Below are 57,671 nucleotides of genomic sequence, written 5' to 3'. Positions count from 1 at the left end.
CCTGTGGCTTGCGGCGTCTTAATATTATCTGTACGCGTAACGGTACTTGATAAATCAGATTCATGATTCAATTGCATCATCTGTTTAGAAGAATTTTTTTCAGAATTTGATCTGTTCACCTGTACAGAAGGTGGCGTTGTTACAGGAGCTTTATATATAGAAGAAGCTTTCTTGTTCTTTATAGAAGACGTCACCTGAGATTGAAATGAAGATTCTGCTTTTGACGTTGCCCAATCGTTATAACTGGGCACTTTTGAAGTTGCGAATGCACGCCTGCTTGGAAGCACAAGAACCTGACCAATATAAATGGAATTGCTGTTTATACCATTTGCTGATTTTAATGCCTCCACACTAACCCCTACTTGTCGTGCAATGCTGAGTAGTGTATCCCCACTCTGGACAATATAAGAGTTCTGCCGAAAAATAGGAGAGTTATCCATTTGTGAACGGGAAAGTGTTCCAAGATTACGTGGAGGCGCCCCCATAACGCGACCATCAGAAGAAACTCCCCTACCTTGCTGTGGAGAATTATCATCAATCCACGAATCATCACTTGGTTCTACAGGGGGCAATTCAGTGCTTTGTATCATTTCCCCACCGTACGATAGCATTCCCGGATCTGTAGACATAGAGTTCGCTATATTTGATTGAGATGATACCCTATGATGAGAGACAATATTGGAAAAACGTTGAGAACCAGAACTACAACCAGTAACAATCGTTACCACCGCTAAAAAAGTTATTCTCTGAAAATTATGCCGGAAAATTTTATCCAAAGCTTCTAAACACATCGTTTTGCTCACTCATCAATACTCAACTTACTCCATTAAAGCTTTTTTAAATTACCGAAGGGTTAAAATGTGATGCTTTATTCATAAATATCTTTAATTAAGATCAAAATGAATTTAATAGAAAATAAAAAAGTAAAATAATTTGCGCTATTTCTTAAACTTTAAAAATTAAAGTCTCTCCGCAATACCTTTAATAAAAGGTTGATAACGCACTTGAAACAGTTCTAAACACTCAAATCGACTCCCAATTTTTGTATAGCGCGTCACCGTTTGTACCCCTTCATCAGGTCCTATCGCCTGAATGAGAATTCCGTTTTCAGCTAAAAGTTCTAAAAATTCCTTAGGTTCATCAGAACGTGATGGCCAAATAAGAATGCGATCAAATGATCCCAAACCTGTCACACTATGGCTTCCATCAATCTGCCGTATAATAATATTTTCAATATCCAAAGCTTGAAATTTTTGGCGTGCTAAATCAACAAGCGTTTTATAACGATCAACCGTTGTCACACGATCACTCAGACATGCCATAAGAGCAGTACAAAAGCCAGAGCCTGTACCAATTTCTAAGACACGATGCTTTTTTTTCAACGATAGTGCCGAAAGAATTAAGAGTTGTTCTTCCAAACGTTCCATATATTCCCCACACTCAAGGGGAATAACTTTATTATCATAAGCACTATTAAACCACGGAGCAGAAACAAATTGTTGACGTGGAATTTTCTCTAATGCCGAAAAAAAGCGCATGTCATCAATGCCTTTGCTACGCATTTTCAGGACAAGAGCAGCCAACTCCTCACGAAATTGCAAAATACCCTTTTGCTCCATAGTATTATTCACTCTCTAATGGAGATGCATTTTTATTGTCCCTACAAACTACTTCTTTTAAAATGGCAAAACCTTGCGTTTGCATAGCATTCCCTCTTTGCAATAAACGCATATTGTTTCTCCTTTCCCAAAATTAAGCAGTAATACAACGCATGCCTCCCATATAGGGTTGTAAAACATCTGGAACAACAATTGACCCATCAGCCTGTTGATAATTTTCAAGCACAGCAATAAGACAACGGCCAACAGCCGTACCAGAACCATTAAGGCTATGAACAAAATGCAGTTTCTTATCGCCTTCTTTACGATAGCGAGCGTTCATACGTCGACCCTGAAAGTCCCCACAAACGGAACAACTAGAAATTTCACGATAACATTCTTGACCAGGAAGCCAAACCTCGATGTCATAAGTTTTACGTGCTGCAAACCCCATATCCCCCGTAGAAAGAACCACTGTGCGAAAAGGCAAATCGAGTCGTTTTAAGATATCTTCTGCACATTCCGTCATACGTTCCAATTCAATGAGAGACTGCTCTTCACTGGTAATCGAGACCATTTCTACCTTCCAAAATTGGTGCTGACGCAACATGCCGCGTGTATCACGACCAGCGGCTCCCGCCTCTGAACGAAAACAAGGAGATAAAGAAGAAAATCGCAGTGGCAAATCTGATATTTCAAGAATTTCATCGTTAACCAAGTTGGTTAATGGCACTTCTGCTGTAGAAATAAGCCATCGACCATCTGTTGTTTGAAAGAGATCTTCAGCAAACTTCGGCAATTGGGCTGCTCCGTAAACAATCTCATCACGAACAAGAAGAGGCACAGAAACTTCTGTGTAACCATGCTCATTGACATGCACATCAAGCATAAATTGTCCCAATGCTCGTTCTAGCCGCGCTAACGCCCCTGAAAGCACTGTAAAACGTGTTCCAGATAAACGACTAGCTCGCTCAAAATTCATCTGCTTGAGATCTTGACCAAGATCAAAATGCTCCTTTGGTGTAAAATTGAAGGTTGGAGATGTTCCAAAATGTCGAATGACAACGTTATCATTTTCATCTTTACCTTCTGGAACATCATCCAATGGAATATTGGGAAGTGCTGAAAGAATTTTTTCAAGACTTTCCGTCAGCTGTTTTTCTTCCGCTGTTGCAGAAGAAAGAAAGACTTTAAGCTCTTCAACTTCAGCTCTAAGCCGTTCAGCCATTTGCTGATCAGGTGTAGCTAAAGCTTGTCCTATTTCCTTTGAAATCGCATTGCGACGTTCCTGTGCTAATTGTACCTTAGCAACATGGGATCGGCGTGCAAGATCAAGTTGTATTAATCTCTCTGCTTGTGGTTCAAGACCTCTTCTTACAAGCGCTTTATCTAATTCTTCAGGATTTTCACGAATCCACTTAATATCAAGCATTAAAATTCCTCATTTATATTAGTTTTATTCATTTCTCATCGCGTAAGATTATACACTTTTCTTAAGCGGATTTTCTTCTCTTTTCTATACCGTAAGTAATTAAAATTGAGACCTCATAAAGCGCTATCGTTGGTAAAGCTACTGCAAACATCGTAAAAAAATCCGACGGCGTTATCATTGCCGCAATAATAAAAGAGAGGAGAATAGCCCATTTTCGTTTAGACACCAAATCATGAGACGTTAAAAGTCTAACTTTTGTTAACAGACTGATGACAAGAGGCAATTGAAAGATCAAACCAAAAATGAGGATAAACGACGTCATAAAGCCCAAATAATCAGAAATGCGTACGACAAACTCTATCTTTAATTGAGTATCTGGAAGAAATTGTTGAGAAAGGCTAAACCATAGTATTATTGGCGCCAATAGAGCATAAACAAACGCTCCTCCAATACAAAATAAAACAGGGCCACCAATGAGAAAGGGCAAAAAAGCCCTGCGTTCATTTTTATAAAGCCCTGGTGCAATAAAACTATAGAACTGAAAAGCCATATAGGGAAACGATAAAATAATTCCTCCAAAAGCAGCAAGTTTCATCTTTGTTAAAAAAGTTTCCCATACCTGCGTTGATTGCAAACGAATACTCTCAGGATACCCTCCTGCTATTTTCATTGCCCATTGATACGGCCATAGTAAAAAATTCAAGATATAATCTTTAACAAGAAAACACATCATAAAAGCGATCATAAATGCAACCAAAACCGAAATAATTCGCTGACGAAGTTCAATTAAATGTTCTAAAAGTGGTGCCATATTGGCATCAATCTCATCTTTTTTTACATTCATGACACATCTTTTTTATCTTTAGAAGCAATAGAAATACTTTCAGAATGATGAGAAGCACGAGAGACTGTCCTATCTTTCTTGATTGCCTTTTGATCACATGCCAAAAGTTCTTTATCTTTTTCTGATTTATGGTGAGTTGCCTTAATATCCAAATTATCGTGAATACCCTCTACTGTATTTTGAATGGAATCAAAAGTTTCTGCCAACTTCTTCCTTGAATCGTTCATATCCGAACATGTTTTTTGCAAATCATCGCTCTCAATTTGTTTTATTACATCATCAAACTGGTGACGAAGTTCATTTGCTGTTGAATGCATATAAGCTCTTACCTTTGCGATTGTCTTGAGTATTTTAGGTAAATCTTTCGGTCCAACGACAATGATGAGAACAAGTAAGATAACGATAAGCTCTGGTCCATCAATCCCAAACATCGCTTATACTCAACTTCCTCATAAAAAAATAATGCACAATGATGATGACGTTTTTGTTATTTACGTTTATTATTTGACACGCTGTTTTTTAACAACAGACACCTTGCCTCCTTTAGAGTGAGAGGAAGTCTTTCTGCGTGTTGCTACATGTTTTACCGATAACGGCTGAGATGGTTGAGATTCTCCATCAATTATTTGGGAAGAAGCAGCCATTTCAACGTTATCCTCAATGCCTCCCTCTTCTTCCTTCATATTCTTTTTAAAGGCTTTAATTCCCTTAGCAACATCGCCCATTAATTCAGAAATTTTACCGCGTCCGAAAAGCAAAAAAATAAGCAATAAAATTACAATTAAATGTGTTGGTGAAAAAATATTACCCATTAATCTCTACTCTATGCTTTTTATCTCACTTATTCATGCTACCTCTGAAGAATGTATCAAATATTGTATCCTATTTATATATTTTTTTCTCAACTTAAAAGAAATAACACGCTTTTTAATGGAAGAAGAATGATCGTCGTCAATTAATCAGCCAAATTTTTAAAAGATGCAACCTCACATTTTTCTAAATATTTAAGTGTAATACCGTAATATAGCCTCACTTAAAATGTGTATGAAATAACATTTATACGCGTGATCATATCTAAGAATATGTTTTATTAACGCGTAAAATAATACATTAATTTATAAGAATCATTCACTTGCACATTACAAGAAAGGTTAGCATAGAGAGATAAAAACTCTTAAATACTCTTCTAAACCAGCTTATGTGTCAAGAATCTAGAAAATAAGTCGTATAGGGATATGACGATACTCGCTTTCATCTTGATTCAATAAAGAGCTTCCATTGAAATGTTTGCCCTCTTCTTGTCCAACTTTCATAGAAAAGATTTAAAATCTTAATGAAATAAGTGTTCCCGTGACATTCATATTTTATGTGTATCACTTTTTGATGAGGGGCTTATTTGATTTCTTCAAGAAAATTTTTATGGATATCAATTCTATTATTCTATGCTAATAACCTGATACAGTTATCCATATGATAGAGTTTTTCCTATGAATTATCGGCATATTTACCATGCTGGCAATTTTGCTGATGTTTTTAAACACATTATTGTCATGCGTATTGTAGAGTATCTTAAACGCAAAGAAAAAGCTTTTCGCGTTATAGACACGCATGCTGGTATTGGTATTTATGACCTCTCTTCTTTAGAAGCCTATAAAACAGGAGAATGGCGCGAAGGTGTGCAACGAATTTTTTCAACGCCGATCCCTGAAGATTTAAGAGAACTTCTTTATCCATGGTGTGATATCATTGACACCCTCAATAAAGGAGAAAAAGAAATTGTATTTTATCCTGGGTCTCCTGTTCTTATTCGTCAATTATTACGGAAACAAGATCGCCTCACCGCAATAGAATTGCACAATGAAGATTATCATATTTTAGCAAAAAATTTTGCTGGCGATTATCAAACGAAAGTTCTGCATTTGGATGGTTGGCTTTCCTTAAATGCTCATTTACCACCAAAAGAAAAACGCGGGTTTATCCTTGTGGACCCTCCCTTTGAAAAAACTGGAGAATTTTCCCGCCTTATTGAGGGATTAATGAAAGCCTATCGCCGTTTTTCTGGAGGGATCTACGCTTTATGGTATCCTGTTAAACATGACAAAGAAATTGAAAGTTTTCTTCATGCGCTTTATCAAACAGGAATTCCTAAAATTTTACAGCTTGAAATGCGTATCCGAAAAAAATCAAGTCCACCAACAATGAATGGAAGTGGAATGGTTATTATCAACCCTCCCTATCTTTTGGAAAACGAAATTAAAAAGCTCAGCCCCTTTCTTATCAACCGTCTTGGACAAGATGAAAATGCTCAAATAACGTACAAATGGCTTCAAAAAGAACATCTAAATTAGACTTTGCTCTTATGTTTTTCTCTAAAAACACCCTTTTATAAGTTACAAAGGCAGTAAATCTCTATTATTTTTTTAGATAATATCAACATATAATATAATAATGATAAGCTTATAATGATTATGTGAATTATAGAACAATAAAGCTATTGAGCACCTCCATTCTTACGCCTTATAAAAGGGATGTTTAATCTTTTCTTGTATAGTTTCACTCCACTCGGCTCTCTCCGCTTGTAACATACAAAAGACATCGGTTTGAAGTGAGAGAATCATACGCTTTTCAGGAATTTAATTTAATGTCAACAATAATAAATTATCTTTATAAATCAATATTTTGCTTCTTTATTATTTTTTCTTTTAGAAAATGTCTCCTCTTATCATTATGGATTTCCTCTTCTAATCATTTTTAATGAAACAATTGGCGCGTTCATAAAGCTGTCTTAAATAAACAACTCTCATATTTTTTATGAAAGATAAGCACTCTAAAATTACACTTTTATGCTATAATATGTTATTGATGGACAAAAATTATTAAAGACATAGATAATCGTTATTAAATAAAAAAGAATATTTCATACGTTAAACAAAAAGCATTTCTTGATAAACGGAATGATCCTAAAAAATAATACAAATTGTCCGCAAAATGAACGAGAAAAGCTTTCTTTTCTCTCTAACCTTACATGGAACAATGCCAATCAAAGCAATGAGAAAAATCAATTCCAAGGTGTTAAATTCATACAAGAATTTGTTAAACACCTTCCGCATAAGCCAGGAGTTTACAGAATGATTGGTGAAAATGGTGATATTCTTTACGTTGGCAAAGCTCGTAATCTTAAAAAACGTGTTTCAAACTATGCACGTGAAAAAGGACACAATAATCGTATTACCCGTATGATTCGTGCAACATATCATATGGAATTTATCGTTACCCATACAGAAACAGAAGCACTCCTTTTAGAAGCCAATCTCATCAAAAGATTGCATCCACATTTTAATGTATTACTCCGTGATGATAAAAGCTTCCCTTATATCATGATTACAAATGATCATCGAGCACCTGCACTTTATAAACATCGTGGTGCCCGAACACAAAAAGCTCATTATTTTGGGCCTTTTGCTTCTGCTGGTGCGGTGACACAAACAATTCATGTTTTACAACGCGCTTTTTTATTACGAACCTGTACCGATACAATTTTTGAAAACCGTACGCGCCCCTGTTTGCTTTATCAAATTAAGCGATGTTCCGCACCTTGTACCCATGAAATTAGTGAGAGTGATTATAAAGAACTGGTGAGAGACGCAAAAGCGTTTCTTTCGGGAAAAGATCAATCTGTTAAAAATGATATGGTTCAAGCTATGCATAAAGCCGCAGAAAATCTTGATTTTGAACAAGCAGCTTCCTATCGTGATCGCTTATCAGCCCTTTCTCACATACAAAGTCATCAAGGTATTAATCCTCAAACAATAAAAGAAGCGGATATCTTTGCAATTGCTCAAAAGGAAGGAATGACTTGTATTCAAGTGTTCTTTTTTCGCATGGGGCAAAATTGGGGAAACCGTGCCTATTTTCCTAAAGCAGATCCCTCTTTTTCCCGTAATGAAATTTTAGCGAGTTTTCTTGCCCAATTTTACGATGACAAACCTCTTCCCAAAAGCATCCTTTTGTCTGAAGAAATTGAAGAAAAAACACTTCTTACAGAAGCATTGAGTCTCAAAGCAAATCACAAAGTGTCTCTCTCTTTACCCAAGCAAGGTGAACGAAAAACACTTGTTAATCACGCCTATCTCAATGCTCATGAAGCACTTGAACATAAGCTCGCTGAAACAGCTACCCATACAAAACTACTTCAGGGGCTCGCTGAAACATTCCAACTGCCTTTTCCTCCACGCCGTATAGAAGTCTACGACAATTCTCATATTATGGGAACAAATTCTGTAGGGGCTATGATTGTTGCTGGTCAAATGGGATTTGTTAAAAATCAATATCGCAAATTCAATATTCGCTCAACAGATATCACGCCTGGTGATGATTTTGGCATGATGAAAGAAGTGATTAAACGAAGATTTTCACGCCTTATCAAAGAGCATGATTTGCCCAATAAAAGTCATGACAGACAAGATCAAGAAAATGATCTTTTTCCCTTTTGGCCTGATCTTATCTTAATCGATGGTGGTGAAGGACAAATCAACAGTGTGCATACAATACTTGCTGAATTACAATTGAATAACCTGATTACCGTTGTTGGAATTGCCAAAGGTGTTGACCGTCATGCAGGACGTGAACGGTTTTTTATAAAAGGTACCCCTCCTTTTACACTTCCCCCCCGTGATCCTATCCTCTATTTTTTGCAACGTCTGCGTGATGAAGCACACCGTTTTGCCATTGGCGCGCATAGAATAAAACGAAAAAAAGCAACATTTAAAAATCCACTTGATGAAATCGAAAATATCGGTCCGTCAAGAAAACGTGCATTGCTTTATCATTTTGGAAGTGCCAAGGCTGTTGCTGGTGCCTCCCTTGAAGACTTGAAAAAAGTGACAGGAATCTCTCTTGCAATCGCACAAAAAATTCATAACCATTTTCATGAAAAATAGGCTTGTTTCACAACCTTAGCCTTGTTACTTTCGGGAAATATGTTCTTCTTCACAAGAATTGAAAATGACTCTATGAAAAATCATACTTTTTCTTTTCCAAATCTTTTAACTTATGCACGAATTGTTGCAGTCCCAATGGTTGTTGCGTGTTTTTTTGTAGAAGGACGCCTACAATCAAGTGATATCGCACGCTGGATTGCCGTTTCCATTTTTATCATTGCATCTATTACTGATTTTCTTGATGGTTATCTTGCCCGTATTTGGGAACAAACATCCAATATTGGTCGCATGTTAGATCCAATTGCCGATAAACTTCTCGTCTCTGCGTGCTTGCTCTTGCTTGCCGCAGACAGTACCATCGCTGGATGGACTTTATGGGCAGCCATTATCATTCTTTGCCGAGAAATTCTTGTATCAGGATTACGTGAATATTTAGCTGAATTAAAAGTGAGCGTTCCGGTCTCTCGTCTTGCAAAGTGGAAAACTTTTGTCCAAATGATCGCTATTATCTTTCTTTTAGCAGGACCAGCGGGTAATAAAGTTTTCCCTTATACAGTGGAATTTGGCATTACTATGCTGTGGATTGCCGCCCTTCTGACATTGTGGACAGGGTGGGATTATTTTCGCGCAGGTTTAAAACATGTCATCTCATGAAATTGTCTCTTGATTTATAATGATAATCTATTTTTATGCACCTTAAACAAGAAAAAATATCCATAAATCTACTTATTTCAAATCTATTGATGATCAATCAATTAAAACATTCCTTTTGCCCATCACAAACAAAGTTGGTGTCCAGATAAAAGACATTCAAGAAAAGAATTAATAGGCTTTATCTCCCCACAAAAACAGTTGCAATATTAAAAACGAAAAAAACGATGCATCTCCATATCTATCAAAGAGATCTATAATCTTGTAAGCAAAAATCCAAAACATAGTGTTCTGGGTTTTTGCTTCTTATTTACGCTTTTATTAACCAACAATTTCTCTCTCAGAAAACCAAAAAGTGATTTCTGTTTTTGCCGTTTCAGCACTATCGGATCCATGGACAGAATTTTCACCAATCGACAAAGCATGAACCTTACGAATTGTCCCTTCTTCTGCGTCACTAGGATTTGTAGCCCCCATCATTTCACGGTTTTTAGCTATTGCATTTTCTCCTTCCAAAACCTGTACAATTGTTGGACCAGAAGACATAAATTCAACCAATTCGCTAAAAAAAGGGCGTTCTTTATGAACAGCATAAAAACTTTCAGCCTCACGCTTGCTCATCCACACACGTTTAGAGGCAATAACACGCAAGCCTGCATCCTCAAGCATTTTGGTAATTGCGCCTGTCAAATTACGACGTGTTGCATCTGGTTTAATCATCGAAAAAGTACGCTCTAAAGCCATTTACTCACCTTTATTTCATTGATAACATTCTCTGACTGTTTCTATAGCGAGCAGACAGTCCTTTGCCAAGTGACTTTGCAAAAATCTACACAAATTCTCAAAAACATAGAATGGATTGTAAAGAAGACTTCAATAAAAATAGATACAGCTATAATTCCCCCTCCCATCATAAGATCACACCCGCCTCTCAGTAAATGTTGAACTCCTTATTGTACTCCTAAATGCTTCCCATCAAAATTACCATTTAAGCGATAAACACTATAAGAAAAAACCAACACGTAAAAATAAATACCTTTTATGAAAACCTTCTTCTTTAAAAAAAAAAGACGGATCTAGACACTTCAGGTCTAAATTTGAAAATTCTCTCATTCACTAAGACCAATCAAAAACTACCTTTATAATTAGAAACTATAGCGTACCCCTAAAATGCCCTGAAGAGACTGTTTTGTTTTACGCCCTTTAACATAATGGGCCTCACCATATAACTTTAACTTCTCACTCACAAAACTGCTCAAACCTATCCCTAATTTACCCGCATTACCTGATAAATCGCTCGTAAATGCATGGCGTTCATTAATCACCGTTTGATTGTCATCTTTATTCTCACGCATCCATGCTGCTGTAATATACGCCTGTGAGGAAGAAGCCATGCCAGAGCCAAATTCATACCCTAAAGATAAACCAATCTCACTGCGCAATGAAGTGAAGGGATGCATATTCCCCGTCATGTCATTCGATAACTTGATTTCTTTTCCTTCAACTTGCAACCAAGTAAATTGTCCATAAGGCTGTAACCAACTACTCTTGGACGTCTGAAGTCGATAACCTGCTTCAAAGGAGGTTCCCACCGCCCATTGCCTATAACTGCCTTCAATCCCTAAACCATTCGTGGAAACCGCCTTCAGCGTATTTTGATAATGATTATATTTTAAAAGAACATCCAGATACCATCCACGATGATCCAGATAAGTGATATAAGCCCCAATGCCATAACTATTGATACCGCTGGTACCTCCCCGAGCATGCGCAACGCGGGCGTGGTCATAACTGCCAAAACCACCTATATAAAACCCTCCATTTTCCCACTCACTTAAGCCATTGATCCCTAAAACGATCCCTGTCTGATCGAGCTTAAAATCTATATGCTCTGTCGCAATGCTTTCTTTCGATTTAATCGCATAGCTCCATAAAGCCGTATTCTTTTTACTGTGACCTAGAATTCCTCTTCCCGCACGCACGCTTTGCATTTCATTGTGAAACACCATCGCTGGAGCGACAGACATGGACAATACCGCATCTGTAGAAGGTGTGGTTAAAAACTGAGAACCTGAAAGCGTCTCCCCCAATTGTGTAGAAGATTGTTTATGATTACTTGGACGCAAAATCATTTGATCCGCTAAATATTGAGACGATTCTGAAACAGATGCCTGTTGTTTGTCACCAGAAAGAAGATGAAAACCTGATGGAGGTGCTGGTGGGAACACCACACGAGTCTGATTTTCTTGAGAGGAAGATACCGAAACACTAGAGACATTCTGGGTTTCTCTTAAATGGCGTGGAGGCCGTTTCTTGGGTAGCTGTTTTCTAGGAGGATTCTGAGAACCAGTATTTTTTTTTCCAGAAGAAGAGCCCTGATCAGACTGTGTTCCTATATCAACAGATAATGCAACAGGAGCCTTCGTTTTTTTGTTTACACACGGTTCTTCAGAATTAGAACGTTCTGTGCCCTCAGAAGCTATACCTAAATACCAAATTGTAGTACTACCACTAGAGTCAGCACATCTACCTCTCTTCAGCAATTGATACTGATAGGTTCCACCATCAACAGCTGTAATGTCTTTCCCCGAAAGATCTGCCAAGGTAAAATTAGCTCCTTCACCTTGGCTTCTATCGGTAATTAAATTGATTCCGCTAACAAAACTATTCCTTTGTGTGAGAGGGCCTGTAATTTCACGACCAGAATCTGGAACGCTTATTTTGTGGTCACCTGTGCCCTCACCAATTGACAAATAATCACTTGCATTCCATGTTGCACTCATATTAAATCGAAAATGCAAATTTCCTGAAAGTTTTCCAACATAAAGTGAAATATGACGTGGATCATACGGAATAGAAGAAAAAATAACAGTCCCATCCTCTCCCCCTAAATCTTCAATTTTAATCTGTGGTTTTTCTCCTATATTTCGTTCACCAACCCCAAATATTATTTCGTCAGGTCTATCCTTTATAGGAATATTTTTCCTAGTAGTATGATTTGTCCTATCACCAGCAAACAAATAAAGTTCTCCCGCACCATTGACTCTTACTTCTCCAGTGACATCTTTTGCATTAACATGGAGCCACGATTTGGCAAAACCCGTAATTGTTAAACTATCCACTAACCCATGAGGATAGACAACTTGAATAGCCTGATCCTTCAAAGTAGTCCCATGGGCCTCTCCTCCTGCTAAGACATGCTGTCTACCATTCCACGAAACCTCGGTATCCTTTGATTTTCCACCATCTTTTCTACTCCCCATATAAAGATTTTGTTCTCCGTCTTTTCCCACTTTTGTATTCCAAACCCATGCCCCATCATACACATTCTGTTGTCCTACTGCTTCACCACTACCAGAAACTGTAGCTTCATATGCACTACTTTTTCTCACCACACTTGTGAGATCAATACCTTTTTCTTCGTGAATAAACTGCTGACCTCCAATAACTTTAGCATTCATTGCGGTTCCTCCACGTGTAACGATTTGCATTGCTCCTTTTTTAATAATAGATCCTATAGAAGTTGCTCCATTCTCAACAATCTCAACACTGCCATTCTCAATTTTAATATTAGTGCTAGGCGACATATTTGTAACCAGTGCTGAACCTTTTGGTACTGTCCCTCCAGGTGCCATAGTTTCTAATCTTTTTAGTTCTCCATTCCTGCTCTCAACTGCACTTGCAGATTGCACAAGAAAACTACTGATCATCAATACTGAAAAACTTAACTTGTATTTATACCGCATTATCCACACTCCACTCTTAATTATTTAGAAAAATACCCCGTGGCTACGTAAGCAGCGGATTTTAGATTGTATCATAATGTGTTTTATTTATGTCTAAATGCAATTTTTTAGTGTGTTTTTTAATTTAAACAATTTTTAGTTGTGTATCTATAAACCACTAAAAAACGCTAACTGAAGGCAGAAAAACTGAATAAAATTCAAATTGTTTCCTTGAATTCAAGGAATAATTTGCGTATTTGAGATTATGGATGAAAAAAATGCCCCTGCCCTTTAATGGGATCACATCCCTTATGCAAAACAGAGCGCCCTTGAATTGCACATTCACAGGTTTGTTTTAAAGAAACATCTCTCAATATACCCAAGCCCATTTTCCCAACGTCGATAATGAATAGTATAATAAATCCATTAAAGACCTCCATCTTTATGCTTATGGTGAAGAAATCCCACATCATCACACATTTTCCCAGCCTTAAAATGTTGCACATTCCTTGGCACTTGAGGCGGTTTATAAGAGGCAAGTCCTTTCTTGAACAATTTCACTCCACACAACTCTTCCCCGCTTGTGACATGCGAGAAAGTGATTTTGATTGATTCAAAATGGAGCAGATTTGGAATAAGAAAATCCCACGATATTCAGAACTCTCATTCAATATGCAAAACAATGAATAAATTAATACCTTGCCTTTAAAGAGAGTATAAAGGTATCCTTACTGTTTGAAAAGGTCTCTATACTCTCAAAAAGACATCGTGAAGCGTTATCTGTTTAAGGTTGTAGTTAATCAGCCATATAAAGGTGTATTTAGAAACTATAGCGTAATCCTAAAATACCTTGAAGAGCATTTTTAATCTTATGTCCTTTTAGATAATATGCTTCCGCATAAAGTGTTAGGTTATCATTGACCGAACTGTTTAAACCAATTCCCAATTTACCCGCACTACCCGATAAGTCTGTGATAAATTTATGCTGGTTATTAATTGTCGCATGATTATCATTTATATTCTCACGTAACCAAGCTGCCATTATATAAGCTGTCAATGAAGTTTCTAAATTCACAAAGAATTCATGTCCTGCCGTTAATCCAACTTCACTACGGAATGAAATCAATGGACTTAGATCACCGACCATTCCATTGGAAAGTTTTATTTTTTTACCTTCAACCTGTAGACCTGTTAGCTTGATATAAGGCTGCATCCAAGTATTTTGCGCTGGTTCAAAATAACAACCAATTTCAAATGATCCACCGATTGCCCATTGATTGTAATGACTTTGAATCGCTAAACCATTCGTTGAGATGGCTTTCAAATTATCTTTATAATAATTATATTTCAAAACACCATCCATATACCATCCACGGTGATCAAAATAAGTTGCGTAAGTTCCAATGCTATAGGAGCTTAAATCACTATTCCCCCCTCGTGCATGAGAAACACGTGCTTGATCATAACTACCAAAACCACCAACATATAATTCTCCATGCTTTAATTCATTCAACTGATCAGCACCAAAGACTAAACCTGTCTGCCCAAGCTTAAAGTGTGTATGGCCTGTCGCAATGCGTTCTCTGCTCTTAATCCCATAAGTCCATAGCTCGATATCTTTTCTATTTCTGTTCCAAATTTTTCTACCATTCCGTACAATTTGCAATTCATTGTTAAAAATAAGTCCAGGGACGACGGACAACGTTAACACTGCATCCGTAGAAGGAGTGGTTAATGTTCCACCAGGAATGAACGGATTTGTAGGATCTGGAATAGAGTTTTCCGGTCCACTGAGACGGTCTGCAGATAAAAACCAAACTTTTCCATTTTCATCTTTTCTTTCTTTCAGACCATACATATAAGTTCCACCATCAAGGGCGTTAATATTTTCACCCTTAAGATCTGTCAGCGTAAAATGCGCTCCACCACTTTGATCCGTAATTAAATCACGCTTATCTGAAAAAGGATCCGTAATTTCAACACCAGAATCAGCAACACTTATCGTATGATTCCCTGCGCCTTTCTCAACGAAGAGATAATCTCCACGGTTTTGAGCAATCGTGGTATTGAATGCGAAATGTAAACTTCCTGAAAGATTATTCACATGCAGCTGGGAATAATAGGGATCAGAACCCGTAAATGCAAAAATAACACTCCCCTCACCACTTAATTTTTGTATCAAAGAGCTTTTTCCATCAGACTCATCTGTGAGTAAATACAGTTTTGTCTCTTTTCCATTTAAAAGAATATCTTCTACTGTGGTACGATGTTGTTCATTCCCAGCATAAAGATGAATCTGCCCAGAATGATTTACCTGTGTCTTGCCTTCTAATGTCGCTCCAGCATGTACCCATGATTTTGTTTCATCATTCATTGTTAGATTTTTTACAGATCCATCCGTATATATTTCCTGAATAGCGCTCTCATTTAAAGTAACTCCAATGGCCCGACCGCCTTTTAAGATACGCTGTTTACCACCAGCAAAAACTTCTGTATCAAATGCGAAACCACCATTTTTTGCACCTTCAGACTTTTTTCCAACCTCTTGGATGCCCCCTCGCATAACTTTTGTATTCCAAACTTTACCCCCGTCATATACTTTTTGCTGACCTAATGTTTCCTCTTGTCCATAAATGATTGTATGAGAAGCGCTACTCCCTTTAAGCTCTCCTCCAACATCCCCCTCCCCGAAAACAAGCTGCTCCCCACCATAAATTTTAGTCTCCTCTACTTTTCCTCCATTTCCAACACTTTGCTGTCCGCCTTCTTTAACGACAGCATTTTTCGAAAAGCCTTGTTTTCCCTTTAAAGCCTGAACATTCTCAATTCCACCATGTTCGATTTTACTATTCTCACTGAGACCTCCTGCATACACATAAAGCTCCGCACCATTCCTTATCGTATTATCGATAGACCGTCCTGGACTATCAATTTCACCATCATTTGAAATGTATGCTTTACCTTCATGATCAAGGACATAATTTTCAAGAAGTGCCCCATCTTTAATGAAGATAAGCTCAGGTTTTTTAAGAAACGCAGTATTTTGTGCTCGCACATTATCTCCAACATTATCGCGATGATTGCTCTCAAGCTCCTGCTGGCTCGCAAATATTCTAGCACCCTTAACAAGAGTAAAATTGCTAGGCTTTTTTAAAAAGCCTAATTCATTGTATCTTCTTACAATGAGATCATTCGATGCTCCAAGGATGCATCTTCCTGTTTTCATATCTTCATTATATTGATCCTGAAATATTTGATCATTTTCATAACTTGAAGATTGACAAAAAAGCGGTATCCCCCCCTCACTTGCTGCAGCAGCCTGTACAAAACAACTGCTCAACATGAGTACCCAAAAATTGCGTTTCCATTTATATTGTGTGGCCATATCCTCCCCCCTCTTTACGCCTGCATAGACACCAAACGTAACTAGCTCTACAAAATATATTTTCAACCTTAGATTGTAATAATTCTTCTGAGAATCCCCATCACGTCACTCAAAGAACTGTTCTTTACCATCTTTTCAATGCGTTTTTGACCAAAAATATAAGGAAATTCCTATATTTCTTCAAAGTTTTTTCATCAAAGAAAAAAGTAACATATCATAAACTATAATATACAAAGAGAGTGTACAATCTGTCATGAAAAGCGAGTCTGTAGGCTGTGAAAAGTTATTTACGCTTTATTAAAAACTTTTAAAAATGATTATACCTTCAAAGATTATTATACTCCTATAATTAGAAACTATAGCGTACCCCTAAAATGCCCTGAAGAGATTGTTTTGTTTTACGCCCTTTAACATAATGGGCCTCACCATATAACTTTAACTTCTCACTCACAAAACTGCTCAAACCTATCCCTAATTTACCCGCATTACCTGATAAATCGCTCGTAAATGCATGGCGTTCATTAATCACCGTTTGATTGTCATCTTTATTCTCACGCATCCATGCTGCTGTAATATATGCCTGTGAGGAAGAAGCCACGCCAGAGCCAAATTCATACCCTAAAGATAAACCAATCTCACTGCGCAATGAAGTGAAGGGATGCATATTCCCCGTCATGCCATTCGATAACTTGATTTCTTTTCCCTCAACTTGCAACCAAGTAAATTGTCCATAAGGCTGTAACCAACTACTCTTGGACATCTGAAGTCGATAACCCGCTTCAAAGGAGGACCCAATCGCCCATTGCCTATAACTGCCTTCAATCCCTAAACCATTCGTGGAAACCGCCTTCAGCGTATTTTGATAATGATTATATTTTAAAAGAACATCCAGATACCATCCACGATGATCCAAATAAGAAACATAAGCGCCAATGCCATAACTATTGATACCGCTGGTACCTCCCCGAGCATGCGCAACGCGTACGTGGTCATAACTGCCAAAACCACCTATATAAAACCCTCCATTTTCCCACTCACTTAAACCATTGATCCCTAAAACGATCCCTGTCTGATCGAGCTTAAAATCTATATGCTCTGTCGCAATGCTTTCTTTCGATTTAATCGCATAGCTCCATAAAGCCGTATTCTTTTTACTGTGACCTAGAATTCCTCTTCCCGCACGCACGCTTTGCATTTCATTGTGAAACACCATCGCTGGAGCGACAGACATGGACAATACCGCATCTGTAGAAGGCGTGGTTAAAAACTGAGAACCTGAAAGCGTCTCCCCCAATTGTGTAGAAGATTGTTTCTGATTGCTTGGACGCAAAATCATTTGATCCGCTAAATATTGAGACGATTCTGAAACAGCCATCTGTTGTTTGTCAGCAGAAAGAAGATGAGAACCTGATGGAAGTGCTCCTTTAATCATTTGACTTCCCAGATTTGAAACAATTGAAGAAACAGAAGTTGAGGATTTTGAATTCGAATTTCGGCGGTTTTCTCTTTGACGAGGTAATTTAATCGCATGCTCTTGTGTATTGGTCAGAGTTGAAAGAGAAGAAGCCGGTTGATTTTGACTTAAATGCCGTGCAGATCTGCTTCTCCTCCGTTGCCCTCTTGGCGCATTATCCATGTAAACTGCAGATAAATACCAAACTTTTTCCTCTTCATTCTCAATAATTTTGTGTTTTAAGCCATAGGTATAAGTTCCACCATCAACCATTCCAATTTTTGCACCAGAAAAACTTTGTAGAGTAAAAGAAGCGCCTCCACTTTGATCCAAAATTAAATCAAGTTCTGTTGAAGAAGGATCAACAATTTCAATACCAGAATCAAACACACTTATTGTGTGAAAACCACTCCCATTCTCAATAAAAAGGTAATCACCTTTTCCTTCTGCAAGACTGACATTAAAATCGAAATGGAGACTTCCCGAAAGGTCATCAACATAAAGCTTGGAGTAATACAAATCGTCTTCAGAAGAAGTAAAAATGACTTTTCCTACACCGCTTAACTGCTGAATGTGTGTACTCTTGTCATCAAATTCACGAGCAATGGAGTATAATTGAGCTTCTTCTCCATTTAGATTGATATTTTCTGCTTTAGTTTGCTGACTATCATCTCCAGCATCAAGATGGAGTTGTCCCAAATCCTGAACCGTTATTTCTCCTCCTAACATCGCACCAGCAAAGACCCATGAATTGGCTCCCTCTTTAATTATTAGATTTTTTACAATGCCCCCAACATGAACTTCTTGAGCAGCATGACGGTGTAAAGTCACTGTATTTGCTTCACCACCTGCTAATACCCTTTGTACACCACCTGCGAAAACTTCAGTATTTATGGCTAAACCACCGGCTTTTTCTGCAAAGTTATTATCATAAGGAAACCATTTAGAAAGAGTTTGTATTCCTCCACTCATCACTTTTGTTCCCACAGCCATTCCATCATCATACACATTCTGCTGTCCCAGTGTGTCCCCTTGACCATAAACTGTCGTGTTATAAACGCTGCTTCCCTCAATTCCCCCATTGACATAACCTTCTCCAAAAACAAGCTGCTCCCCACCATAAATTTCAGCTCTCAATGCTGTTCCTCCTCCTTCTACCTTTTGTTGCCCACCCTCGTAAATAATCGTAGACTCCGAGATTCCTTGTTCTCCAATAATCTCAGAACCGCCATTTTCAATTGTTGTATTCTTAACAAAACCACCAGCCTCAACATAAAGTCTTCCAGATCCCTCAACTGTAGCGTTAATAGATTGCTTAAGAGCACCTTGCTCTCCATCATCAGAGATATAAACTATCCTGTCATCATCAAGTAAAAAGCTTTGTAAAATGCCTCCCCCCTCACGAATACTGAAATTAATGACATCAGAATATGGACCAAAATTAATATTAACATCTTGCGACGACGTTATATTTTCTTCTTTTTCAGGAAGCTTATTTATAGACGGCTCCGTATTAGATGCGTGGATTACAGGAATAGAAGTTGTTTCCAACGGTGCTAAATACCAAATCTTTCCACCGTTATGATCTTTCGTCTTTAGATCATATAGGTAAGCTCCACCATCAATCGTACTCGTCTTTTCACCAGAAAAATCTGTCAGAGTAAAATGCGCATTTCCGTTTTGTTCATGAATTAAATCAAGCTCTAAAACTAACTTATTGTTTTGTAGAAAAGAATCGGAAATTTCAATACCAGAATCAATCACGCTGATGGTGTGATGTCCTTCCCCCTTTTTGATAAGGAGATAATCACCGCGCTGTTCCTCAAAATCGGTATTTAATCTAAAATGTAAATTCCCTGATAGATTATCGACCTCAAGTCGAGAGTAATGTGGATTAAATACGGTAGACATAAAAATAACACTGCCATCACCACTTAAGTTCTCAATTAAAGAACTTTTATTGTCCATACCAGAAGCAATAGCGTACAATCTTGTATCTCTGCCATTTAAAACAATTTTTTCGACTTCAGTACGAGATTGATCAGCACCAGCATAAAGATAAATTCGCCCAGAATCATGAATCATGGTGCTTCCCTCTAATGTTGCACCAGGATGTAACCACGATTGTGCTTGATCCTTAATGATTAAATCTTTTACATAGCCCCCTAAATCTATTTTCTGAAAAGCACTCCCTTGTAAAAGAACGCCAATAGCTATTCCCCCTGCTAAAACGTGTTGCTCTCCACCAGAAAAAACCTCTATATTAGATGCAAAACTGCTATAACTGTCTAGATCCCCTTCTACATAAAGATTTTGTACCCCTCCTTCCATGATCTTTGTACGAAAAACCTCTCCATCATCATACACATTCTGATATCCTCGCATCCCATTTTCACCAGAAATGACGCTGTCATAGGCGCTGCTCCTTACCATCACCCCTTGAATATTAGATTTTCCTGAAACAAACTGCTCACCACCATAAATGTTAGCCCCTTCTGCTTTTCCCCCCTCTTCAATCCTTTGTTGTCCACCTTTATGAACTGCACTATCCTGAGAAAGACCCTGTGTTTTAATATGCTCAATCCCGCCTCTTTGAATTGTCGTATACAAGCTAAAACCACCGCTATAAACAGAGAGCTTTCCACCATCTTTAACTGTATTACTAATTGAAGTTTCTCCATTACTCTTAACTTTTGTGCTGCTCATGTCAAAGCTAGGATCAGCAATCGTAACAATCATTCCCTTTTCAATAGTCAATTCTGTGAGATCACGCGATAATGAAGCCATAGTAGATGGTTGCAAGCTAAAATCAGTAAATAAAGAGATATTTGTCTCATCAAGAGCATAATTCGCATCTAAATACCAAATTTTACCGGTGCCTTTATCGTTTCTATGTTTCAAACGATACCTATAGGTTCCAGCATCAATCGTTTCGATTTTTTCACCAAAAGTGTTTGTCAGAGTAAAACGCGCATCTCCACTGTGATCAGAAATTAATTTAAGCTTTTTGTGAGAAGAATTTGTCATTTAACGCCCAGAATCCGTCACACTTATGGTGTGGAAACCAGAGCTCCTTTCTTTAATGACAAGATAATCACTAAAGTGCTTGGCAAAATCAACATTGAAATCGAAATGTAAAGAACCTGAAAACTCCCCGATATTAAGCTCAGAGTAATGCTTATGAGCTCCTAAAGAGGTAAAAACAACTCTCCCATTTCCTCTTAACTTCTGGATATTAACCTGAGGTTTTGTGCCGTTATTTTCAGGAGCAATAATGTAGAGTTTGGTATCTTCTCCATTTAAAATTAGATTTTCTACTTCCGTAACAGCTTCATCATTCCCAGCATAAAGATAGAGGCTGCCAAAATCATGAATATTTGTATCCTTATCTAATATTGCACCAGCAAAAACCCATGACTGTGCTTGATGGTTAATTGTTAAATCGTCCGCGTATCCAGAATCATATATCTTTTGAGTAGCTCTATCATATAAAATAACTTCACTCGCATTCCCTCCTGCATAGATATTCTGCATCCCATTTTTAAAAAGTTCGGTACTCAGTGCAAAAGCTCCCTCATTGATTGTAAAATCCTCATCTTCTGTATCGGCTGTATCAGTATCTTCTGAAAAGCTGTTATTAAAATTTTCTTGACCATCAAGATTCTGGACGCCTCCTTTCCTAACCCTTGTGTCAACAGCCATCCCCCCACTATAGACACTTTGTATTCCTGGCATTCCATCTGCAGCATAAATTTCAGTACCATAAGCACTACTTTCCTTGTCTTTACGCAACAAACTATCTCCAAGGACTCCCTTACCAAAAATAATCTGCTCACCACCAAGAATTTGAGCTCCTTCAGCATTTGCACCACTTTCAACAATTTGTTTACCCCCTTTTTTAACCGTGGCATATTCTGAAGTACTTAGATTTTGGACCAACTCAATCCCCCCATGCTCAATTGTCGTATCCCGACTAACACTTGCTGCACCAATGTAGAGTTTTCCACCCTCCTGAACCGTATTGTTGATGGAATAGCCTGCATCTTCATAACTAAAGCTATTTACTTTTTCACCAGAAGATTCAGAGTCACGGTTGGTAATATAAATCGTAGCACCATCGCTTATGACTGAATTTGTGAGAACTTCAAAGAACAGGTTGTCTGCCCCCTTCCTTTCTTCTTCTGAAGACTTCCTTCCTTCTATCCTCTTTTCATGCACTATGATTTTTGCCCCCTCTTTTTTCTCTTTTAATCCCCTCACTTTTGAGAACAATTCTCTTGTCTCTTCTAGATGTTCATTGATGCCTACTGGTGTTAATAGCTTTTCTTTTAATGTTGCTACGCCATCTGCATTCGCAATCTTGATAAAAAAACTACTGGTCATTAACGCATAAAAACTTAATTTCATTTTGCGTTGCATTATCCACATTCCATCATTCCAAATTTAAATCCCCCATTTAGAAAAAAGTGCATAGACCAAAACAACATTCTGTAATGGCTCAACCTCCTATTTTTTAAGATAATAAAGCATTCGATGATTAAGCTCTGACAGATCAAATATACACCATGTGTTTTTAAAATGCATACACAACTAAAAAATTTAATTTTTAATATATACGCTTAAAAAGTGTTATAATTATATTCATAAAAAAAATTTCAATATTTTTGAAACACTAATCTACGAAGAAGATTGATCCTCAATAGATAAAAATGGTTAAATTTTAAAGGAAACAGCACTGTGAATGAGGGGGAAGCTTTTATGTCCCCATATTTTCATTTCTACAGCATTTAAAATAGTTTCTCTATTCACTTCAATTTTGATAATCCCAAAAACACTTATTGATATTCATCAGTCCATCATCGTTGTTCGAATATATTAGAAACATCATAATATCGACTCGACACTGATTTGAAATTTTTATAATTATAGTTGATTAATTCATATTTGATTTGTCATATACTGAAAGGGACATTCTATTCATGTCTATAAACTTAGAAATGCAAGGTACAAGCAACAGAAATTCCCCTCGTCGCATTTTGTTTGCAAGCCTTATTGGCCCAACAATTGAATTCTTTGATTTCTATGTCTTTGCCACCGCCGCAGCGCTCATATTTCCTCATGTGTTTTTTCCAACACAAAATGATCAGATTGCCATTTTACAATCTTTTCTGATCTTTGGAGCGGCTTTTTTTTCTCGGCCCTTTGGATCGATCATCTTTGGACATTTTGGAGATAAAATTGGAAGAAAAGCAACACTTATCGCCTCTCTTCTCACAATGGGGCTTTCAACAGTCATTATTGGTTTTCTTCCCACATATGAAACCGCTGGGTGGTTTGCCCCTTTCCTCTTAACCTTGTGCCGTATTGGACAAGGAATGGGATTAGGAGGAGAATGGGGAGGAGCTGTTTTGCTCGCAACAGAAAATGCCCCTCCAGAAAAGCGAGGCTGGTATGCAATGTTTCCTCAATTGGGCGTTCCTATCGGTTTGTTTTTATCCATTGCTGTTTATTTAGGTCTGTTATACTTCCTTGATCATGATGCACTTGTCGCTTGGGGATGGCGCATCCCTTTCATTGCTTCAATTGTTTTTATGATTATAGGATTATGGGTTCGTCTTTCAATCAATGAGACTGTTCAATTCAAAAAAAATCTTGAAAGTAAAGAACGTGTCAAAGTTCCTATCATCGATGTCTTTTTAAAATGTCCACGAATCTTATTTCTTGGAATATTTTCTGGTATGGGAACATTTGTTTTGTTTTACTTGGTTACTGCATATTTGTTAAGCTATTCAACAAATCATTTGCAGTTGTCATATTATCAAGCTCTCCAAGTTGAAATTGTCGGTGCTATTTTCTGTGGAATTTTTACGATCATTACTGGAAGACTTGCTGATCGTATTAGACGGAGAACTTTGATGATTTGGATTACAATCATCACCGGTATCTATTCTTTCGCAATTCCTTATTTCTTAAATTCTGGAGTTATAGGAGTCCTTGCAATGTCTGTCATTGGTTTGTCTATCATGGGAATGATATACAGTCCTCTTGGTGCTGTTTTGGCTTCACCATACCCAACAGCCATTCGATACACAGGCTCTTCTATTACTTTCAACTTATCTGGTATCGTAGGAGCTTCTCTCGCACCTTATATTGCGGAATATTTAGTGCAACATTTTGATACGTCTTATATCGGCTATTATTTGCTTTTTGCTTCTTTTGTTTCACTGATTTGCTTTGTCGGATTTACAGATGATGAAATATCCAACTAAAATATAATAGCGAAGAACCAAATGAAGGCTGGCAGAAAAAATGCTGCCAGTCTCATTTTAAAAGACATGGGTTGTGGTATACGCCACCACAATATTCCCGCAAACAAGGCACTCAAAAAGAAAAATAAAAAATCCGCAATATTGCTCATATCAGCAACAGCAAATATCCCTGATAGGATATGCGTTGTCCCTAACCACGAAACGCAAAAAAAAGCCAACATTACAGCCCATAAAACAAGCAAAATTCGATCAATAATCATCATCATGCCGTTTCATTTTTTTAATTATAGGCCATATCTTTAGCATACCTAAAAGAAAAATCACAACAAAGACCCAACGCCCTCCCCCTGATCCTTCCGCAATAAAAAGTGCTGGATTTACAATTCCTACCAACCCTATAAAAAACAGAATAAAAGATACGAGACGCATTAGAGCTGTTTTTCCCAACGACGATCTTCAGTCTGTTGCCAATACGTTAAATTATGATTTTCCATTTTATATTTTTTCCACTGTGCTCGAGCAAGATTCAACTGCTCATCATTTCTACCATCAAATAGCACAACAAGACGCTGATAAACATCAATATCCGAACAAACAGCTCCCTCTATGAGAAAACGAATCTTTGAATCATTGGGATTTTCTTGTCCTGTAGTCAGAAATACAGGCTGAAAATTTGAATATTGATCACACTCTGTTCCATGTCCAATAAATGATTCATCAGCATAAACCCATAAATGCATATCTATAGAATCACGTTGTTCTTTACTCACACATTGTATGGTTACCTTACCAAAACGAGCCAATGCCCGCTCCACAAGCGTTGGCAAAATATCTTTTAGCGTTGACTGCGTCAAATGATAGAATAGAATGTCCAACCTCTCAAATCCTCATCACTTTTTACCAATAAAGCTAACATCTTTTTTAGAGAAACTTCTATACCCCTTATATAAAAGGAAACGGTTCAAGATATAAACCTCTTTTTCGATTGAGATGCATTATCTTTTTGCCTGTATCTTTAAGAGCCCCTTTAAAAGATAAAACTTTTTTATTTTCAACGTTAATAAAAAAGTTTTTTAAGTTATTTTTTAGATTCCTTGTAGACTATCGTAGAAAATAAAATATAATGTGTTGAAAAATTAAAGGGAATTTAACGAGCAATTTTATATGGTTTATTTGCTAAAAATGCCCAATCCCTGAAAGGGTGTTTTTTTAATTTTATTACATTTTAACCGAAAGCGGTAAAAGTATTTGTTATCGAATTAAAGACTGAGGGTGTTCTCCATTTTATGCGTATTATTGAGTTCTACATCCTGAGGCGTGTCTTTGTTTTGTTTAGTTCTGTCATGATTGCAGCAGTGGGTGTTAGTTGGACGGTGCAAATTCTTGCACGTATAAACTTTCTCACAACAAGTAAACAGACACTCCTCACAGTCTTGCAGTTTTCACTTTCATTAGTTCCTTCTGTTATTTTTCTTGTCATTCCATTTGCATTAGTAATCGCAGTTACAACCACCCTTTCAGCAATGAATCAAGACTCAGAACTTGCTGTCATCAATGCCTCTGGTTTTCCTAAAAGTACTGTTTGGAAACCTATTCTCCTTCTTGCTATTGTTGCATCATGTATCTCCTTTTCTATTGCTAATTTTGTTGTTCCTCAAGCGCGTCTTCATATGCGACAAATGTTAGCAAATGCCCATTTTGATCTTATTAATCTGTTCATTAGTGAAGGGAGCTTTCAAAAACTTGCCAATAATCTTTACATAGAAATTGGCGAACGAAATCCAAATGGAACACTTGAACGTCTTTTTATTGCCGATCAGCGTGACCCTAAAACTGATCTTTTTTATTATGCAACAAAAGCCTCCATTATAAGTAATCAAAACGGTCGTTTTTTAATCCTCAATAACGGTGAAATAGAAAGGGTCAACCATCAAAATAACAGCGTTTCAATCGTTCAATTTAGCGCATATACCTTTAGCCTAGGGGAGTTTATTCCTAGTGATAAAAAACCTACTCTTTATCCAAAAGATCGGTCTCTTTCTTATTTACAAAACCCTGACCCAAAAGATCCCTACTATCAACGAAAACCGCTCCAATATAAAGCTGAGTTTCACCGCCGACTAACGCAATGGCTCTATCCAATCGTTTTTTCACTTATTGCATTAGCAGCGGCAGGAAATGTATGCTCTCATCGACAAGCACGCCATTTAGCAAATTTCTTAGCGATTGCTTTTTCTTTTCTGGTCTATTGGATAGGGTATTTTTTCGCCGAAAAAGCAAAGAACGATCTTGCATATATTCCTCTCCTTTATATTACGCCTATAGGAACAAGTATATTCGTCTTTTTTATACTTTTAACGAATCATAAAATTGGACTCCCTGCAAAATTTAATGAGGTACTTCAAATCATTTTTCAAAAAGTAGTGAACAAATTTGAACATAAAAAACCTCAAGATTCTCCGGATAAAATATCATGATTGGACGGACACTTGGACGCTATTTTTTTATACGTTACCTTAAAATAACGTGTTATTTTTTGGGGGGCATTTTGGTCCTTGCTCTTTTAATCGATTTTACAGAAAATTCTGGGAGGCTACCTTCCCTTCCATATTATACAGTAAAAGATGCATTTCTCCTCTCTGTTTTACGTATCCCTTTTATTATGCAACAACTTATCCCTTTTATTGCACTCTTTTCTGCAATGACAACACTTATCTCGCTTAACAAAAAGCTTGAACTTGTGGTTACTCGCTCTATCGGTGTTTCTGCATGGCAATTTCTTATGCCTGCTTGTTTTGGAGCTTTTCTTTTAGGATTATTTTCAATTTTTCTCATTAATCCACTTGCTGCATGGGGATTTTCTCAAGCAGAAAAAATGATGACTGAGTGGCGCAATAATAATGTCCTAACATCTCTTCATAATCCGCGTATCCACTGGTTAACACAGCGTACAGATTTAGGCAGAACAACCATTGGCGCTAAATTGATTACCGATCAAGGACTTTCTCTTCTTGATGCAACCTTTGTACAATACAAAGATGACGCAACCGTCAAAAATTGGATTAACACCCCAAAAGCAACCTTGACCAATGGCGCTTGGTTCTTAACAAATGGCACAATCTATAAAATAGGACATCCTCCTGAAAAATTTACCGAGTTGAAAATAAAAACCAATCTAAAACCTGAATTTTTAACGGAACGTTTAGTGAATCCCGTAACTATTCCATTTTACCAATTGCCTAAAAAAATTATGATCGCACGTTCATTTGGCTATTCTGCGAATAATTTTGATATGTATTTGCAATCTTTGATTGCCTTACCGGCATTACTTGTGGCAATGACTCTCATTGCAGCAACTGTATCTTTAAATTTTACCCGTTTTGGGCAATCTAGAACGTTGATTCTTGGTGGCGTAATCGCTGGATTTATGCTTTATGTTATTTCTGTACTCGTTCAGGCTTTTGGTAATGCTGGATATATTCCACCAATTATTGCCGCTTGGACACCTGTTGTTATTGCATTATTCTTGGGAATCTCTTTTTTACTTCATAAAGAGGATGGCTAAGTGAAAGCATTAACGCGTAAGAAAATCATTTTAACAAAATTAAGTGCTCTCGCTTTTAGAAGTGTTATGGCGGTTATTTTAGGGGGAACATTGCCTTATTGTGCATACGCGCAAAGTCCTATGTCTCCTCCTCAAAGTCGCATTCAAAACTCGGAGCGCCCTCTTTTGCTCTCTGCGGATGAACTCATCTACAATCGTGATGAAAACACTGTTTCTGCACAAGGGAATGTCCAAGTTGAATATGACGGCAATAAAGTTGTGGCTCAAAAAATCATTTACAACCAAAAAACAGGGCGGCTTATTGCACAAGGAAACGTTGAAATTACTCAAAAAGATGGGAATAAAATTTATTCTAATCAAATTGATATGACTAAAGATCTTGGCGAGGGATTTGTAAACGCTTTGCGTATTGATACAGCCAACAATGTGCACTTTGCCGCTCAAAATGCTATACGCCAAAACAATCAGGTAACAATCTTTGAAAATGCAACCTATACAGCCTGTGAACCTTGCTCTTATAAACCAGATAGAGAGGTTCTATGGAAAATTAAAGCCAGAAAGATTATATGGAATAATAGCGTTAAAAAAATTCGGTTTGAAAATAGCAGTTTTGAAGTTTTTGGTGTCCCAATTATAAAATTTCCAAATTTTGAGCTCTATGATCCAACTGTCAGGCGTGCTAGCGGTCTACTTACGCCTCATTTTTTCTATACTGATTATCTCGGTATGGGGATAAAGAATTCTTATTTCTGGAATCTCGCTCCCCATTATGATTTTACACTTTCTTCTACAGTTTATACTCAACAAGGGCTTTTAACCGAAGGGGAATGGCGTCAGCGTTTTAAAATGGGCCGTTATAACATTCGCTTTGCTCATATCTATCAAATGAAACCGCATAGATTTGACAGGGATACGATTGATGCACAGCATAAAAACCGTTATATGCTGGCGACAAAGGGGGACTTTCGTATTAATTCATACTGGACTTATGGATGGGATATTCTTGCACAATCTGATCGGCATTTTAGTCGTGCCTACAAGCTTGAAAACTATAGCAATCCTACACAACTTTCTCAGATCTATCTGAATGGTCTTGCAGGAAAAAACTATTTTGACATGCGTTTTTATCATTTTAAAATTCAAGATTCGATATTGAACGATCCCCATTATGAACGTCACTTTCAACAAGCATGGGTTCTACCACGTATCGATTATTCTTTTACACCAGATGAGCCCATTTATAATGGAAAGCTTACCTTCCATAGCAATATACAATCAATTTACCGTCGTCATGCCGACTTCAGTTCACCCGACTGGAACAAAAATCCTCTCAACACTGTACGACTTTCTGGTATGGCTGGAAATAGTTTGCGTTTAACAAATGAGCTTGAGTGGAAAAAGCGCTTTAACATGCACAATGGCCTCATATTAACCCCCCTTCTCTCTCTACGGGCTGATATCCTTACAATCAATGGACAAGAAAATTATGCTGCTTCTAGAGAAAACAATGCCTTATCCGCAATTCGCAGCTCAAAAATTCGTGGCATAGCAACAGCAGGATTGGAAGCACGTTATCCCTTCCTTATTACAGCTGCTCATTCTACACATATTATAGAACCAACCGCACAAATTTTTATACGCAATAATGAACAATATATCGGACAACTTCCGAATGAAGATGCACAAAGCTTTGTCTTTGATGCAACCACTCTTTTTCAACGAAATAAATTTTCTGGTTATGATCGTGTAGAAGGTGGGACAAGAGCCAATATAGGTCTAAGATATTCTGGAAACTTTAATGACAATTGGTCTCTTTATGGTCTTATTGGACAATCCTTTCATCTGGCAGGAAAGAATTCTTTTGCAGAAAAGGACTTTGTTAACGCCGGTATTCATTCTAGCTTAGAAGCAAAACGTTCAGACTATGTTGCAATGTTTGGTGCGACCCATAAAAACGGTTTTTCCTTAGAAACGCGTGGACGCTTTGACAAAAAAACAGGAAAAATCCGCCGTAGTGAAATTGAAGCATCACAAATGTGGAAAAATTTTTGGGCCTCTGTACAATATGCTTATATCGCAAGCCAACCGAATTACGAATATCCACAAGAGCGCCAAGAAATTTCTTTTCAAACAGGCTTAAAACTGGCAGACTATTGGTCCATTAATAGCAACGCCGGTTATGATCTCGTATCTGGCACATTTATAAAACGAGGAATTAGCTTGAATTATGCCGATGAATGTTTCGGGGTAACATTCGGTTATCAACAGGTAATGAATCCGGGAAGAAAAACACCTTTGCAGAACTTTAATTTCTCTCTTTCATTGCGTACAATCGCAGATATCGGAAAAAAATAGATTCAAATTTATAAAGAGAATGTATAAGTGATTTAACTTATTATTGTTTTTATAAAAGAAAGCGTATAGTTTAAGTTATTGATGAGAATTAATAAACAATGCGAAAGCTTATTTACATGAATAAATTGAAAAAGCGTGCTCTTGCTTTATTGTATATTACGTCTTTGAGCGTAAGTAGCCTGCTCGTAAATGAATTTCTGATTCCGTCAGCCTTTGCGCAGACGGCTATTGTTGTTACAGTTAATGGCAATCCTATCACAAATTATGATATACAAAGGCGTGTTGCATTTCTCAGATTGCAACAAAAGCAAGGCAATTTGGTGGCACAAGCTAGAAAAGAGCTTATCGACGAAGAGCTAAAAAATATTGAAATAAAACGCCGTAATGTTGAGGTCAGCAATGATGAAGTTGATAGAGCTTTTGAGAACTTTGCAACGCAAAATAATATGACGATTGATCAGCTCAATCAGATTCTGATCCAAAATGATATTACTGTGCAACATTTCAAAAATTATATCCGGGGACAAATAGGATGGGGACGTCTTGTAAGCGCGCGCTATCAAGCTCAAACAGGTATGGTTAGCGAACAAGAAGCTGTGCGTAGAATATTAAATAATGGTGGTATTAAACCTTCAACCAATGAATATACATTGCAGCGCATTGTTTTTGTTATTCCTGCACATCGTCGTTCAGAAATTTTTGAAAGACGTCAAAGAGAAGCAAGCAATTTCCGCGCACATTTCCGTGGATGTGCAAATGCTCACAATCAAGCAAGAGGTATTTTAGACGTTACGATCCGCCACTTAGGAAAGTTTCTTGAGCCTCAACTTCCTAGTGCATGGGAGCAAGCTATTCTTGCCACACCTGCTGGAAAAATGACAAAATTGCAAGAAACCTCTGATGGGATCGAAGCAATTGCTGTTTGCAAAATAAAAAGAGTTTCTGATGATTACGTCGCTCGGCTGATATTTTCTCTTCAAGATAATAAAAAAAGAAGCCCGAAAAAACTTGAAGAATTAAGCGAAAAATATTTAGAAGAACTGCGACACGTAGCACGTATTCAATAATGACAGCTCTTGTTGTTAGTGGTGGTGATCCTGCCGGTATTGGTCCTGAAATAGCTCTAAAAGCATGGAATTTGCGTGTTACCCGTCAAATTCCGGCTTTTGTGCTTATCGCTGATCCAGATGTTATTTGTTCACGCGCTCGTTTTTTACAGATGGATGTTGAGGTTGAATCTGTTTTAAACACCGATCCTGTTAAAAATTTTCAAAACGCTCTCCCCATCATACCCTTAAGAAATAAACAAAGTGATCAATTAGTTTTTTCTTCTCCAAATAATGCCGCTGGAATCATTGAGGCTATTGAGCGCAGTGTTCAATTGATTCAAAATGGACATGCTTCTGCATTGGTTACTTGTCCTATTGCTAAAAAGAATCTTTATGATGCCGGATTTGAATTTCCAGGTCATACAGAATTTTTAGCCGATTTGGCCCATAAAGCTTTTCATAAATCTTATCATCCCGTTATGATGTTAGCTGGGCCTCAATTAAAAACAGTCCCAATAACTGTTCATATTCCATTCAAAGATGTTCCCTCACAGCTGACTCGTCATTTAATCATTCAAACGGCCTTCATTACTGAATATGACTTAAAAACACGATTTAAAATAACGTCACCTCGGCTCGCTGTCGCTGGTCTTAATCCTCACGCTGGAGAAGAAGGTGCAATGGGAAAAGAAGAGTTTGAAGTGATCGCACCTGCTCTTGAATATCTTAAAAAGAAAGGACTTAATATTATAGGTCCGCTTCCTGCCGATACAATGTTTCATGAGCGCGCAAGAAAAACATATGATGTTGCCCTTTGCATGTATCATGATCAAGCTCTTATCCCTGTTAAAACATTAGATTTTGATACCACCGTTAATGTCACCTTAGGTCTCCCTTTCATTCGTACATCTCCAGATCACGGAACTGCTTTTGACATTGCTGATAAAGGCATAGCCTCTCCTGAAAGCTTTATTGCTGCTCTCAAACTCGCTCATCAACTTGCAAAAAATAATTCGATACCATGCCAATAGATAATCTTCCTCCTCTGCGTGAGGTCATTGATATATATGGATTGCAAGCGCATAAATCTTTGGGACAAAATTTCCTTTTTGACCTTAATTTAACCTCTAAAATTGCTCGTCAAGCAGGTAATATAGAAGGAAAACCTGTTCTTGAAATTGGTCCAGGTCCTGGAGGTCTCACACGCGCCTTGTTGGCAAAAGGCGCTATTGTAACAGCAATAGAGCGTGATGAGCGCTGTATACCAGCTCTCTTAGAAATAGAAAAGCACTATCCGAACAAATTAAAAATTATCTGTAATGACGCACTGGAACAAGATTTCTCAAAACTCTTTGAAACAATCTCAGAAAAACCACGCATTATTGCCAATCTTCCTTATAACATTGGAACACAACTCTTATTAAATTGGCTATTAGTGGAGCCATGGCCTCCTTTTTATGAATCCATGACATTGATGTTTCAACGTGAAGTTGCCAAACGAATTACGGCCAAACCTCAATCTTCTCATTATGGACGCCTTAGTGTTTTAACTGGCTGGCGGACTACAGCTAAAATTGCTTTTGATGTACCTCCTCAAGCCTTCATACCTGCGCCTAAAGTAACGTCTTCCGTTGTTCATATCATTCCACGAACTCAACCTCTTGCCTGCTCTGCGCAAAAACTAAGCTTTGTTACAAAAACTGCTTTTGGACAAAGACGAAAAATGCTTCGTCAAAATCTTAAAACACTTGGAGGTGAAATGCTTTTTAAAAAAGCAGGAATTGATGAAACACGCCGCGCTGAAACACTTTCAATTTCTGAATTTATAACTTTAGCGAATTTGATAACCTAAAAAGTATAACTTTTTCAAAATAATAAAAATATTAATCAATCTTTTCAGCAATAAGTCTATCAACAAAAGAGCCGAGAAAAGCACATCTCTCGCGTTTCACTGTTTCAGCTAAATAAATCGATTTAATAAGTGATAAAGACTGATCTAAATCTTCATTAATCACAATATAATCATAAGAATGCCAATGCTTTAACTCCGTTCGTGCATTTTCCAATCGTAAATTGATGATATCTTGACTATCTTCTGCTCGACGATGTAAACGCGAAACAAGCTCTTTCATTGATGGTGGAAGAATAAAAACGGATATGGTATCTCCTGGCATCTTTTTTTGCATCTGCTTGGTGCCTTGATAATCAATATCAAATAACATATCACGACCAGAACTCAATGCATTTTCAACAGTTTCACGTAGCGTGCCATAATAATTCCCATGTACTTCTGCCCATTCAATAAATTCATCTCTATCACGTTTATATTCAAACTCTTCCTTTGAAATAAAGTGATAGTGGAATCCATCTACTTCACTGGGACGCTTTTTCCTTGTGGTCACACTGACAGAAAGCTCCAATCGTCCATCTTTTAAAAGCAACCGAGAAATTGTTGATTTACCAGCCCCTGAAGGTGAAGAGAGAATAAATAAAAAACCGCGACGTTGATTTGTTTTTAGCGTATTCAATACACTTTCAAAGGCTGTCATTACACCACTCTACTTTGTTCATAAATTTTTCCTCAAAATTTGAACGATACATTATCTTAACCTTTTTTCTAATCAATTGTTTTTTAGCAGTTCTGCATGCTATTTTGCACTTTCATTGAGAGAATTTATCAGAAATATATTACTTTTTTTCTTCAATATTTTGTATTTATACAAAAATCCTCCTTGTCACATACAAGAAAATAATTTTTTATCATTCTCATCAAAAGTTTAAATAGAAAAATCTTACTCTATTTTGGGCTCTTATTTACGATGTAAAAAGATGTGGTATCATTATAAATCAATGTCTTGCCTTTAATTCCCGCCACTTGCGAACATTCATATTATGTTCCTCTAAGGTTCTAGAAAAAACGTGTCCTCCTGAACCATCAGCAACAAAATAAAGCGCATCACTGCTTGGTGGATGTGCCACCGCCTTCAATGAATCGCGACCTGGATTTGCAATAGCGGTTGGAGGCAAACCATTAATTTTATAAGTATTATATAGTGTTTCCTTCTCAAGATCTGAACGGTAAATTGCACGACCCGATGGCTTTCCTTTTCCTCCAAAGAGACCATAAATGACCGTTGGATCCGATTGAAGACGCATGTGCTTTGCAAGGCGGTTATAAAATACCGCAGCAACCATTGGTCTCTCTGCTGCAACTCCGGTTTCTTTCTCAACAATTGAAGCCAATATGACAAACTCATCAATTGATTTAATAGGTAAATCAGGAGAACGCGTAGCCCATATCGCATGAATTAATTTTTTCTGTCCTTCGCGCAATCTGTTTATAATTTCTTGACGCGTTGTCCCCCGAATAAAGCGGACAGTATCCGTCATCAAATAACCCTCTGGAGGCAAAACTTTTGGAAGGTCCCCAATCAAAATTTCATTTGCTGCTAATCGATCGAAAACTTGCTGAACCGTTAAACCTTCTGGTACTGTAAATGTATATTCAATGGATTTTCCTTTCACAAGAATATCCATAATATCGTGCATTGAAGCATGGGCTGGAATTAAATATTCACCAGCCTTTAGGTGACTTGTGTTTTTATGATAACCAACCCCATAAACAAAAATATCTGATGATCGAATGAAACCACGTTTTTCTAGCAATGAAGCAATTTCACGAATTCCTGTTCCCGGATGGATAAGAAGAACTTGTTCTTCCTCAATTTTTCCCTTTTCTTCAAAAATACTTTTTCCAATATAAAGAGGAATACTTATGCCGAAAAGAATAAACACAATCAGCATGAGAAAAAAATGACCAAGAATAACCAAAGGATTACGGACGGTAGACGATTTCTTTTGTTTTTTATGTGTTAACATGCCACAACTATTTGCTCAATGATTCGAAGAGGAATCGTTCATGCCCTTTAATGATGTTCGATTTTTCACACTGGACATAACCCCTCAATAGCGATTAAGGACAATATTGTAACTTCTCGTACACCTTATGATAAAGGTGAAAATTCAAAAGCAGAAATTAAATAAAAATACTTATTATCCCCTAAAACGTCGCATCACCAATGATGCATTTGTCCCACCAAATCCAAAAGAATTAGAAAGAATCGTATCAATCTTTCGTTCACGTGGTTTATGCGGGACAAGATCGATTTTTGTTTCAATCGATGGATTGTCAAGATTAAGTGTCGCTGGCGCTATATTATCTCGTATAGCTAAAACACAAAAAATAGCCTCAGCAGCACCAGCTGCACCAAGTAAATGCCCGATAGAAGATTTTGTTGATGACATAGAAACTTGTGGTGCATAATGTCCTAAAACACGTTCAACAGCTGCTAGCTCTATGGAATCAGCCATTGTTGATGTCCCATGAGCGTTAATATAATCAAGTTCACTCACATTCACTTGTGCTCGCTTAAGAGCGGCCATCATACTCCGCTGAGCCCCTTCACCACTTTCTGAAGGCGCTGTAATGTGGTAAGCGTCACCCGATAAACCATAGCCGATAACTTCAGCATAAATACGCGCTCCTCGCCTTTTAGCATGTTCTAGCTCTTCTAAAACAACAATCGCCGCTCCCTCCCCCATTACAAAACCATCACGATCAGCATCATACGGACGTGAGGCCCGTTCAGGATCATCATTGCGACAAGTAGAAAGAGCTCTACAAGCAGAAAAGCCCGCAAGAGATATACGATTTATCGGAGATTCCGTTCCCCCTGCCACCATGACATCTGCATCACCAAACATAATCAAACGTGCCGCATCACCGATCGCATGAGCCCCTGTCGAACAAGCTGTCACAACCGAATGATTAGGTCCCCGTAAACCATATTGAATAGACACATAACCAGAAGCAAGATTAATCAAACGACCCGGAATAAAAAAAGGAGAAACACGGCGCGGACCTTTATCACGAAGCGTATAACCAGCTTCAACAATGCCCTCAATCCCTCCAATCCCCGAACCAATTAATACCCCTGTACAAATCTGATCTTCATCACTCTTAGGAAACCATTCAGCATCTGTAAGCGCTTGGTTAGCAGCAGCCATTGCATAAACAATAAATGCATCAACCTTCCGTTGCTCTTTAGGTTCCATATATAAATCAGCATTATAGGTCCCCTCTGTTCCATCACCTAAGGGGATACGCGCTGCAATCTGGCAGGGTAAATCGGACACATCAAATTCAGTAATACGCCGAACACCACTTCTCCCTTCAAGAAGTCGTTTCCAACTATATTCAATATTACCAGCCAGTGGAGATACCAATCCTAAACCAGTAACAACAACACGTCTCATAACTTCTAACCTTGAACTAAACTTTAGCTCTCAAAGCTCTCTTTTCAAAAAAACTCCGAAGAATACAGGCAAAAGCAATAATGCCTTTGCCCTTTAAATCATCATGCAGAAGCTTTATCAATGAACTTGACGGCATCACCAACTGTGAAAATCGTTTCAGCAGCTTCATCTGGAATTTCTACACCAAATTCTTCTTCAAAAGCCATAACGAGCTCAACCGTATCAAGGCTATCAGCCCCTAGATCATCAATAAAGCTCGCATTTTCTACGACTTTATCAGCATTAACCCCAAGATGTTCCACTATAATTTTCTTAACGCGCTCTACTGTATCACTCATGTTGAAATCCTCGAATTTATATTTTCCTAATAATTTGGTTAACTATATCGGCTCATCTAATCAAGCAATAGATGCATTCCTTTAAAAGATTTTAGCAATGATCTAAAACATCCTGTGGATATCCCCTACAAAATGAACCAATCTGACATTCCGACATCAATTGATCAACGACCATGTTAAAGAAATAAGTGCATCTTTCCATTTCAATCGTTACTATCTAAAATAATACAGCTTATAAATCAATGTGGAATACAAGAAAATACTTAAATCATTGCCATTCCACCATTAATATGCAGTGTTTGACCTGTCATGTAGGCTGCTTCATCACTCGCTAGATAAACAGCAGCTGTGGCTATTTCTTGCCCGCTCCCCATACGCTTCATTGGAATCGCAGCCATAATGGCTTCTTTTTGCTTTTCATTAAGCTTATCTGTCATGGCAGATTTAATAAATCCTGGAGCAATACAATTGACCGTAATGTTTCGTGACGCAATTTCTTGTGCCAATGCTTTAGAAAAACCTATCAAGCCTGCTTTTGCAGCACAATAATTCGTTTGTCCAGGATTTCCAACAACACCAACAACAGATGTAATATTAATAATCCTTCCATAACGACGACGCATCATAGAATGTATTAATTCACGTGTCAAAAGAGAAGCAGCTGTTAGGTTAACCTCTAAGACATCATCCCAGTCTTTATCTTGCATACGCACAAAAAGACCATCCCGAGTGATTCCCGCATTGTTAACCAAAATATCAACGCCCTCCATTTCTTTTTCTGTAACTTCAGCCAATTGTTTAATCGACTGACGTTCAGAAAGATTAGCAGGGAACACAAAAACATTCTGTCCTAATTCTGCTGCCAATTCTTTAAGCTTGTCTTCACGTGTTCCATGAAGTCCAACAATGGCTCCCCTTGCATGGAAACAACGTGCTATTGCCTCACCAATTCCTCCTGATGCCCCTGTTACAAGAGCTTTACGTCCTGTTAATCTAAACATTTTTTTAAACTCCTTCATAGATTAAACGCCAAGCATTCCTAGCGCTGATTCTATTTCATCAACTGTTCCAATTGTTATCCCCTTTATATCCTTGTTAATACGACGCGTTAAACCTGTTAATACTTTTCCAGAACCAACTTCAAAAAGCGTATCAACCCCATGAGAACTGATCCATTCTATTGTTTCACGCCACCGCACCCTGCCTGTTACTTGTTGGACAAGAAGAGTAGCAATACGTTCAGGATCACTTTCTGGTGCAACAGAAACATTGGCAATCAAAGGAATAATAGGAGCCACTTTGTTAACAGTCAAAAGTGCTTTCTTCATGGTATCCGCAGCAGACTGCATTAAAGACGAATGAAAAGGTGCAGAAACAGGAAGAAGAAGCGCACGTTTTGCACCTTTTGTTGATGCAATCTCTACCGCTGTTTCAACGGCTTTTGCTTCACCTGAAATAACAATTTGCCCACCACCATTATCATTGGCAATCTGGCATAGTCCTTCTCCAGAAACAGTTTCACAAATTTCTTCCACAACGTGCTCTTCCAAACCGATAAGTGCTGCCATAGCGCCTTCACCAACTGGAACAGCAGCCTGCATGGCATTACCACGAATGCGCAAAAGCCTTGCCGTATCTGTAAGACTGAATGTACCAGCAGCACAAAGAGCTGAATATTCGCCTAAAGAATGACCGGCAACAAACTTTACCTTTTCTTCTATACGAAGCCCTAATTGTTCCATCACACGAATGATAGCCATGGATACAGCCATTAATGCTGGTTGTGCATTAGCTGTTAACGTTAAAATATCTGCTGGTCCTTCAAAAATGATCTCTGATAATTTCTCACCCAAAGCATCATCAACTTCCTCAAAAACCATTCGCGCCGCACAAAATTGCTCTGCAAGCGCCTTCCCCATCCCCACGAGTTGACTCCCTTGCCCTGGAAAAATAAAAGATGCACCCATTCATCGACTCCTAAAATTGTGCCATTAACTTATTTTCTTTTGACCTTATTCATCCACAAAAAGTCAAGATAAAGTGCTTTATTTAGAACGAATATCTCTCTTCAAATTATATCTTAAGGGTGGAATTTGATATAAAAACTTAGGAAAATATGGAGCTATAAACTGAATAATTCCCAAACTTATGAGACTTCCTAAGATTGTACCTGCTAAAATATCAAAGGGATAATGTACCCCCACAAAGATGCGTGCCCAACAGATCAAGCATAAAAACACCATAGCAAATTTAAAAGTACCTTTGTATCGGTAAAAATAAAAGCTTGCTGTATAAGCTGCAATGGTCAAGGCATGATTACTAGGGAAAGAAGCTGTTGCACGATGTTTAATCAGCGGTGTCGTCAACCCTACAACGAATGGACGTGGATGAAAATAAATGAGAGAAATAAGATAACCTATAAAAAGAGCCGTACAAATGCTCACGCAAATGCTTAGCACAACACATCGTTCCCTTTCCCCACCACAAAACCACAGCATACAAAGATGAAGAGGTATAATGTAAATTAAAAACTTTGCACAAAAAATACTCAACAAAACTAAAATTGACCAAGACTGATGGTTGCCGACAAACATCTTAAAGAGCGTAACATCAATCTGGTTTAAAAAGTCCATTTTTCTCTCCTTTATCTGTATGTTACAGCACTATCTCTTTATAGAAGGAGGAAATATACTGAAAATATATCAAGATTTAATAAATCCATTTTTTTATGTGTATAAGCTTGCTATTTTAAAGGATAACCTGTAGATATGAAATGTTCGTTGCCGGCATTTAGCTGGAGGTTGAACGGAGGGCTGTAAAATATCAGTAGGAAATACAATGTTTCCGGCCTCCCGTGTCTCCGCTCTGAGATGTCTCAAATTGTAAACGCGTCCTTTCTTCTTTGGGGTTTTCCAAAAAGACAAGTCGCAGAGGCTTTGCGCTAAAACCGGTGAGATTTAATTGAAGAAAGGCAAAACAATGGCTCTTTATGAACATATGTTTCTTGCCCGACAGGACATTGCACCGCAGCAAGTTGATGAACTTTTGAGCCTTTACAAAGGTGTCATTGAAACGTACGGTGGAAAGGTTGGGCGTGTAGAAAATTGGGGACTTCGTCCTCTTGCTTATCGTATTCGTAAAAACCGTAAGGCTTATTATGTCTTGGTCAATATTGATGCACCCGCTGCAGCAATTGCTGAAATGGAGCGTCAGATGCGAATCAATGAAGATATTTTGCGCTATATGACCATTCGTGTAGAAAAACACGAAAAAGAAAAATCTGCGATGCTTTCACACCTTGATCGCAATACGCACCCTGGTCAGGATGAAGAGCGCTCTCGTTCCCCACGTCGTCAACGTGAGAATGCTATGGAAGAGGTAGAATGATGACTGATACGAATCAAAACTCTGCACGTCGCCCTTTTCATCGTCGTCGTAAAACATGTCCTTTTTCAGGAGCTAATGCGCCTAAAATTGATTATAAAGATATCAAATTGTTACAACGTTATATTTCTGAACGTGGAAAAATTGTTCCTTCACGTATTACGGCTGTTAGTCAGAAAAAACAGCGTGAATTAGCTAATGCTATCAAACGCGCTCGCTTTTTAGGCTTACTTCCATACGTTGTAAAATAAATGATCAAGACACTTAAGCAATTGGAGGAACTCTCCAGTTGCCTTTGATTGTATGGTTTAGAAAAATAGCTTATTGAAGCCTATGTTAAGCTATTAAATATAGAAGTTGGGGTATTGATATGCCTCTAACTGCAGAAAGCAGGACAGCAATAAATGAAAAAAAATCGCACTTATGAGATATTAACTGGCGTTTTGGCCGGATTGTTCACTGTTGTGATAGGAATGGCTATCATCAGTGTTGCCAATATCGCTCCCTCTTTTTCTCTTCTTCTTGGCTGCTTTCTTTCATTGCCAATTTTTATTGTTGCGTTCGGTCAAGGAACATTTGCCAGCTTCGTTGCCTTAATCAGTGCGACTGTTATTCTTGTCATAGCCACGGATATTTATATTGCTCTTGGGCTTATGCTATTATCTTTTCTTCCTGCTGTTTATGCCTCTTGGCTTCTCGGATTGGCACGACCAGCGCAAAAAGAAAACGCATTGATATGGTATCCATTATCATCCGTTATTTTTCATTTAACCAACTTTATTGCTCTTATAGTTACCTGCATTGGACTTTATATAAAAAATCGTCCAGACACTCCTCTCATTGCAAAAAAAATCATTGAAAACATCATACAAGCTTTACAACAAGTGCAGTCATTAAAAGAAGCTAATATACTGAATGTTAGTGAATTTTTAATGGCACATGCCGCAACTTTAGCAGCAATCGCTCTGGCAGTTTATAGTTTGATTTTTCTCATTGGTAATCTTTATTTTTCAATGATAACAGCCCAATATATGAAGTGGCTGAAAAGACCTCGAGATGATTGGAGCAAAACTCTTCGCCTTCCAATTTCTGGAATTATTATTTTCATCGCTGTTTCCATCGCCTCAATGGCTGAATTGAGTGATTCTATTAATTTAGGGACGCGCATTTTTAGCTCTGCTTATACTGTCATCATATCAATTAGTGGTCTAGCCTATCTTCATAATATTACAAAAGGAGTCAACGGTCGGGTTATTATACTTTCTTTTGTTTATATTGCTATTTTAACTGTTGTTTTTTTCCCACCTATTTCTTTCATGATGCTTTTGATGGGCATTTGGGCTGCTATTCAATATAACTTTCAATCACACAAAAAACTTCCCTAAATTTATTTGTTCGAAAGGAAAAACTATGGATATTATTCTACTTGAGCGCATTCCTCGTCTTGGTCAGATGGGTGATATTGTCTCAGTGAAAGATGGTTATGCACGTAATTTTCTTTTGCCTCAAGGTAAAGCTTTACGCGCAAATGAAGCGAATAAAAAACATTTTGAGATCCAACGCGCGCAACTTGAAGCACGTAATCTTGAACGCAAAAGCGAAGCGCAAAAAATTGCTGAAAAACTTGATGGTCAATCATTTATTGCTGTTCGTTCTGCTGGTGAAACAGGACAACTTTATGGATCTGTGTCAACGCGTGATATTGCTGAAATCATAACAAGTGAAGGATTCTCTATTGGGCGAAATCAAATTGAACTTAATCATCCAATAAAAATGATCGGTCTTCATACGATTACTCTTAGCCTCCATCCTGAAGTTCAAATTTCTGTGGTTATTAACGTTGCACGCTCTACCAGTGAAGCACAACGCCAAGCAGAAGGTGAAACGCTTACTTCTTCTGAAGAAATATATGATATTCAAGAAGAAATATTAGAAGAAAATCAGGAAGAATTGTTGGTAGAAGAAATTAATAACAACGCTATCAACAGTTCTCATCAAGAAGCTTAATTGCTCCTTTTGCTTTCTGTTTTATATCTTTTCTTCTATTTAAAAGATTGGTCATAAAATACTCATGCTTTAAAATTGAGTATTTTATGACTATCATATGTAAGGAACTAATTTTTATGAAGAATTAGAAGTATGTTATATAAGCACATTCTATATCAGAAATGATAACAGCAATAAAGAGAAATGCTTTTGTTTCTCCAGCATAAAAAATAATTTAAAGCTCTACCCTTAAGAGTGAATTTTGCATGAGCGGTAAGTTAATGATATCGTCGCGTGATCTACAGTAATTCCATTTATAAAGAAGTCATTTCACTTACACCAGTATTAGAATTTTAAGATCACATAACTTCAAAATACTTAAATTCAGAGTACCAAAACTTCCACTTAAAAATCACATATTATAAAAATAAAACATACCAAATAGATGCTATATTAATAATACACGAATGATAAATGAACCATTAGAAGAGAGTTTTTAAAAATTATATGATTTTAACTTAAAATGAAGCTTTGTAGCTCTATTCTTTTAATGTACGATTTTCAGTTTATCGCCTAAAGTCGCTAGACTTGGAGTTTTAATGGGAAAAGTTTATGGAAGAAACTAGCGTTGTTAATATCAGCTCTTCGAAAAAAGAAGATTCTCCTTCTTTTCGGCAACTTCCACATAATATTGAAGCTGAACAAGCATTACTTGGTGCCATCTTTATCAATAATGATTCTCTCGACCGCGTTTCGGATTTTCTAAAACCAGAACATTTTTTTGAACCGTTGCATCAAAAGATTTATGCTGTTTTATCTCATCTTATTAAAACAGGCAAACGTGTAGATCCGGTTACGATCAAACCCTATATCCAAATGGAAGAGAAAATTGGAGACCTTACTGTATACCAGTATGTTGTTCGCTTAGCCAAAGAGGCCATCACCATTATTAACGCTGAAGATTATGGACGCGTTATTTACGACCTTTTTATCCGTCGTTCTTTGATTAACCTTGGGACTCAAGTTGTCAATACAGCTTTTGATGCTCCTGTAGAGCTTACACCTACCCAACAAATTGAAACTGTTGAAAATCAGTTATTTGAGCTCGCAGAAAAAGGGAAATATGGAGGCGGATTTGAAAATTTTAATGAAGCTGTCAAAAAAGCACTCGATATGGCAAGTGCAGCGAAACAGCGCTCTTCACAATTATCGGGGATAGCTACCCATATTAAAACACTTGATGAAAAAATGGGGGGGTTACAAGCCTCTGACTTAATTATTCTTGCGGGACGCCCTGGTATGGGGAAAACATCTCTGGCAACCAATATTGCCTTTAATATTGCCAATGCTTATAATCAGAATGGTAATACCGAAGAAAATGAAGGCGGCATTGTAGGATTCTTCTCCCTTGAAATGTCCTCAGAGCAGCTTGCAACACGTATTATTTCTGAACAAACAGAAGTCTCTTCTTCTGATATTCGACGGGGTAATATTTCAGATGAACAATTTTCAAAAATCATTCGTGCGGTGAAGCAACTCCAAAAGGCTCCCCTTTATATTGATCAAACTGGGGGAATATCAATTACGCAACTGGCAGCTCGTGCACGACGTCTCAAGCGACAACATGGTCTGGATATTTTAATTATCGATTATATCCAACTCATGACAAGTAGCTCAAAACGTTCATCAGAAAATCGTGTTCAAGAGATTACAGAAATTACGACGGGTCTCAAGGCTTTAGCCAAAGAGTTGAATATCCCTATTATCGCTCTGTCGCAGCTTTCACGCCAAGTCGAAAACAGAACAGATAAACGTCCACAACTCTCCGATTTACGCGAATCTGGCTCAATTGAGCAAGATGCCGACATCGTTCTATTTGTCTATCGTGAAGAATATTATCTCAAAAATGAAGAACCAAAATTAGGGAGCCTTGAACATACAAAATGGCTAGAAATAATGGACAAAGCTTTTGGAAAAGCTGATGTTATTATTGCAAAACAACGTCATGGCCCGACAGGAATCGTGTCCCTTGCCTTTCAATCTGATTTCACACGCTTTAGTGATCTGGCAGATAGCAATTATCTTCCAGAACAAATCGGTTAAATCACCATGGTACGCAGCCGTATTCAATTTATCTGTCAAAATTGTGGAACCGTCCATTCTCGTTGGGCGGGAAAATGTAGCGCCTGTGGAGAATGGAATTCTCTTGTTGAAGAAAATGTAAATGGCGGCATAGGAAGTGCTCCTAAGCAGAGTACACGTAAAGGACGCATCATCGCCCTTACATCTCTTTCTGGAAATATCCAAGATGCTCCGCGTATTCACTCTGGTATTGCTGAACTTGATCGTGTTACCGGTGGGGGCTTTGTTCGTGGATCAGCACTCCTTGTTGGTGGTGATCCAGGTATTGGAAAATCAACATTACTCACACAAACAGCTGCTGCTTTATCCCGCAAAGGGCATAATGTTATCTATGTCTCAGGTGAAGAGGCTATTGCGCAAATTTGTTTGCGTGCGCAAAGGCTTGGCGCTCATAATACAGAGGTGAAACTTGCTGCTGAAACCAATGTTGAAGATATTCTTGCAACCTTAAGCGAGCATAAAAACCTTGATATGGTGATTATCGATTCGATTCAAACCCTATGGTCAGATACAGCAGATTCAGCCCCCGGCACTGTCACACAAGTCCGTATTGGTGCTCAGGCAATGATCCGCTTTGCCAAAAAAACAGGAGCCGCTGTTGTTCTTGTGGGGCATGTGACAAAAGATGGGCAAATTGCTGGTCCTCGGGTTGTGGAACACATGGTTGATGGTGTTCTCTATTTTGAGGGTGAAGGAGGACATCATTATCGCATTCTTAGAACTGTAAAAAATCGCTTCGGACCAACAGATGAAATTGGTGTTTTTGAAATGTCTGATAAGGGATTACGCGAAGTAATAAATCCATCCGAATTGTTTTTAGGAGAACGTAATGAAAAAGCACCAGGTGCTGCTGTTTTCGCCGGTATGGAGGGAACACGCCCGATATTGGTTGAAATTCAAGCCCTTGTTGCTCCTTCTTCTCTTGGAACACCAAGACGTGCAGTTGTCGGATGGGATGGAAATCGTCTTTCTATGATTCTCGCCGTTTTAGAAGCCCATTGTGGCATTCGTTTTGGACAGCATGATGTCTATCTGAACGTAGCAGGTGGATATCGTATATCAGAACCTGCTGCTGATTTAGCTGTAGCCGCTGCTTTGGTCTCTTCTCTTGCCAATATCCCTTTGCTAACGGATTATGTATATTTTGGTGAAGTCAGTCTCTCAGGAGCTATTCGCGCTGTTGCACATTCAGCACAACGCATCAATGAAGCAAAAAAACTCGGCTTTCAGGGGGCATTTCATCCCACGACAACAACGGAAATGATGAAGTCACTCCATTTTCAACAAAAAACTTTCTCCGACCTTCCCGAACTTGTTGCCACTCTTACCGCAAGTAAAAAATGGTCTACACCACAGGCAGGATAATATAGAAAAAACGCTATAAAATACAAAATATCCTTGCTATAAGAATAAAAAATGACCTAACAAAAATATATTTGCACACAGATTTAAAGAACAAAACTTTATGTATAAGGAACAAACAAATGATCATAACAATCCTTGATGGAATTGTCGTAGTCATCATCCTGTTGTCCGCTTTTCTTGCTATGCTTCGAGGATTTTCACGTGAAGTGTTATCGTTGATTTCTTGGGCAATCGCAGCTGTTACGACACTGTTTTTATTCAAACCTGTTTTACCTTTTTTTGAACAATATCTCTCTAATAAAATGATTGCATTGATCACAACATTGGTCACAATTTTTATTATTGTTCTCATTATTACTTCAATTATTACAATGAAAATCTCCGATTTTATTATTGATAGTCGAATTGGTATCCTTGATCGCGCTATTGGTTTTATTTTTGGAGCACTTCGCGGTTTACTGATTATGGTCATTGGTATGTTGCTGATTAATGCACTTATTAAACCCGAGCACCAAGCAGACTGGTTAAAAAATGCCAAAACAAGGCCTATTTTGGATTCACTGGGACAAAAAGTTTGGGGAATACTCCCAAAAGATCTTGGATCTGTTCTCGAAAAGGCAGAAAAGTTGTTTAAAGATAGCGATAAACATACGAATAAACAACTCCCTCATGAAAAAACGCTTCTCAAAAATGGAGAATAGCTTTTCATAAGAAAAGAGAACTCAATGATGTAAAATGTGATATGGATGATTCCTCTCTATCACAACTGAAAGAATATGATGATAAAAAGCGATATTTCTTTTCAAAAATTTTCATTAGATGATGATACCCTTCATGAAGAATGCGGGGTTTTTGGCATTCTTGGGCATGAAGATGCAGCGACATTAACCGCTCTTGGACTCCACGCACTCCAGCATCGTGGACAAGAAGCAGCTGGTATTGTTTCTTATCATAATAAAATATTTCATCAAGAAAAGCATTTAGGTCTTGTTGGTGATCACTATACAAACCCCGCAACACTTGCGCGCTTACCAGGAAATCGCGCTATTGGACATACCCGTTATTCAACAACTGGAGAAGTGGCATTACGCAATGTTCAACCCCTTTTTGCTGAATTGAAAGTTGGAGGTATTGCTATTGCACATAATGGTAATCTTACCAATGGTCTTACATTGCGCCGTGAACTCATTGCTTCTGGTGCTATCTGTCAATCAACGTCAGATTCAGAGGTTTTTCTCCATCTTATTGCCCGCTCACGTTATGAATCGTCCTCTGATCGTTTTGTTGATGCGATTCGGCAAGTAGAAGGCGGATATGCTATGTTAGCGCTCACACGTACAAAGCTTATTGCAGCACGCGATCCAACAGGAATTAGACCTCTTGTGATGGGAGAACTTGATGGTAAGCCTATCTTTTGTTCTGAAACTTGCGCCCTTGATATTATTGGGGCCAAATATATCCGCGATGTTAAAAATGGAGAAATTATCATATGTGAAATACAAAAAAATGGAGAAATTACGAAAAAAATTATAAAACCAGAAAATGCAAAACCAGAAAAACTTTGCTTATTTGAATATGTTTATTTTGCCCGTCCAGACTCAATCGTTGGAGGGCGGAGTGTTTATACAACACGCAAAAATATGGGAATCCGTTTAGCACAGGAAGCCCCTTGTAAGGGGGATGTTGTGGTTCCTGTTCCTGATGGTGGAACACCTGCTGCAATTGGCTATGCACAAGAAATTGGAATTCCCTTCGAGCTTGGTATTATTCGTAATCACTACGTTGGTCGTACTTTTATCGAACCAACACAGCAAATTCGCGCTTTTGGCGTCAAGTTAAAACATTCGGCAAACCGTCCTGTGATTGAAGGAAAACGTGTTATTCTGGTTGATGACTCTATTGTACGGGGAACAACATCCCTTAAAATTGTGCGAATGCTTCGCGATGCAGGAGCAAAGGAAGTTCATATGCGCGTCTCTAGTCCTATGATTTTCTATCCTGACTTTTATGGCATTGATACACCCAAAGCCGAAAACCTTTTAGCGAATCAATATCCAGATTTAAAATCTATGTGCAATTTTATTGGAGCAGACTCTTTAGAATTTCTTTCAACGGACGGATTGTATCTTGCTGTAGCAGGAGAAAAACGAAATAATGCCGATCCACAATTTACTGACCATTATTTTACTGGATATTATCCTACACATCTGATTGATCAAGAAAACCTCTCCAAAATTCATCAATCATCTGTCCTTAAAACAAGAGATTAATGATGACAAAACGTGACTTTAGTCTCCATGGGCGTGTCGCACTTGTTACGGGTGCATCAAGAGGAATTGGCTATTATTTAGCTCTCGAGCTTGCTGCACGCGGCGCTCATATTATTGCTCTTGCACGAACAGTCAACGGACTGACTGAATTGGACAATCAAATCCGAGAAAAAGGGGCTCTTGCTACCCTCGTTCCGCTCGATTTACATCATATGGAAAACATCGATGCTCTTGCACTCTCAATTGCCAATCGCTGGGAAAAACTCGATATTATCGTTGCGAATGCAGGAATCCTTGGAACACTCTCACCAATAGCGCATATAGAAAATACGGTCTTTGAAGATGTCTTTCAAATAAATCTTTTCAGCCAATGGCGCTTAATAAAAGCTGTTGAGCCCTTATTACGTGAATCTGATGCTGGACGAGCTGTCTTGTTATCCTCAAGCGTTGCGCATGTTGCTCGCTCTTTCTGGGGGGCTTATGCAGCCTCTAAAGCGGCTTTAGAAATGATTGCTCGTTGTTGGGCAGAAGAACTCAAACAAACTCCTATTAAGATTAATTGTGTCAATCCTGGAGCCACACGTACAGCTATGCGCGCTGAAGCTATGCCTGGTGAAGATCCAGAAACGCTCCCCTCACCACAAGAGGTTGCAAAAAAAATAGTCCATTTGCTCTCACCTGATTTAAAGGAAACTGGAAAACTCTTTAATGTCCGTGAAAATCGGTTTGTGGATTATTATGCCCCTCATTGATCATCATCTGAAATGTAAATAGACCAATCTCTCTCTTTCCTGCACTTCTCAACAGAAGAATGAAGCAGTTTATGATTCTTGGATAGCCTTTTTAGCATCAGCCTTTTTCTCTTCTAAAGCAGCGCGTTTATTATAAGCGATAAAACTACAGGGGAGAAAAATCATATAGCTAACAGCTGTGATCAATAAAGTTTTCCATGTGTAAGTCGCAAGAAAACCGACATAAATAACAATGACCAACATGCAGGGTATAACGATATCACGCCTCAAGTTTTGATCAATTGTCTTTGCATTCCACACTGGTAAACGACTAATCAAAAGAAAAGCGATAATGACTGTATAAAGACTAAAAAACAATGCCCACCCCCAATTGGGGACCAAACCAAGAGCACCTAAATAGGTAGGTAATAAAAGGAGTAATGCTCCTGCAGGTGCAGGAACACCAACAAAATAACTTTTCTGCCATTGTGGGATATCAGCATTATCCAACATCACATTAAAACGTGCTAATCGCAAACAACAAGCAACACAATAAACAAGAGCTGCAACCCAACCAATGTGGTGTGCTTGATTCAAAATAAATGAATAAACAATAAGCGCAGGGGTAACACCAAAATTGACAATATCAGCAAGAGAGTCCATCTGTGCCCCGAAAGATGAACTCCCATCTATTAAACGCGCAATGCGACCATCAGCACCATCTAGAACTGCAGCCAAAAGCACCATTAAAATAGCAGCCTCATAGCGATTCTCAAAAGCCAAACGAATGCTGCTCATCCCTGCGCAAATTGCCAAAATAGTAATGATATTGGGAATAACATAGCGCATTGATGTCGATGAACGTCGCCGATTTGCAATATCATCATGTTGCCCCTCAGGATTGAATGAAGAAAATGGCGAAAAATTTTTCATTGTGTGGTCCTAATCGTATCTGAAATCCGTTGTAGCACTCTTATCATCAAAAGACCCTAAAATTGTCTCTCCAGCAATGGCTGTCTGTCCAACGGCAACACGCAATTTCATTTCAGTTGGTATATAAATATCAAGGCGAGAACCAAAACGAATCAACCCAAATCGCTCTCCCGTGATAACAGCATCATTTTCTTTTGACCAACAAACAATCCTACGAGCAAACATCCCCGCTATTTGTACAATAGCAATTTTACCATGCTTGCTCTCAATGACCACCCCATTCCGTTCATTAAACTGACTAGCCTTATCAAACTCCGCATTGGTAAAGCGACCTGGATGATAAACAATAGACTCTACTGTACCACTGATAGGAATACGGTTGATATGGCATGAAAAGACGTCCATAAAAATGGAAATACGAACCATTTCATCTTTCCCTAAGCCTAATTCTTCAGGTGGAACACATGATTCTACAAATGAAATACGCCCATCTGCAGGCGACAGAACCCAATTTGAATTTAAAGGGATCACACGATCTGGATCACGGAAAAAATATATACACCACACAGTGAGAACAAGACCACACCAAAATAACGGACTCCATATCCAACCAAGAATGAGCGAAATAACAAAAAATGCTACAATAAAAGGATAGCCTTCTTTATGAATTGGCACAAAGCTATTATGGACAGATTGTAGAATACTCATATCATTTCCTATTCATCGTAAACTTAAAACAAGCAATAAATCTTTTTGTTCCTCTTTCTTTTATGTATTTAATCAATCACTCCATATAAAGATAGAGATTACATTTTGCCCACCTTATTTTTTACGATTAACAATACCCGTCTCATCTTCTTCACGCATTTTACGTAATTTTTCTTCAGCTTGCGATGCTTCAAGCTGCTTATTCCACATTGAAGCATATAAACCTTTCTTTCGTAAGAGCTCTGTATGCGTCCCATTTTCAATAATACGACCACTTTTAAGAACCAAAATTTCATCAGCATTGATAACCGTAGAAAGACGATGTGCAATAATCAATGTTGTACGTCCACGGCTTACAATATCCAATGCTTGTTGAATTTCCTGTTCCGTTGCCGTATCAAGAGCTGCTGTTGCTTCATCTAGAATAAGAAGTGGGGGGGCTTTTAAGAGTGTCCGTGCAATAGCCACACGTTGTTTTTCACCCCCTGATAATTTGAGACCACGCTCTCCCACCATAGATTGAAAACCTTCCGGTAACATCTCAATAAATTTTGATATTTGTGCCATTTCAGCGGCTTTGTGCATCTCTTCATCTGTTGCACTGGGTCGCCCATAGCGAATATTATAGGCAATTGTATCATTAAATAACACCGTATCTTGTGGGACCATGCCGATCGCTTCACGCAAACTTTTTTGTGTTATGTCACGAATATCCTGCCCGTCAATTGTAATAGAGCCTGCATCAACATCATAAAATCGAAAAAGTAATCGAGAAATGGTCGATTTCCCTGCACCAGAAGGACCAACAATGGCGACTGTTTTTCCTCCAGGGACTTCAAAATCAATATCTCTGAGAATCTGACGCGTCGAATCATAAGAAAACTTTACCTGATGAAAACGAATAGTCCCATCGCTTATCTCTAACGGTTTAGCATCCGATTTATCAACAATCTCCTGCTGAACATCTAAAAGATCAAACATTGCTTCAATATCTGTTAAACCTTGTCGAACATCACGATAAATTGAACCAATAAAATTCAGTGGAATGGAAAGTTGCATTAAAAGGGCATTAATAAAAACAAAATCCCCTAAAGTTTGTGTCTTATAAAAAACTTCATAAGCTGACATCAGCATCATGATCGTCATTCCAATACCAAAGATAAGAGCCTGACCAAAATTAAGCCAGCTTAATGATGTCCAAATCTTTGTTGCCGCTTTTTCATAACCTGCCATAGAAGTATCGAAACGATTGGCTTCTAGAGTTTCATTGCCAAAATATTTAACCGTTTCAAAATTCAAAAGAGAATCAACAGCGCGCGTACTCGCCTCAGTATCCGCTGTATTCATTTGTTGCCGAATACGAATACGCCAATCACTCGCCTTAATCGTAAAGAAAGTATATAATAAAACCGTTGCAACAACAATGAGAAGATAATGCCATCCATAGTTGATGTAAAAGACAAGGGCCGTTAATACAAATTCTAAAACTGTCGGTACGGTATTGAGAATTGAAAATCTTACGATCGCTTCAATTCCTTTTGTCCCACGCTCAATCACACGAGAAAGTCCACCAGTTCGGCGTTCTAAATGAAATCGCAAAGATAACTCATGAATATGGACAAAGGTTTTATAAGCTAATTGACGAACAGCATATTGACCAACAGTGGCAAAAAGGGAGTCGCGCAATTGATTTAACCCAGCCTGCATAATCCGTGCAACGTTGTACGCCAAAACAAGCATGATGGGGATAATCAAACTGGACGGAAACCATTCAGGGAGTTGAAAGCTTGTATCAAGCACATTCGTAGAATATTTAAAGAAATACGGCACAGATATGAGAACGAGCTTGGATAAAACAAGATAAAATATTGCCCACAGTACACGTATTTTTAGATCACGCCGACCTACCGGCCACATATAAGGCCATAAATTGTAAAGTGTGTGCAGAGTCTTCCCTGTATCGGATGATACAGTTTTTGTCATTTCATTGCGTTTCATAAAGCCCTTGCTTCTCTATCATCCACACGAAAAAGGCAAAGCATCCCCCTGTGGTTGTTTATAAGTTTCTTACGCTTTTCAATAAGCTATACCTACTCGTTGTTTGAGGTTAGACTGTTTTTGAAAAAGGAACAAGAAATAATCCACGATACAGTTTATTATTTTGATCTGTATTCTCATACCACTCTGCTGCAAATAAATTTTCAACTTTTACATGCTTTTTTTTCAATTCTGCCTGAAGCCACTTTTTTGTCTTACCAATCTCTTTAAGACCATCATCAATAACTTCACCATTTTCTACAACAATCGTCGATTTCTTTCCCTCTTCCTTTTTAATAACAGTACAATCACCATTGGTTTCCAAACGCACAAAAGCAGCTTCATGTAAATGACATCCTTTAAGACGTAACATCGCAATGAGATCATTAACATTGATCCCCAAGTTCTTAATCTTATCCATTTGAAAGACCCCATCTAAAACCAATGTGACATTCCGCCCCGCAATGAGGCGGCGAAAAAAAACTGAATAGCGTGCAAAAAAATTAAAAGAGGTAATCAAGACTTGCCAAATCAATAAAACAAGCAATAATTGAGTGCTGCTAATATTCTCATTATAAATGACTCCTCCAATAATACCTCCCATAACAAAATTGCTGACCAGATCAACGGGTGTCATCTGACTAAGACTTCCACGACCCGTCGTTCTTAGAATAAATAGGAAAGCAACAAGCCCCACAGCCAGCTTAAGCGCGATATATCCATAGTGGTATAAAAATTCCATCATATTTTCCTTTTAATTTATGAGAACTGCTGGAATAGGAAAATTAAAATCGTTTTATTTCCCACATGGTTATGCGCTCACCACTCTGCGGATCCTTACTATCTTTTAAGAGAACCCCCTCGGCTGCAAGCTCATCACGAATTTTATCCGCAGCTTCCCACTCTTTATTATGGATAAGCCTTAGTCTTTCGGCAATGCGCTGATCAATAAATTTTGAATCAAGAGATGTTTTTTTTATAAATAATGGGCTATCTATTTTTTTAACCCATTCTTGTCGTAATAATCCTAATAAATTCATCCCATTGGCAAGAGCCCAAGCATCGCCTGCTTTATAAAATTTTCGCAAAAGAGTAAGTGCTTTTGGCGTATTAAGATCATCACTGAGGGCATCTATCAAAGTATCATTAATCGCTTCATTGTTTTCCATCATACTCTTTTTACTGCGAAGCAATTCATACCAACGATACAGTTCACTGCTCGATTGCATTAAACGCTGCGCTGTCCAATTTAATGGTTCACGATAATGCGTCTGGAGCATCGAAAAACGTGCAGACAAACCCGCCCAATTTTGCTTCATTTCATCAGCTAAAACACCATTAAACTCGCAAAAATTATTCTCTAAAACAGAACGAATGGTTATAAAATTGCCAAAGCTTTTTGACATCTTTTTGCCTTCAACTTGTAAAAAGCCGTTATGCATCCAAAAATTAGCCATTCGCTCTGTCCCAAAAGCGGAACAACTTTGTGCAATCTCATTTTCATGATGAGGAAAAATTAAATCAAGTCCACCACCATGAATATCAAAAATATTCGCGATCGGATCATCACAAGTTAAACCACCACCGTAGGGCGCTAATAACTTTGCCATTGACATGGCAGAACACTCAATATGCCAACCTGGACGACCTAAAACAGGAATTCCGCCCGGCGATTCCCAACCTGGCTCTCCTTCCACAGAAGGCTTCCATAAAACAAAATCCATCTCTTCCCGCTTATAAGCAGCAACATCAATCCGCGCCCCCGCCCTCATTTCATCTAAAGAACGATTTGAAAATGCCCCATAATGGGGAGGATTTTTGATGCTCTTTATAGAAAATAATATATGATTTTCCGCTTTATAAGCATGTCCCTTTTCAAGCAATCTTTCGATGAGAGCGCGCATCTCCTCTAAATGCTCGGTTGCGCGCGGCTGGCTGGTTGGCAATAGACAACCAAGTGCTATTGTATCTTGTTGAAACTGAGAATATGTGCGTTCTGTTAATTGACGAATAGCATCATTCAGTGAAACGTTTGGATATTCGTGGGCAGCTCGTGCATTAATTTTATCATCGACATCTGTAATATTACGCGCATAGAGAACATGATCATCGCCATAAACATGACGCAATAAGCGAAATAAAATATCAAAAACAATGACAGGGCGTGCATTTCCTATATGCGCATAATCATAAACTGTTGGACCACAAACATAAAGACGTACTTTTGTCGGATCTATTGGTGTAAAATTTTCTTTTTTACGTGTCAGCGTATTATAAAATCGCAACTCTTTCATCATTATACTCCGTAAACGATATTACGCACCGTTCTTTTGAATGCCTCTTCTCTCAAATGATCACATTATACGGTTTAGACTAAAACCTCACCTTATCATCAATTCTTCTTCCCCTATGGTATTTACGGCTGTCTCTATCATTTATCCTAAAAACAATCTCTTTTATTTGATTGGACAAAAGCATTCTATAGATAGAGAGCTTTTCCCTTCTTGAAGGAAACAAGTTTAGAAAAATTCCATAGGCAATAGAATATTTATATGAAAAATAGATTACAGGAAGCAAATCTTAAAACTTTAACCCCATAAAGCTTCGTCAGTATTTTCAATATTTCACAATGGGTTCCTTACTGTCTCTTACGCCCTATATTTTATAATCAATCATTGAGAATAATGTCGCAATTAACCCTCTTTTTTAACAGCGTCCTCATGACACAATTACTTTATCTGTACAGAGTTTTATTCAAAGAAAGCAATCAAAATAATGCGTAATAAATTGAGAAAAATCATTCTTTTAATATTTCTTGTCATTTCAATGCCAACTTTTGCACAACAATCTCCACCTTATGAGAAAAAATTACTTCGCCTCGCAGAAATTTTAGGATCACTGCATTTTCTCCAAAATCTTTGTGAGCCTCCAACAAACCAATGGCCAATAAACCAATGGTATGACTATATGAACGCACTCATTGAAGCAGAACACCCCATTCCACAAAGACGCGCTTATTTTTATGCAGCATTTAATGAAGCGTATCGTGCTTTCTCAGAAAATTATCACCATTGTACACAAGCAGCCATTGAAGCTCATCAAAAATATATTAAAGAAGGGAGAGTTTTATCTGAAAACCTTCTCATGCATTATAACAATTAACCTGTATAAAAAGTACCTCCTTCAATTTAAGTGATATTAATGATGTCTCCTTACAAATGAGTAGAGCAATAAGTTATCTTCTCGAAAATAGAGAGACTTTTTAAAATAACGCCTAAATATGCTTTTATTCTTATGAGTGCCTTTGTCTTCTGTAGAAAATCATTCTTTGGCTTCCTCCCCCCTTAAAAGATGAAGATTCTTAATCCAATCTGGTTTGTAAATCGCCCAAGTTCTATTGAGTTCCACTTGGCTTCCCACTTATGTGATGTGCTTTGAGACTCTACAAAAAAGCTTAAGAACATTCATCACGCACTAAAAAACATTTATGTGTCAAGGAGATTGATATGCCTTATATCACATCACCACTCTAAAAGATGGTGTTTTTGGCATAACAAAATAAAACTTATGCTGTTTACACCAAAGTTTCTATAAATTTAACAGGCTCTCCTTGTGAAGGTGTGACAATTTCACCTTCCCACATAACGCGCATACCACGGACAATAGTCCCGACAGGCCAACCTTTAACCTTCTGACCATCATAAGGTGTCCAACCGGCACGCGAACCAATTAAGCTATTCGTAATAACTTCTTCTCGCTTAAGATCAACAATGGTCAAATCAGCATCATATCCAACAGCAAGACGTCCTTTACAGCTTATACCAAAAATACGACTAGGGCCATGTGACGTGAGATCAACAAAACGCTCAAGAGACATTTTTCCTGCATTCACATGTGTTAACATAATGGCTGCTGTTGTTTGCACTCCTGTCATTCCTGAAGGTGAAGAGGGGTAAGATTGAAGCTTGTCCTCAAGGGTATGAGGCGCATGATCTGAGCCTAAAACATCAATAATCCCCTGTCGAACACCGTACCAAAGAGCTTCACGGTGGCGCGATTCACGAATAGGTGGATTCATCTGAATTAATGTACCAAACTGCTTATAATCATCAGCCGTAAGAGTCAAATGATGGTGTGTCACTTCAATTGTTGCGACATCTTTATGTTTTTTGAGAAAATCAATTTCTTCTTCTGTCGAAAGATGTAACACATGAATGCGCGCTTTCGTCTCATGGGCAATTTTTACCAAACGCTGCGTACATTTTAACGCCGCAATCTCATCACGCCAAATCGGATGTGAAGATGCATCCCCTTCCATACGCAGTATTTTACGCTCTTTAAGCCTTTCCTCATCTTCAGAATGAAAAGCTGCTCGACGGCGTGTATTTTGCAAAATAAGGCGTACACTTTCATCATCATCGACCAAAAGATTACCGGTAGAAGATCCCATAAAGACTTTAATTCCAGCTGCACCAGGAAGTCTTTCTAATTCAGAGAGTTCATGAGCATTTTCACGCGTTCCTCCAACCCAAAATGCAAAATCACAATGCATACGATGGAATCCGCGCTTAACCTTATCGCTTAATGTTTCTTCTGACGTTGTCAATGGATTAGTGTTAGGCATCTCAAACACTGCTGTAACCCCCCCTAACACAGCAGAATATGAGCCACTTTCCAAATCTTCTTTATATTCATTGCCTGGCTCACGAAAATGCACTTGACTATCAATAATTCCCGGCAAAATATGAAGACCCGTACAATCAATCACCTCACCCGCTGAGGCACATGTAAGATCGCCAATTTCAGCAATACGGCCATTTGTAACACCAATATCACGCTTGCTTTTTCCATCATGATTCACAAGTGTTGCACCTTTAAAAATTGTATCAAATGTTTTAAACATAGCCATGCTCCTTACATATTCCTCACTTATCGATTATGTAACTTTGAGCAGAAAGGCAAGAACCATGATTGAAAAACAAAATGCCATTTGCTTAAAAAACCGTAGGATTATTCAAGTTACAGGCGAAGAAGCAACAGATTTTTTACAGTCCCTGATCACAACAGATGTAAAAAAAATAAGTCCCCAAGAAATTTTCCCTGGAGCCCTCTTATCCCCACAAGGAAAGGTCCTTGCTGATTTTCTTATCGGTAAAAGAAAGGAAAGTTATTTTATCGATATTGGGATGTCTTTG

45 protein-coding genes and 2 pseudogenes (2 of these 47 cut by a window edge) are annotated in these 57,671 nt (G+C 38.0%); 21 read left to right on the top strand and 26 right to left on the bottom strand.

The window, feature by feature from the left end:
- The 6 genes from NNJ73_RS09330 to tatA all read right to left on the bottom strand — a co-directional run.
- Positions 1–791, bottom strand: partial view of a M23 family metallopeptidase gene (locus tag NNJ73_RS09330; RefSeq protein WP_254493820.1) — the 5' portion only. Its footprint begins 379 nt before the window's first position; the window shows 791 of its 1,170 coding nt (coding positions 1–791); it begins with the start codon at positions 789–791; its stop codon lies off the left edge, out of view.
- 168 nt (positions 792–959) lie between these two features.
- Positions 960–1,619 carry a protein-L-isoaspartate(D-aspartate) O-methyltransferase gene (locus NNJ73_RS09325; RefSeq protein ID WP_254493819.1) on the bottom strand — a complete coding sequence of 220 codons (660 nt, stop codon included), beginning with the start codon at positions 1,617–1,619 and terminating at the stop codon, positions 960–962.
- Positions 1,620–1,752: 133 nt separating this feature from the next.
- Positions 1,753–3,030, bottom strand: a complete 1,278-nt coding sequence (serS, locus tag NNJ73_RS09320) for a serine--tRNA ligase (RefSeq protein ID WP_254493818.1) — start codon at positions 3,028–3,030, stop codon at positions 1,753–1,755.
- A gap of 61 nt (positions 3,031–3,091) precedes the next feature.
- Positions 3,092–3,874, bottom strand: a complete 783-nt coding sequence (tatC, locus tag NNJ73_RS09315) for a twin-arginine translocase subunit TatC (protein WP_254493817.1) — start codon at positions 3,872–3,874, stop codon at positions 3,092–3,094.
- Positions 3,871–4,305: a twin-arginine translocase subunit TatB gene (locus tag NNJ73_RS09310; protein WP_254493816.1), complete on the bottom strand. Its 435-nt coding sequence runs from the start codon at positions 4,303–4,305 to the stop codon at positions 3,871–3,873. Before NNJ73_RS09310 ends, tatC begins: the two co-directional genes overlap by 4 nt.
- A gap of 69 nt (positions 4,306–4,374) precedes the next feature.
- Complete coding sequence (tatA, locus tag NNJ73_RS09305) at positions 4,375–4,686, bottom strand: twin-arginine translocase TatA/TatE family subunit (RefSeq protein ID WP_254493815.1); 312 nt, start codon at positions 4,684–4,686, stop codon at positions 4,375–4,377.
- Positions 4,687–5,361: 675 nt separating this feature from the next.
- Here tatA and NNJ73_RS09300 point away from each other — a divergent pair.
- The 3 genes from NNJ73_RS09300 to pgsA all read left to right on the top strand — a co-directional run bounded on the left by NNJ73_RS09300 (position 5,362) and on the right by pgsA (position 9,468).
- Positions 5,362–6,222: a 23S rRNA (adenine(2030)-N(6))-methyltransferase RlmJ gene (locus tag NNJ73_RS09300; RefSeq protein ID WP_254493814.1), complete on the top strand. Its 861-nt coding sequence runs from the start codon at positions 5,362–5,364 to the stop codon at positions 6,220–6,222.
- Between the two features lie 606 nt (positions 6,223–6,828).
- Positions 6,829–8,814: an excinuclease ABC subunit UvrC gene (uvrC, locus tag NNJ73_RS09295; protein WP_254493813.1), complete on the top strand. Its 1,986-nt coding sequence runs from the start codon at positions 6,829–6,831 to the stop codon at positions 8,812–8,814.
- A 72-nt stretch (positions 8,815–8,886) separates the two neighbouring features.
- Positions 8,887–9,468 (top strand): CDP-diacylglycerol--glycerol-3-phosphate 3-phosphatidyltransferase, encoded by a 582-nt coding sequence (pgsA, locus tag NNJ73_RS09290; protein WP_005773717.1) that lies wholly within the window; start codon positions 8,887–8,889, stop codon positions 9,466–9,468.
- 318 nt (positions 9,469–9,786) lie between these two features.
- Here pgsA and ndk read toward each other — a convergent pair whose 3' ends face one another.
- From ndk to bafA (NNJ73_RS10160), 4 genes and pseudogenes are all read right to left on the bottom strand, one after another.
- Entirely contained in the window at positions 9,787–10,209 is a 423-nt protein-coding gene (gene ndk / locus NNJ73_RS09285; protein ID WP_254493812.1) for a nucleoside-diphosphate kinase, read from the bottom strand.
- Positions 10,210–10,610: 401 nt separating this feature from the next.
- Entirely contained in the window at positions 10,611–13,211 is a 2,601-nt protein-coding gene (gene bafA, locus NNJ73_RS09280) for a BafA family autotransporter (protein ID WP_254493811.1), read from the bottom strand.
- A gap of 799 nt (positions 13,212–14,010) precedes the next feature.
- Positions 14,011–16,575 (bottom strand): BafA family autotransporter, encoded by a 2,565-nt coding sequence (gene bafA, locus NNJ73_RS09270; protein ID WP_254493810.1) that lies wholly within the window; start codon positions 16,573–16,575, stop codon positions 14,011–14,013.
- 349 nt (positions 16,576–16,924) lie between these two features.
- A pseudogene (gene bafA / locus NNJ73_RS10160) lies at positions 16,925–22,447 on the bottom strand (BafA family autotransporter).
- Between the two features lie 560 nt (positions 22,448–23,007).
- Here bafA (NNJ73_RS10160) and NNJ73_RS09255 point away from each other — a divergent pair.
- Complete coding sequence (locus tag NNJ73_RS09255; RefSeq protein ID WP_254493809.1) at positions 23,008–24,297, top strand: MFS transporter; 1,290 nt, start codon at positions 23,008–23,010, stop codon at positions 24,295–24,297.
- On the opposite strand, the gene NNJ73_RS09250 is transcribed toward NNJ73_RS09255, so the two are convergent.
- The 3 genes from NNJ73_RS09250 to NNJ73_RS09240 are packed head-to-tail and all read right to left on the bottom strand — an operon-like array spanning position 24,294 to position 25,172.
- A complete protein-coding gene (locus tag NNJ73_RS09250) occupies positions 24,294–24,557 on the bottom strand; it encodes a hypothetical protein (RefSeq protein WP_254493830.1) in 264 nt (87 codons plus the stop codon). The genes NNJ73_RS09255 and NNJ73_RS09250 overlap by 4 nt on opposite strands.
- A complete protein-coding gene (locus NNJ73_RS09245; protein ID WP_254493808.1) occupies positions 24,547–24,726 on the bottom strand; it encodes a hypothetical protein in 180 nt (59 codons plus the stop codon). The genes NNJ73_RS09250 and NNJ73_RS09245 overlap by 11 nt, the downstream gene beginning before the upstream one ends.
- Positions 24,726–25,172, bottom strand: coding sequence for a DNA polymerase III subunit chi (locus tag NNJ73_RS09240; protein WP_254472695.1), 447 nt, complete (start codon positions 25,170–25,172; stop codon positions 24,726–24,728). The genes NNJ73_RS09245 and NNJ73_RS09240 overlap by 1 nt, the downstream gene beginning before the upstream one ends.
- Positions 25,173–25,583: 411 nt before the next feature.
- Between NNJ73_RS09240 and lptF the strand changes: the two genes are divergently transcribed.
- The 6 genes from lptF to rsmA all read left to right on the top strand — a co-directional run bounded on the left by lptF (position 25,584) and on the right by rsmA (position 33,118).
- Entirely contained in the window at positions 25,584–26,774 is a 1,191-nt protein-coding gene (lptF, locus tag NNJ73_RS09235; RefSeq protein ID WP_254493807.1) for an LPS export ABC transporter permease LptF, read from the top strand.
- On the top strand, positions 26,771–27,862 hold the full coding sequence (gene lptG / locus NNJ73_RS09230; protein WP_254493806.1) for an LPS export ABC transporter permease LptG: 1,092 nt from the start codon (positions 26,771–26,773) through the stop codon (positions 27,860–27,862). The genes lptF and lptG overlap by 4 nt, the downstream gene beginning before the upstream one ends.
- Positions 27,863–30,217, top strand: coding sequence for an LPS-assembly protein LptD (locus NNJ73_RS09225; protein ID WP_254493805.1), 2,355 nt, complete (start codon positions 27,863–27,865; stop codon positions 30,215–30,217).
- Positions 30,218–30,333: 116 nt separating this feature from the next.
- Entirely contained in the window at positions 30,334–31,284 is a 951-nt protein-coding gene (locus tag NNJ73_RS09220) for a peptidylprolyl isomerase (protein WP_254493804.1), read from the top strand.
- Positions 31,284–32,297 (top strand): 4-hydroxythreonine-4-phosphate dehydrogenase PdxA, encoded by a 1,014-nt coding sequence (pdxA, locus tag NNJ73_RS09215; RefSeq protein ID WP_254493803.1) that lies wholly within the window; start codon positions 31,284–31,286, stop codon positions 32,295–32,297. The genes NNJ73_RS09220 and pdxA overlap by 1 nt, the downstream gene beginning before the upstream one ends.
- The gene (rsmA, locus tag NNJ73_RS09210; RefSeq protein ID WP_254493802.1) at positions 32,288–33,118 is read left to right on the top strand and encodes a 16S rRNA (adenine(1518)-N(6)/adenine(1519)-N(6))-dimethyltransferase RsmA; all 831 of its coding nucleotides are present in this window, start codon (positions 32,288–32,290) and stop codon (positions 33,116–33,118) included. The genes pdxA and rsmA overlap by 10 nt, the downstream gene beginning before the upstream one ends.
- A 31-nt stretch (positions 33,119–33,149) precedes the next feature.
- Here rsmA and gmk read toward each other — a convergent pair whose 3' ends face one another.
- From gmk to NNJ73_RS09175, 7 genes and pseudogenes are all read right to left on the bottom strand, one after another.
- Entirely contained in the window at positions 33,150–33,815 is a 666-nt protein-coding gene (gene gmk / locus NNJ73_RS09205) for a guanylate kinase (protein ID WP_254493801.1), read from the bottom strand.
- A gap of 298 nt (positions 33,816–34,113) precedes the next feature.
- Positions 34,114–35,223, bottom strand: a pseudogene (gene mltG / locus NNJ73_RS09200) (endolytic transglycosylase MltG).
- Positions 35,224–35,319: 96 nt separating this feature from the next.
- A complete protein-coding gene (gene fabF / locus NNJ73_RS09195; protein WP_254493799.1) occupies positions 35,320–36,582 on the bottom strand; it encodes a beta-ketoacyl-ACP synthase II in 1,263 nt (420 codons plus the stop codon).
- Between the two features lie 101 nt (positions 36,583–36,683).
- Positions 36,684–36,920 (bottom strand): acyl carrier protein, encoded by a 237-nt coding sequence (locus NNJ73_RS09190; RefSeq protein ID WP_004860281.1) that lies wholly within the window; start codon positions 36,918–36,920, stop codon positions 36,684–36,686.
- 263 nt (positions 36,921–37,183) lie between these two features.
- Positions 37,184–37,921 carry a 3-oxoacyl-[acyl-carrier-protein] reductase gene (fabG, locus tag NNJ73_RS09185; RefSeq protein ID WP_254493798.1) on the bottom strand — a complete coding sequence of 246 codons (738 nt, stop codon included), beginning with the start codon at positions 37,919–37,921 and terminating at the stop codon, positions 37,184–37,186.
- 21 nt (positions 37,922–37,942) lie between these two features.
- Positions 37,943–38,887, bottom strand: a complete 945-nt coding sequence (gene fabD, locus NNJ73_RS09180) for an ACP S-malonyltransferase (protein ID WP_254493797.1) — start codon at positions 38,885–38,887, stop codon at positions 37,943–37,945.
- A gap of 78 nt (positions 38,888–38,965) precedes the next feature.
- Positions 38,966–39,553 (bottom strand): undecaprenyl-diphosphatase, encoded by a 588-nt coding sequence (locus tag NNJ73_RS09175; protein WP_254493796.1) that lies wholly within the window; start codon positions 39,551–39,553, stop codon positions 38,966–38,968.
- A gap of 346 nt (positions 39,554–39,899) precedes the next feature.
- On the opposite strand from NNJ73_RS09175, the gene rpsF reads away from it, so the two are divergent.
- The 9 genes from rpsF (at position 39,900) to NNJ73_RS09130 (ending at position 48,819) form a co-directional block, all read left to right on the top strand.
- Positions 39,900–40,307, top strand: coding sequence for a 30S ribosomal protein S6 (gene rpsF / locus NNJ73_RS09170; RefSeq protein WP_254493795.1), 408 nt, complete (start codon positions 39,900–39,902; stop codon positions 40,305–40,307).
- Complete coding sequence (gene rpsR, locus NNJ73_RS09165; RefSeq protein WP_254493829.1) at positions 40,307–40,555, top strand: 30S ribosomal protein S18; 249 nt, start codon at positions 40,307–40,309, stop codon at positions 40,553–40,555. Before rpsF ends, rpsR begins: the two co-directional genes overlap by 1 nt.
- 153 nt (positions 40,556–40,708) lie before the next feature.
- Entirely contained in the window at positions 40,709–41,689 is a 981-nt protein-coding gene (locus NNJ73_RS09160; RefSeq protein WP_254493794.1) for a hypothetical protein, read from the top strand.
- Between the two features lie 25 nt (positions 41,690–41,714).
- Positions 41,715–42,311: a 50S ribosomal protein L9 gene (rplI, locus tag NNJ73_RS09155; RefSeq protein ID WP_254493793.1), complete on the top strand. Its 597-nt coding sequence runs from the start codon at positions 41,715–41,717 to the stop codon at positions 42,309–42,311.
- Between the two features lie 591 nt (positions 42,312–42,902).
- Positions 42,903–44,393 (top strand): replicative DNA helicase, encoded by a 1,491-nt coding sequence (locus tag NNJ73_RS09150; protein ID WP_254493792.1) that lies wholly within the window; start codon positions 42,903–42,905, stop codon positions 44,391–44,393.
- Positions 44,394–44,399: 6 nt separating this feature from the next.
- Complete coding sequence (radA, locus tag NNJ73_RS09145) at positions 44,400–45,797, top strand: DNA repair protein RadA (RefSeq protein ID WP_254493791.1); 1,398 nt, start codon at positions 44,400–44,402, stop codon at positions 45,795–45,797.
- 119 nt (positions 45,798–45,916) lie between these two features.
- Positions 45,917–46,498 carry a CvpA family protein gene (locus NNJ73_RS09140; protein WP_254493790.1) on the top strand — a complete coding sequence of 194 codons (582 nt, stop codon included), beginning with the start codon at positions 45,917–45,919 and terminating at the stop codon, positions 46,496–46,498.
- A gap of 75 nt (positions 46,499–46,573) precedes the next feature.
- Positions 46,574–48,067, top strand: coding sequence for an amidophosphoribosyltransferase (gene purF / locus NNJ73_RS09135; RefSeq protein ID WP_254493789.1), 1,494 nt, complete (start codon positions 46,574–46,576; stop codon positions 48,065–48,067).
- Positions 48,068–48,069: 2 nt separating this feature from the next.
- Positions 48,070–48,819, top strand: coding sequence for an SDR family NAD(P)-dependent oxidoreductase (locus tag NNJ73_RS09130; RefSeq protein ID WP_254493828.1), 750 nt, complete (start codon positions 48,070–48,072; stop codon positions 48,817–48,819).
- Between the two features lie 69 nt (positions 48,820–48,888).
- On the opposite strand, the gene pssA is transcribed toward NNJ73_RS09130, so the two are convergent.
- The 5 genes from pssA to cysS form a co-directional block, all read right to left on the bottom strand.
- Positions 48,889–49,731, bottom strand: coding sequence for a CDP-diacylglycerol--serine O-phosphatidyltransferase (gene pssA / locus NNJ73_RS09125; RefSeq protein ID WP_254493788.1), 843 nt, complete (start codon positions 49,729–49,731; stop codon positions 48,889–48,891).
- Between the two features lie 9 nt (positions 49,732–49,740).
- Positions 49,741–50,439, bottom strand: coding sequence for a phosphatidylserine decarboxylase (locus NNJ73_RS09120; protein ID WP_254493787.1), 699 nt, complete (start codon positions 50,437–50,439; stop codon positions 49,741–49,743).
- Between the two features lie 114 nt (positions 50,440–50,553).
- Positions 50,554–52,437 (bottom strand): ABC transporter ATP-binding protein/permease, encoded by a 1,884-nt coding sequence (locus tag NNJ73_RS09115; RefSeq protein ID WP_254493786.1) that lies wholly within the window; start codon positions 52,435–52,437, stop codon positions 50,554–50,556.
- Positions 52,438–52,546: 109 nt separating this feature from the next.
- Positions 52,547–53,218, bottom strand: a complete 672-nt coding sequence (locus tag NNJ73_RS09110; protein WP_254493785.1) for a DUF421 domain-containing protein — start codon at positions 53,216–53,218, stop codon at positions 52,547–52,549.
- 43 nt (positions 53,219–53,261) lie between these two features.
- Positions 53,262–54,770 carry a cysteine--tRNA ligase gene (gene cysS / locus NNJ73_RS09105; RefSeq protein ID WP_254493827.1) on the bottom strand — a complete coding sequence of 503 codons (1,509 nt, stop codon included), beginning with the start codon at positions 54,768–54,770 and terminating at the stop codon, positions 53,262–53,264.
- A 481-nt stretch (positions 54,771–55,251) separates the two neighbouring features.
- Between cysS and NNJ73_RS09100 the strand changes: the two genes are divergently transcribed.
- Complete coding sequence (locus tag NNJ73_RS09100) at positions 55,252–55,638, top strand: TIGR02301 family protein (RefSeq protein ID WP_254493784.1); 387 nt, start codon at positions 55,252–55,254, stop codon at positions 55,636–55,638.
- A 412-nt stretch (positions 55,639–56,050) separates the two neighbouring features.
- Here the strand turns inward: NNJ73_RS09100 and NNJ73_RS09095 are convergent, their stop codons facing one another.
- Positions 56,051–57,379, bottom strand: coding sequence for a dihydroorotase (locus NNJ73_RS09095; protein ID WP_254493783.1), 1,329 nt, complete (start codon positions 57,377–57,379; stop codon positions 56,051–56,053).
- A 64-nt stretch (positions 57,380–57,443) separates the two neighbouring features.
- Here NNJ73_RS09095 and NNJ73_RS09090 point away from each other — a divergent pair, with 64 nt between their 5' ends.
- Positions 57,444–57,671, top strand: the beginning of a protein-coding gene (locus tag NNJ73_RS09090) for a folate-binding protein YgfZ (RefSeq protein ID WP_254493782.1). It continues 645 nt past the right edge of the window; only the first 228 of its 873 coding nucleotides appear in the window; the start codon lies at positions 57,444–57,446; its stop codon lies beyond the right edge, outside the window.

It is taken from the genome of Bartonella sp. B1099 (assembly GCF_944801835.1).
Classification (GTDB): Bacteria; Pseudomonadota; Alphaproteobacteria; order Rhizobiales; family Rhizobiaceae; genus Bartonella.
This window is presented reverse-complemented; position numbering and strand designations above follow the sequence as displayed.

Bases quoted from the DNA above. Each gene is read 5' to 3' on its own strand.
- NNJ73_RS09300 (WP_254493814.1), top strand. From the start codon at position 5,362: ATGAATTATCGGCATATTTACCATGCTGGCAATTTTGCTGATGTTTTT.
- NNJ73_RS09175 (WP_254493796.1), bottom strand. From the start codon at position 39,553: ATGGACTTTTTAAACCAGATTGATGTTACGCTCTTTAAGATGTTTGTC.
- pgsA (WP_005773717.1), top strand. From the start codon at position 8,887: ATGAAAAATCATACTTTTTCTTTTCCAAATCTTTTAACTTATGCACGA.
- radA (WP_254493791.1), top strand. From the start codon at position 44,400: ATGGTACGCAGCCGTATTCAATTTATCTGTCAAAATTGTGGAACCGTC.
- tatC (WP_254493817.1), bottom strand. From the start codon at position 3,874: ATGAATGTAAAAAAAGATGAGATTGATGCCAATATGGCACCACTTTTA.
- bafA (WP_254493810.1), bottom strand. From the start codon at position 16,575: ATGGCCACACAATATAAATGGAAACGCAATTTTTGGGTACTCATGTTG.
- fabF (WP_254493799.1), bottom strand. From the start codon at position 36,582: ATGAGACGTGTTGTTGTTACTGGTTTAGGATTGGTATCTCCACTGGCT.
- NNJ73_RS09095 (WP_254493783.1), bottom strand. From the start codon at position 57,379: ATGTTTAAAACATTTGATACAATTTTTAAAGGTGCAACACTTGTGAAT.
- NNJ73_RS09190 (WP_004860281.1), bottom strand. From the start codon at position 36,920: ATGAGTGATACAGTAGAGCGCGTTAAGAAAATTATAGTGGAACATCTT.
- NNJ73_RS09110 (WP_254493785.1), bottom strand. From the start codon at position 53,218: ATGGAATTTTTATACCACTATGGATATATCGCGCTTAAGCTGGCTGTG.
- NNJ73_RS09255 (WP_254493809.1), top strand. From the start codon at position 23,008: ATGTCTATAAACTTAGAAATGCAAGGTACAAGCAACAGAAATTCCCCT.
- uvrC (WP_254493813.1), top strand. From the start codon at position 6,829: ATGATCCTAAAAAATAATACAAATTGTCCGCAAAATGAACGAGAAAAG.
- NNJ73_RS09245 (WP_254493808.1), bottom strand. From the start codon at position 24,726: ATGCGTCTCGTATCTTTTATTCTGTTTTTTATAGGGTTGGTAGGAATT.
- gmk (WP_254493801.1), bottom strand. From the start codon at position 33,815: ATGACAGCCTTTGAAAGTGTATTGAATACGCTAAAAACAAATCAACGT.
- NNJ73_RS09310 (WP_254493816.1), bottom strand. From the start codon at position 4,305: ATGTTTGGGATTGATGGACCAGAGCTTATCGTTATCTTACTTGTTCTC.
- lptG (WP_254493806.1), top strand. From the start codon at position 26,771: ATGATTGGACGGACACTTGGACGCTATTTTTTTATACGTTACCTTAAA.
- NNJ73_RS09120 (WP_254493787.1), bottom strand. From the start codon at position 50,439: ATGAGTATTCTACAATCTGTCCATAATAGCTTTGTGCCAATTCATAAA.
- NNJ73_RS09325 (WP_254493819.1), bottom strand. From the start codon at position 1,619: ATGGAGCAAAAGGGTATTTTGCAATTTCGTGAGGAGTTGGCTGCTCTT.
- NNJ73_RS09220 (WP_254493804.1), top strand. From the start codon at position 30,334: ATGAATAAATTGAAAAAGCGTGCTCTTGCTTTATTGTATATTACGTCT.
- rsmA (WP_254493802.1), top strand. From the start codon at position 32,288: ATGCCAATAGATAATCTTCCTCCTCTGCGTGAGGTCATTGATATATAT.
- pssA (WP_254493788.1), bottom strand. From the start codon at position 49,731: ATGAAAAATTTTTCGCCATTTTCTTCATTCAATCCTGAGGGGCAACAT.
- lptF (WP_254493807.1), top strand. From the start codon at position 25,584: ATGCGTATTATTGAGTTCTACATCCTGAGGCGTGTCTTTGTTTTGTTT.
- fabD (WP_254493797.1), bottom strand. From the start codon at position 38,887: ATGGGTGCATCTTTTATTTTTCCAGGGCAAGGGAGTCAACTCGTGGGG.
- serS (WP_254493818.1), bottom strand. From the start codon at position 3,030: ATGCTTGATATTAAGTGGATTCGTGAAAATCCTGAAGAATTAGATAAA.
- NNJ73_RS09130 (WP_254493828.1), top strand. From the start codon at position 48,070: ATGACAAAACGTGACTTTAGTCTCCATGGGCGTGTCGCACTTGTTACG.
- rpsR (WP_254493829.1), top strand. From the start codon at position 40,307: ATGACTGATACGAATCAAAACTCTGCACGTCGCCCTTTTCATCGTCGT.
- tatA (WP_254493815.1), bottom strand. From the start codon at position 4,686: ATGGGTAATATTTTTTCACCAACACATTTAATTGTAATTTTATTGCTT.
- NNJ73_RS09150 (WP_254493792.1), top strand. From the start codon at position 42,903: ATGGAAGAAACTAGCGTTGTTAATATCAGCTCTTCGAAAAAAGAAGAT.
- rplI (WP_254493793.1), top strand. From the start codon at position 41,715: ATGGATATTATTCTACTTGAGCGCATTCCTCGTCTTGGTCAGATGGGT.
- NNJ73_RS09160 (WP_254493794.1), top strand. From the start codon at position 40,709: ATGAAAAAAAATCGCACTTATGAGATATTAACTGGCGTTTTGGCCGGA.
- pdxA (WP_254493803.1), top strand. From the start codon at position 31,284: ATGACAGCTCTTGTTGTTAGTGGTGGTGATCCTGCCGGTATTGGTCCT.
- NNJ73_RS09140 (WP_254493790.1), top strand. From the start codon at position 45,917: ATGATCATAACAATCCTTGATGGAATTGTCGTAGTCATCATCCTGTTG.
- bafA (WP_254493811.1), bottom strand. From the start codon at position 13,211: ATGCGGTATAAATACAAGTTAAGTTTTTCAGTATTGATGATCAGTAGT.
- purF (WP_254493789.1), top strand. From the start codon at position 46,574: ATGATGATAAAAAGCGATATTTCTTTTCAAAAATTTTCATTAGATGAT.
- fabG (WP_254493798.1), bottom strand. From the start codon at position 37,921: ATGTTTAGATTAACAGGACGTAAAGCTCTTGTAACAGGGGCATCAGGA.
- NNJ73_RS09115 (WP_254493786.1), bottom strand. From the start codon at position 52,437: ATGAAACGCAATGAAATGACAAAAACTGTATCATCCGATACAGGGAAG.
- NNJ73_RS09100 (WP_254493784.1), top strand. From the start codon at position 55,252: ATGCGTAATAAATTGAGAAAAATCATTCTTTTAATATTTCTTGTCATT.
- ndk (WP_254493812.1), bottom strand. From the start codon at position 10,209: ATGGCTTTAGAGCGTACTTTTTCGATGATTAAACCAGATGCAACACGT.
- cysS (WP_254493827.1), bottom strand. From the start codon at position 54,770: ATGAAAGAGTTGCGATTTTATAATACGCTGACACGTAAAAAAGAAAAT.
- rpsF (WP_254493795.1), top strand. From the start codon at position 39,900: ATGGCTCTTTATGAACATATGTTTCTTGCCCGACAGGACATTGCACCG.
- NNJ73_RS09250 (WP_254493830.1), bottom strand. From the start codon at position 24,557: ATGATTATTGATCGAATTTTGCTTGTTTTATGGGCTGTAATGTTGGCT.